This window comes from Lepagella muris (genome assembly GCF_004793975.1).
GTDB classification, from domain to species: Bacteria; Bacteroidota; Bacteroidia; order Bacteroidales; family Muribaculaceae; genus Lepagella; species Lepagella muris.
In genome coordinates this window covers 1-52,027 of sequence record NZ_SRYB01000035.1, presented here as the reverse complement: position 1 = coordinate 52,027, position 52,027 = coordinate 1, and the positions used below count along the sequence as shown (strand labels likewise).

The 52,027-nt window shown below is 45.2% G+C and carries 41 protein-coding genes and 1 tRNA gene; 17 read left to right on the top strand and 25 right to left on the bottom strand.

Annotated features, from left to right (window positions below; all coding sequences use genetic code 11):
- Positions 1-57 precede the first annotated feature (57 nt).
- From E5331_RS17310 to E5331_RS17300, 3 genes are all read right to left on the bottom strand, one after another.
- Positions 58-942 carry an META domain-containing protein gene (locus tag E5331_RS17310; protein WP_168355286.1) on the bottom strand — a complete coding sequence of 295 codons (885 nt, stop codon included), beginning with the start codon at positions 940-942 and terminating at the stop codon, positions 58-60.
- A gap of 250 nt (positions 943-1,192) precedes the next feature.
- The gene (locus E5331_RS17305; RefSeq protein WP_123481271.1) at positions 1,193-2,455 is read right to left on the bottom strand and encodes an NAD(P)/FAD-dependent oxidoreductase; all 1,263 of its coding nucleotides are present in this window, start codon (positions 2,453-2,455) and stop codon (positions 1,193-1,195) included.
- A 120-nt stretch (positions 2,456-2,575) separates the two neighbouring features.
- Positions 2,576-5,581, bottom strand: coding sequence for a PD-(D/E)XK nuclease family protein (locus tag E5331_RS17300; RefSeq protein ID WP_123481270.1), 3,006 nt, complete (start codon positions 5,579-5,581; stop codon positions 2,576-2,578).
- Positions 5,582-5,963: 382 nt separating this feature from the next.
- Here E5331_RS17300 and E5331_RS17295 point away from each other — a divergent pair, with 382 nt between their 5' ends.
- From E5331_RS17295 to galE, 3 genes are read left to right on the top strand one after another with little or no spacing between them, the layout of a single operon-like run.
- Positions 5,964-7,106, top strand: coding sequence for a DNA polymerase III subunit (locus E5331_RS17295; RefSeq protein WP_123481269.1), 1,143 nt, complete (start codon positions 5,964-5,966; stop codon positions 7,104-7,106).
- Between the two features lie 39 nt (positions 7,107-7,145).
- A complete protein-coding gene (locus tag E5331_RS17290; protein WP_135985926.1) occupies positions 7,146-8,045 on the top strand; it encodes a nucleotidyltransferase family protein in 900 nt (299 codons plus the stop codon).
- Between the two features lie 13 nt (positions 8,046-8,058).
- Positions 8,059-9,087, top strand: coding sequence for a UDP-glucose 4-epimerase GalE (gene galE / locus E5331_RS17285; RefSeq protein ID WP_123481267.1), 1,029 nt, complete (start codon positions 8,059-8,061; stop codon positions 9,085-9,087).
- 85 nt (positions 9,088-9,172) lie between these two features.
- Here the strand turns inward: galE and ffh are convergent, their stop codons facing one another.
- From ffh to panC, 3 genes are read right to left on the bottom strand one after another with little or no spacing between them, the layout of a single operon-like run.
- On the bottom strand, positions 9,173-10,519 hold the full coding sequence (gene ffh / locus E5331_RS17280) for a signal recognition particle protein (RefSeq protein WP_123481266.1): 1,347 nt from the start codon (positions 10,517-10,519) through the stop codon (positions 9,173-9,175).
- 34 nt (positions 10,520-10,553) lie between these two features.
- Positions 10,554-10,901, bottom strand: coding sequence for an aspartate 1-decarboxylase (gene panD, locus E5331_RS17275; protein WP_123481265.1), 348 nt, complete (start codon positions 10,899-10,901; stop codon positions 10,554-10,556).
- A gap of 4 nt (positions 10,902-10,905) precedes the next feature.
- Positions 10,906-11,772: a pantoate--beta-alanine ligase gene (gene panC / locus E5331_RS17270; protein WP_123481264.1), complete on the bottom strand. Its 867-nt coding sequence runs from the start codon at positions 11,770-11,772 to the stop codon at positions 10,906-10,908.
- A gap of 283 nt (positions 11,773-12,055) precedes the next feature.
- Here panC and E5331_RS17265 point away from each other — a divergent pair, with 283 nt between their 5' ends.
- From E5331_RS17265 to E5331_RS17255, 3 genes are read left to right on the top strand one after another with little or no spacing between them, the layout of a single operon-like run.
- Positions 12,056-12,862, top strand: a complete 807-nt coding sequence (locus E5331_RS17265; RefSeq protein WP_123481263.1) for a glycogen/starch synthase — start codon at positions 12,056-12,058, stop codon at positions 12,860-12,862.
- 26 nt (positions 12,863-12,888) lie between these two features.
- Positions 12,889-14,343 (top strand): DUF4270 family protein, encoded by a 1,455-nt coding sequence (locus tag E5331_RS17260; protein WP_123481262.1) that lies wholly within the window; start codon positions 12,889-12,891, stop codon positions 14,341-14,343.
- A gap of 30 nt (positions 14,344-14,373) precedes the next feature.
- Complete coding sequence (locus E5331_RS17255) at positions 14,374-15,468, top strand: CapA family protein (RefSeq protein WP_123481261.1); 1,095 nt, start codon at positions 14,374-14,376, stop codon at positions 15,466-15,468.
- Positions 15,469-15,580: 112 nt separating this feature from the next.
- On the opposite strand, the gene E5331_RS20815 is transcribed toward E5331_RS17255, so the two are convergent.
- Positions 15,581-15,709: a hypothetical protein gene (locus E5331_RS20815; RefSeq protein WP_275441284.1), complete on the bottom strand. Its 129-nt coding sequence runs from the start codon at positions 15,707-15,709 to the stop codon at positions 15,581-15,583.
- Between the two features lie 149 nt (positions 15,710-15,858).
- On the opposite strand from E5331_RS20815, the gene E5331_RS17250 reads away from it, so the two are divergent.
- The 3 genes from E5331_RS17250 (at position 15,859) to E5331_RS17240 (ending at position 19,336) form a co-directional block, all read left to right on the top strand.
- Positions 15,859-17,478: an ABC-F family ATP-binding cassette domain-containing protein gene (locus E5331_RS17250; protein ID WP_123481259.1), complete on the top strand. Its 1,620-nt coding sequence runs from the start codon at positions 15,859-15,861 to the stop codon at positions 17,476-17,478.
- A 4-nt stretch (positions 17,479-17,482) separates the two neighbouring features.
- Positions 17,483-17,776: a Dabb family protein gene (locus E5331_RS17245; RefSeq protein WP_123481258.1), complete on the top strand. Its 294-nt coding sequence runs from the start codon at positions 17,483-17,485 to the stop codon at positions 17,774-17,776.
- Between the two features lie 270 nt (positions 17,777-18,046).
- Complete coding sequence (locus E5331_RS17240) at positions 18,047-19,336, top strand: hypothetical protein (protein ID WP_123481257.1); 1,290 nt, start codon at positions 18,047-18,049, stop codon at positions 19,334-19,336.
- A 140-nt stretch (positions 19,337-19,476) separates the two neighbouring features.
- Here the strand turns inward: E5331_RS17240 and E5331_RS17235 are convergent, their stop codons facing one another.
- The 3 genes from E5331_RS17235 to E5331_RS17225 all read right to left on the bottom strand — a co-directional run bounded on the left by E5331_RS17235 (position 19,477) and on the right by E5331_RS17225 (position 22,826).
- On the bottom strand, positions 19,477-20,559 hold the full coding sequence (locus E5331_RS17235) for an alpha/beta hydrolase (RefSeq protein ID WP_123481256.1): 1,083 nt from the start codon (positions 20,557-20,559) through the stop codon (positions 19,477-19,479).
- 3 nt (positions 20,560-20,562) lie between these two features.
- Positions 20,563-22,359: an ABC-F family ATP-binding cassette domain-containing protein gene (locus E5331_RS17230; RefSeq protein WP_123481255.1), complete on the bottom strand. Its 1,797-nt coding sequence runs from the start codon at positions 22,357-22,359 to the stop codon at positions 20,563-20,565.
- A 92-nt stretch (positions 22,360-22,451) separates the two neighbouring features.
- Positions 22,452-22,826: a RidA family protein gene (locus tag E5331_RS17225; RefSeq protein ID WP_123481254.1), complete on the bottom strand. Its 375-nt coding sequence runs from the start codon at positions 22,824-22,826 to the stop codon at positions 22,452-22,454.
- A 418-nt stretch (positions 22,827-23,244) separates the two neighbouring features.
- Between E5331_RS17225 and gdhA the strand changes: the two genes are divergently transcribed.
- Positions 23,245-24,585 (top strand): NADP-specific glutamate dehydrogenase, encoded by a 1,341-nt coding sequence (gene gdhA / locus E5331_RS17220; RefSeq protein ID WP_123481253.1) that lies wholly within the window; start codon positions 23,245-23,247, stop codon positions 24,583-24,585.
- 165 nt (positions 24,586-24,750) lie between these two features.
- Here the strand turns inward: gdhA and E5331_RS17215 are convergent, their stop codons facing one another.
- The 5 genes from E5331_RS17215 to E5331_RS17200 all read right to left on the bottom strand — a co-directional run bounded on the left by E5331_RS17215 (position 24,751) and on the right by E5331_RS17200 (position 31,867).
- The gene (locus E5331_RS17215; protein WP_168355285.1) at positions 24,751-25,965 is read right to left on the bottom strand and encodes an ATP-binding protein; all 1,215 of its coding nucleotides are present in this window, start codon (positions 25,963-25,965) and stop codon (positions 24,751-24,753) included.
- A gap of 534 nt (positions 25,966-26,499) precedes the next feature.
- Positions 26,500-26,634 (bottom strand): hypothetical protein, encoded by a 135-nt coding sequence (locus E5331_RS20810; protein WP_275441283.1) that lies wholly within the window; start codon positions 26,632-26,634, stop codon positions 26,500-26,502.
- A gap of 551 nt (positions 26,635-27,185) precedes the next feature.
- Positions 27,186-29,807, bottom strand: coding sequence for an AAA family ATPase (locus E5331_RS17210; RefSeq protein ID WP_123481251.1), 2,622 nt, complete (start codon positions 29,805-29,807; stop codon positions 27,186-27,188).
- Positions 29,804-30,880: a DUF1848 domain-containing protein gene (locus tag E5331_RS17205; protein WP_123481250.1), complete on the bottom strand. Its 1,077-nt coding sequence runs from the start codon at positions 30,878-30,880 to the stop codon at positions 29,804-29,806. Before E5331_RS17205 ends, E5331_RS17210 begins: the two co-directional genes overlap by 4 nt.
- A gap of 708 nt (positions 30,881-31,588) precedes the next feature.
- Positions 31,589-31,867, bottom strand: a complete 279-nt coding sequence (locus E5331_RS17200) for a hypothetical protein (protein ID WP_135985924.1) — start codon at positions 31,865-31,867, stop codon at positions 31,589-31,591.
- Positions 31,868-32,178: 311 nt separating this feature from the next.
- Here E5331_RS17200 and E5331_RS17195 point away from each other — a divergent pair, with 311 nt between their 5' ends.
- Entirely contained in the window at positions 32,179-32,433 is a 255-nt protein-coding gene (locus tag E5331_RS17195) for a hypothetical protein (protein WP_123481249.1), read from the top strand.
- A 78-nt stretch (positions 32,434-32,511) separates the two neighbouring features.
- On the opposite strand, the gene E5331_RS17190 is transcribed toward E5331_RS17195, so the two are convergent.
- The 7 genes from E5331_RS17190 to E5331_RS17165 all read right to left on the bottom strand — a co-directional run bounded on the left by E5331_RS17190 (position 32,512) and on the right by E5331_RS17165 (position 36,970).
- Positions 32,512-33,606 carry a site-specific integrase gene (locus E5331_RS17190; RefSeq protein WP_123481248.1) on the bottom strand — a complete coding sequence of 365 codons (1,095 nt, stop codon included), beginning with the start codon at positions 33,604-33,606 and terminating at the stop codon, positions 32,512-32,514.
- A 231-nt stretch (positions 33,607-33,837) separates the two neighbouring features.
- Positions 33,838-33,910, bottom strand: a tRNA-Thr gene (locus tag E5331_RS17185).
- 164 nt (positions 33,911-34,074) lie between these two features.
- The gene (locus E5331_RS20475; protein ID WP_168355284.1) at positions 34,075-34,230 is read right to left on the bottom strand and encodes a hypothetical protein; all 156 of its coding nucleotides are present in this window, start codon (positions 34,228-34,230) and stop codon (positions 34,075-34,077) included.
- A 10-nt stretch (positions 34,231-34,240) separates the two neighbouring features.
- Positions 34,241-35,332: a PDDEXK nuclease domain-containing protein gene (locus E5331_RS17180; protein ID WP_275441282.1), complete on the bottom strand. Its 1,092-nt coding sequence runs from the start codon at positions 35,330-35,332 to the stop codon at positions 34,241-34,243.
- A gap of 63 nt (positions 35,333-35,395) precedes the next feature.
- Positions 35,396-35,611 carry a hypothetical protein gene (locus tag E5331_RS17175; RefSeq protein WP_123481247.1) on the bottom strand — a complete coding sequence of 72 codons (216 nt, stop codon included), beginning with the start codon at positions 35,609-35,611 and terminating at the stop codon, positions 35,396-35,398.
- A 17-nt stretch (positions 35,612-35,628) separates the two neighbouring features.
- Positions 35,629-35,997, bottom strand: a complete 369-nt coding sequence (locus E5331_RS17170; RefSeq protein ID WP_168355283.1) for an HNH endonuclease — start codon at positions 35,995-35,997, stop codon at positions 35,629-35,631.
- Positions 35,998-36,169: 172 nt separating this feature from the next.
- Complete coding sequence (locus tag E5331_RS17165) at positions 36,170-36,970, bottom strand: hypothetical protein (protein ID WP_135985922.1); 801 nt, start codon at positions 36,968-36,970, stop codon at positions 36,170-36,172.
- Positions 36,971-37,143: 173 nt separating this feature from the next.
- Here E5331_RS17165 and E5331_RS17160 point away from each other — a divergent pair, with 173 nt between their 5' ends.
- Positions 37,144-38,325 carry a DUF418 domain-containing protein gene (locus E5331_RS17160; RefSeq protein ID WP_123481244.1) on the top strand — a complete coding sequence of 394 codons (1,182 nt, stop codon included), beginning with the start codon at positions 37,144-37,146 and terminating at the stop codon, positions 38,323-38,325.
- A gap of 142 nt (positions 38,326-38,467) precedes the next feature.
- On the opposite strand, the gene E5331_RS17155 is transcribed toward E5331_RS17160, so the two are convergent.
- Positions 38,468-39,721 carry an OmpA family protein gene (locus E5331_RS17155; RefSeq protein WP_123481243.1) on the bottom strand — a complete coding sequence of 418 codons (1,254 nt, stop codon included), beginning with the start codon at positions 39,719-39,721 and terminating at the stop codon, positions 38,468-38,470.
- 343 nt (positions 39,722-40,064) lie between these two features.
- Here E5331_RS17155 and E5331_RS17150 point away from each other — a divergent pair, with 343 nt between their 5' ends.
- The 5 genes from E5331_RS17150 to E5331_RS17130 all read left to right on the top strand — a co-directional run bounded on the left by E5331_RS17150 (position 40,065) and on the right by E5331_RS17130 (position 46,989).
- On the top strand, positions 40,065-40,958 hold the full coding sequence (locus E5331_RS17150; RefSeq protein WP_123481242.1) for a M23 family metallopeptidase: 894 nt from the start codon (positions 40,065-40,067) through the stop codon (positions 40,956-40,958).
- Between the two features lie 24 nt (positions 40,959-40,982).
- On the top strand, positions 40,983-42,155 hold the full coding sequence (locus tag E5331_RS17145) for a 1-deoxy-D-xylulose-5-phosphate reductoisomerase (protein WP_275441281.1): 1,173 nt from the start codon (positions 40,983-40,985) through the stop codon (positions 42,153-42,155).
- Between the two features lie 65 nt (positions 42,156-42,220).
- Complete coding sequence (gene rseP, locus E5331_RS17140; protein WP_135985921.1) at positions 42,221-43,693, top strand: RIP metalloprotease RseP; 1,473 nt, start codon at positions 42,221-42,223, stop codon at positions 43,691-43,693.
- A gap of 27 nt (positions 43,694-43,720) precedes the next feature.
- Positions 43,721-44,899, top strand: a complete 1,179-nt coding sequence (locus tag E5331_RS17135) for a class I SAM-dependent rRNA methyltransferase (protein WP_123481239.1) — start codon at positions 43,721-43,723, stop codon at positions 44,897-44,899.
- Between the two features lie 62 nt (positions 44,900-44,961).
- Positions 44,962-46,989 carry a dipeptidyl-peptidase 3 family protein gene (locus tag E5331_RS17130; RefSeq protein WP_123481238.1) on the top strand — a complete coding sequence of 676 codons (2,028 nt, stop codon included), beginning with the start codon at positions 44,962-44,964 and terminating at the stop codon, positions 46,987-46,989.
- A gap of 112 nt (positions 46,990-47,101) precedes the next feature.
- Here E5331_RS17130 and E5331_RS17125 read toward each other — a convergent pair whose 3' ends face one another.
- Together E5331_RS17125 and carB are read right to left on the bottom strand one after the other, a co-directional pair.
- On the bottom strand, positions 47,102-48,352 hold the full coding sequence (locus E5331_RS17125) for a GH25 family lysozyme (RefSeq protein ID WP_123481237.1): 1,251 nt from the start codon (positions 48,350-48,352) through the stop codon (positions 47,102-47,104).
- A gap of 262 nt (positions 48,353-48,614) precedes the next feature.
- Entirely contained in the window at positions 48,615-51,815 is a 3,201-nt protein-coding gene (gene carB, locus E5331_RS17120) for a carbamoyl-phosphate synthase (glutamine-hydrolyzing) large subunit (protein ID WP_135985918.1), read from the bottom strand.
- Positions 51,816-52,027: the final 212 nt, after the last annotated feature.

Here is a 52,027-nt window from a genome sequence, read left to right as displayed (position 1 = left end):
AAACCTTAAACTATAAACTTTAAACCACTGAAGTGCAGCTTGCGAAACTTCAGTATATCATTTATCCGACGTGCGCTCAAGAAGCAGCACAGTCTTGTTGTCGCTATTCAGCAACGCAGCCTTATTCCCCTGGAGCTGTTTTGCCTTTGTAGCCTCCTCGATCGCCACGATGAGCTGGGTCTCATAATTCGGATCTGGACAAGCCATTCTCGTCATCGCTATCCCTTGGAACGATATGGAGTTGGCGGCATCCATGTCTGTCTCAAGGGTGCCGTTGATTATGTTGCAACCGGTGTTGCCATGCAACTTACCCTCATCCACGTCAATCACCAGCTTCATGTCAGGCACGTCGACAGGCTGACCGGAAATCTCCTTCACAGCCCACGTGCCGTTGAGAAACTGGAAGTTCTGATGCATCAGCTCCATCACAGGCTTGCGCTCCGAATCATACAGAGTGAGATAGAAATCATCTCCACTCAAATTGCACGTGTAATAACGCACCTCTCCGAGTGCCTGATTGATTTCGTAATCCGTGATACCCTCCATTCCGCATGCCATCATTGTCGACGCCATGGTCCCGAACGTAAGTGTGGAATCCGCAGGATTATACTGATAGGAGCCGTTGATTATATTGCATCCATTGTTGCCATACACACGTTTCTCCTCCGGCACAAACTTCAGGAAGGGGGATTTCTCACCTACGGCATCCTTCCCGTTCACCTTCTCTATAGCCCAATCACCCTTGACCACTCCGTTTGCCAACTCCGCCGAGGTATATACCGCCGACACGGGTTGAACAATCTTCTCCCTATCTGTCGGGAGCACTGCCTCTTTCTTCACTTCCTGATTCTTATCTGTCTTCTTATTTGCGACGCTGCATGCCCCGAGCGGAAGAATCGCTATTGCGAGCATTGGCATCACGCATTCCTTTAGTAACTTCATATCCTTATATTTTTTATGCACAGGCATCACGTATACCGACGGACACTCATGCTTCGATTAAACTTACAGAATCTGCCATTCAAAGGAATTGCATCCTCATTTAGCCTTGGTAGACCCATACTTTATGACAGCTTCTATATTATATAATCAAGAATTGAAATAATTCTTGCAAATTTAACACTTATTTAACTCATTTACAAAAAAGGCTCACCGGTTTCCCCGCCACAAACGGCATTTCCGCCCCATTCCGTCAGTCTCCCCAATGTCTGCGCAACGGATATTTGGCAGGAAGGAGCCGGAGTCTCAACGTGGTTGAGTTTGTAAAATAGTTCCATACCCAATTCAGAAGCACCGTGACCTTATTTCTCATCCCGAGCAACGACAGAAGATGGATCGCCATCCAGATGAACCATGCTGGAAAACCGCCTAACGAGACCGTTGTCAGGTCAGCCACCGCACGATTCTTCCCGACAGTAGCCATCGAACCCTTGTCTTTATATCTGAACGGATAACGGAATTCCCCACAATTTAGATTCCTTGCAAGATTTTTTGCCTGTTGTATGGCAGGCTGCGCCATCTGAGGATGCCCCTTAGGGTAGTCATCAGTATACATGACGGCTATGTCGCCTATCGCCATAACCTCCGGATGACCCGGAAGCCTGTTGAACTCATCTACGGCAATACGCCCGCCATGCCCCATGCAATCTGCCGGCAATCCCGGTATCGGCTCACCTTTGACACCTGCTGTCCATATTACCGTCTCCCAATATTCTGTAGAGCCGTCACGAAAGGTCACTCTCTTATCCTCATAATCTTTCAGAAGCGTGTTGAGTCTCACGTCTACGTGCAGATCGCGGAGATATTGTTCAGCCCGTTCCGACGATTTCCCCCTCATCGCGCCCAAAAGTTTGCCCGTGCCCTCCACAAGAGTGATTCTCACCTCTTCCGGATCTATATCAGGATATTCTTTCGGCAAGACGTATTTCTTCATCTCCCCGAGTGCTCCGGCAATCTCCACTCCTGCCGGACCTCCTCCCACAACCAGGAAACTGAGCAGTTCCCTTCGCCTGGCAGCATCCTTGCATATCGCGCCACGTTCAAGACGATCTATTATCTCATCCCGCGTATGCGCCGCCTGCGCGACTGTCTTTATTCCAAAAGTGCTTTCCGAAAGCTTATCCATGCCGAAGTAATTATTTGCCGAACCTGCCGCTATGACAAGGCGGTCATACTCCAGAGTCTCATAACTGGTCACAACCCTCTTCGACTCCAAATCTATATCCTTGACATGACCCATGTGGTAAGCCACATTCTTATACTTCTTGAATTCCCTTCTGAATGGGAAACAGATGTTGGCAGACGCAAGACTTGAAGACGCTATCTGATAAAACAACGGGGGGAAGCAATGGAAATTATCACGGTCTATGAGTTTAACCTGAAACTTATCCTTATCAAGATATTTCACCAGATTAAGACCTGCAAAACCGCCCCCTATCACTATTATTTTCTCCATTCCTTACAATTTTAGACAACTTCTTTGCCGGATACCACTAATCCATTTCTGGCGTCAGTCTATCTACCGGCATCCTTCTTGTTAACATTTACGTCACCCGTTGGTTCACTCCGGAAGGCATCATCTGCGGCACAACATCGCAAGGCTGCATTTGCTACACATCCCCTCATCTTTTGCAGGCAGGAAGGAATCCGACTCAAATATGCTTTCCAGCATATTGTCTATACCTTCGGCAAACTCCCCGGAATATTCGTCAAAGCTCTTCACAGGCTCTCCACCGATCATGGGTAAGTTCTCTTCATTCAAGAAAATCTTCGGCACGTCATAAATCTCCATACGCACCTTATCCGTCACCCCATGACTGCTCTTCCCCAGAAGCCACGCATAAGTGAACAACTGGAACACCTGTTCCGACTTATAATCTCCATCCAGAACCTCCCCTATATCTTCTGCCTCCAATTTGATGCGCCCCGTCTTATAATCGACTATGCGGAGACACTTCTCCCCGTCCACATCTATCTCATCAAGCCGGTCAATCGCAAATTTGAAATTCACCGTCCTGCCCGACGACAGTCGCAACTTCAATCTCTCCTTTATCTCACAACCATATATCTTGAACGGTGCTATACGCAAGTCTCGCTTCAGCACCCGCTTCACCTGATTAATTATCTGGTCACCCACTATCTCCGCCGCTCCGGTCAACGGAGTGTCGAGTTCATCCTCTGATGCATGGAAATGAAGCGAGTTGACAAGGCGTGTCGTGAGCTTACGAAGAGAATCCGTATCTGCCAACAGTCCGGCTATAGTCTCTTTCTGCATCATAACAGGCTCCTTTAGAAATCTCTTGCGCTTATCCTTGGGAAGATACAGATGCTCCATTATGGCATGAAGGATATTGCCCACTCCTATGGCATCTATATATTCTGAGGGGGCAGGGTCAGTATTTATACCCATCACGTTCTGATAAAAGAACTTCACCTGACACTCCCTATAGGTATTTAGAGCCGATACAGAGAAATTTTTGGCATTCTCCCCATCTTCCATATAGCTTGTCAGACGTGCCTTTATCTCCTCCGTCTTTCTCACAACCGGATCATATTCCTCCTTACCCGACAGACGGAACTTCCAATTCTGCTCCTCCAAAACACCCTTTGCAAACAGATGCCGCAACTGCAATACATATCTTGACACATCGCCGCTTCCCGAACCACCACCGGTGCGTGCATCGTAAGTCATCGTCACCTCCTTTGCCCGGCTTATCATGCGGTAGAAGTAATAGGCGAATATCGACTCGGCATAATTCGACGGCGGCATCCCGTATGCATGGCGAAGGCTGTCAGGGATGAAGCTCCTGGTGCGTGCCCTCATAGGCATTATCCTCTCATTCATTGAAAGAATAAAGAGATGATCAAAGTCAATCGAACGTGTCTCCAGCGTACCCATTACCTGAAGACCCGCCAACGGTTCCCCCTCGAAACCTACTGTGGTTGAAGCAAGCAACCGGTCGGCAAGACGGAATATTGTGGATGGTGTCGGCGAAGCATTATATTCCTGAAGCAATTCGCCAAGACGACGCAACGCATCCCGATATATCTCTATATGGTCAATCTCAAGCTTAGTCTTCATCATTCCCGTTTCATTGGAAGGCAGCGAATCCTTTGTCTTCACAAGTATCCGGTCAAGAGTAGGAATAGTGTTCTCGGAATTAATGTCAAGTTCAGAGAAATCAAGGACCGCAGCAGCCTCAGGCGAGTATTCCCTTATCTCCTCCAGCGTCACGGTAGCCTTATGGTGCTTGTCGATATAGCCTATCAGAAACCCCACCGGTCCAGTCCCAAACATCGAGAGCGAGAATGGATGCGACAGAAACAGACGCAAGTCTCGATGATAGAACGAAGCCTGACGCCCCTTGCCTCTCCTGTTCTGATAGAGGAGCCTTAGTTGTCTTACAAACGGCACCACCGACGTGAGCCTTAGCGGATAACCCATTGTTAGGTTGACGTTGCCCATCCCCTTTGGCAAAGAATATAGCATCGGCAGAAGCAATCCCTCATCCGGAAGGATCACCGCCACCTTCGCTTCAGATATCTCTTTTGACGTCAGCCTATGGCTTAGTTCCGACAGAAGAGTACCGGCAATCTTCACCTGTGCCGAGTTTGAAGGGGAAGCCACTACCCTCAACCGTGGCAACGATTCACAGCTGCTCTGAGCAAGCGACGGCATCGCCCATTTCGGCATCGGGAAATGCTCCATATTTGTCTTCACAAAACGTGAGGCAGAATTTAATCCCGCCGACAACACCGGTCCCGTGCAATCCCAGAAGAAATCACAAAAGGCATCATATCCCTCATACCCGTCGAAATCGCGCATCTCTGAAAACATCACCATCTCCGACGTGCTGAGGGCATTGAAACCTACTGCCACTACCTTCTTATATGGCAACGCCCCCCTGCCATCATTTTTTAGCCGCTCTACCGCGCTCTTATACATACCACCCGTAGTCAACAAGCCTCTTGCCGACAGTTTCTCCTTCATTGAGTCATAAAGGGGCGACAACCGCCTCCACAGATGAATGAATTTACGCTTTATCTCAGAATTTTCATCATCCTCCTGCTCAAAATTGCTCCAGAATTTTCCGGAATCCCCCTTGTCCGGACGACCGAAATACTCTGCCATGACCTTCCTCTGTTCTTCGGTCAGGAAGTTGGAGGAGATTTCACGGTAATCCTTCACATTCTTAAATACCGCATCGGCGTCCGCAAGATAGAGATCTATCTCATTAAAATCAGACAATACTGTCTCTCCCCAGCCGATGAATGATTCAAAATCCTTTGCCTGTTCATCATCCGAAAAACCCGACGACTTCCCTTGCAACGCCTGATATGACTCAAACAGCATGAATATCATATCAAGACGCGATGCGACGATCTTACCGGAAAGATCGCCCACAAAGTCAGTAATGGTCTTAACCTCCGGAGCCACAATCACATGACGTCCGAACTCCTCTTTCAGATATTTCAAAAAGAAAGTGCAACTTCTCTTATTCGGAAAAAGAAAACATATCTCCGACAAATCGGAATAACGCGAGGCATATCCCCTCGCTATGGATTTCAAAAACGGTATCATATCCCAAAATTACATCTTTTTGAACCTACATCCAAATTCTATCCCCTTTATTTTTCAAATTGCCAAATACACAAAAATAATCTCCCAAAATTTTAAGAGATTATCAAGCGATGAAATTTAAGAGACATTAAACACTCCTTTACAGTAGAAATATCCATCTTTCAAATTCTGTTGCTCCACATTGGCACAGAGGGAAAGACGACCGTTTCCGCCAAGGTCAAAATACCTTTTCATAATTATAAGCCAAACCTGATTTTACTAAATTTTCAAGTTTTGTCATCAAGTTTCTGACGATGAAAATTCATATACTATCAAAAAGTTTAAACCACTTCATTTGCATGTTTGAAAGTTTATAGGTATTTTTGCAATTCAATTTAAAATCATGAAATTTTCCGAAATAGCCGGACATAACGAAACGATAAGAGCATTGAGAAGCATTGTTGACGCGGGTAAGATACCCCATGCAATAATGCTTTCCGGCATTTCAGGTATAGGCAAATTCCGACTCGCCCGTGCTCTCGCACAATACATCCACTGCCAAAACCACGTAAATGGTGACTCTTGTGGAGTATGTCCGTCATGCAAGCAGCACCAGAATCTGAACAACCCCGACATCCATTTCATATACCCGGTAATTAAACGCGACGGTATCCTCATATCAAAAGACCTCGCTGATTGCTGGAAAGAGATGATGACCGAATGGAGCTACATGCCCCCTGAAAAATGGAACGAGATTATTCAGGCAGGTAATTCACGCCCGGCAATCTACGTAACAGAAAGCGAAGATATAATCGCACGCGCCTCGCTATCCGCATATCAGGAAAATTTCAAGATATTTCTTATGTGGCTCCCCGAAAAAATGCGTCCGGAAGCGGCAAACAAACTCTTGAAGATAATTGAGGAACCTTACGACGACACTATTTTCATACTCGTAAGCAACGACGATTCAAAAGTATTGCCAACCATTTTTTCCAGGACCCAACGGTTTCATCTCCTCCCTCTCTCCTCCGACGACATATCCCGACATCTTGCCGAAAATCGCGGTATTCCCGGCACCATAGCATCCGCGGCATCAAGAATAGCGGAAGGCAGCATGGGGCGAGCCGAAGAAATCACTTGTCATCCCGAAGAACTAATGCAATTCTCCGAACTCTTCAAGGAGACCATGAGAATGGCATACGGGCTGAAAGCAAAACGGCTGAAGGAGCTTTCCGAGACAATGGCTGCGATGGGAAGGGAAAAGCTGTTGAGATTCATTGCATATTGCGGTAGAATGGTGAGAGAGAATTTCATCTACAACCTGAAAATGCCACAAATCGTAATGATGACCCCGGATGAAGAGAACTTCAGCACTCGATTCTCTCCATTCATACATGAGGGCAACGTGGAAAAATTGAGCGACGACATCTCAAAGGCAGCATACGACATTGAGCGTAATGCCAACGCGAAAATCGTGATGTTCGACCTCATGCTTCTCATATCGCAAAGCGTTCGCACCCCAAAACCATCACGATTACCAATCTAAACATTCCTATATTATAACCTAAACTAAATTCCAATCAAAATGAAACCTACGCTTTTTATCCTTGCTGCCGGCATGGGCAGCCGATACGGTGGTCTGAAACAGCTTGACGGACTTGGACCGAGCGGCGAAACCATCATGGATTATTCTGTCTATGACGCTCTACGTGCCGGATTCGGTAAGATCGTTTTCGTGATCCGCCACGATTTCGAACAAGAATTCCGCGATAAAGTAATCTCAAAATACGAAGGACACGTCCCCGTTGAGGTTGTGTTCCAGGATATAAATAATCTTCCCGGCGACTACAAACCCAATCCTGAGCGTTCAAAACCTTGGGGCACAAATCATGCCGTGCTTATGGGTAAGGACGTAATCAAGGAGCCTTTTGCAGTAATCAATGCCGATGACTACTATGGTGCCGACAGTTTCCGTATCCTCGGTGATTTCCTCCGCTCTGTAGAAGGGAAAAAGAACTGCTACTGCATGATCGGCTTCAACGTGGAGAACACACTCAGTGAGAATGGCGGCGTTTCACGCGGTCTATGCGAGGTTAGTCCCGAAGGCAACCTTACAGGCGTGACCGAATGTCATGGAATCGAGAGAAAGGATGGCAAGCTAATCCAGGTGGTGGATGGCAAGGAAGTCAGCTTCCCCGAAGGTGCTCCCGTGTCAATGAACATGTGGGGCTTCACTCCCGACTACTTCGACTATTCTGTGGAATCATTCCTCCACTTCCTCGAGAAGAACCACGATGAACTGAAAGCTGAATTCTACATCCCGACTGTAGTCAACGAGCTTATCGAAGCCGGAAAAATCGACCTTAAAGTGCTCCCGACTCCTTCCAAATGGTTTGGAGTGACTTACGCAGCCGACCGTCCTGCAACCGTCGCACAGTTCCAGAAACTTGTTGACGAAGGCGTATATCCCGCAAAACTTTTCTAATATCCTATTTACTATGAAAGAGAAAATTCTTGTCACTGGCGGCACCGGTTATATCGGCTCTCACACTACTGTTGAGCTTCAGAATGCCGGTTACGAAGTGGTGATAATCGACAACCTGTCAAACAGCAACGAATCTGTAATCGATGGAATAGAGGCTATTTCCGGAATCCGCCCTGTATTCGTAAAAGGTGACTGCACCGATATAAACACTCTCCGCAAGCTCTTTGAGGATAACCCCGGAATCAAAGGAATCATCAACTTTGCCGCTTCAAAAGCTGTAGGCGAGAGCGTTCAGAAGCCTCTCCTTTATTACAGAAATAATCTCAACACTCTCATCAATCTGCTTGAGCTTATGCCCGAGTTCGGCGTGAAAGGTATCGTATTTTCATCCTCTTGTACAGTATACGGAGAGCCCGACCAGAATCCTATCGATGAGACTGCCCCCATCAAACCTGCAACCTCCCCTTACGGCAACACCAAGCAGATCTCTGAGGAGATAATTGAGGACTACGTGAAGAGCGGTGCCCCGATAAAGAGCATCCTTCTCCGCTACTTCAACCCCATCGGTGCACATCCGTCGGCTCTTATCGGCGAGCTTCCTCTTGGCGTGCCTCAGAACCTTGTGCCTTATCTCACTCAGACTGCTGCAGGCATCCGCAAGGAGCTGACCGTATTCGGCGATGACTACAACACTCCCGACGGCAGCTGCATCCGCGACTATATTGATGTGGTAGATCTTGCAAAGGCTCACGTCATTGCAATGAAGCGTATGCTTGAGAACAACGACACTGATTCTGTCGAGATCTTCAATCTCGGCACAGGCAACGGTCTCTCTGTGCTTCAGCTCATCAATGCTTTCGAGGAGGCAACAGGCGTGCCTGTGCCCCACAAGATCGGTGAGCGTCGTGCCGGCGACATTGAGAAGATTTGGGCTGACCCGAAGAAAGCAAACGAAGTGCTCGGATGGAAGGCTCAGGCCGACATCAAAGACACTATGGCAAACGCTTGGAAATGGCAGTGCCACGTGACTGAAAAGAAATAATACCGGTTCATCACAAACCAATAAAATAATAGAGATGCAACAAAATTGCATCTCTATTATTTTATTAAGACTTTTAAGAAATCCGTCAGAACCTGCGCTGAGAACGCGCCTGCTTCAATTGATTCATCATCTTCATCGGATTCTTCATATTGGATGCAGCACGCATCATCTTGCGCGTGTCTTCAAACTGCTTCACAAATTTATTGACAGCCTGAATTGATGTGCCTGAACCCTTGGCGATACGCTGACGACGGCTCTGGTTAAGCACCTCCGGATTATGTCGCTCATACGGAGTCATCGAATTGATCATAGCCTCAATCGAGGTGAAAGCCGAATCATCAATGTCAATATCCTTGATCACCTTCCCGACTCCCGGAATCATTGAGGCAAGCTCCTTGATATTACCCATCTTCTTGATCTGATGGATCTGATTAAGGAAATCATCAAAATCAAACTTATTCTTCTTGATTTTCTCCTGAAGACGTTCTGCCTCCTTCTGGTCATAAAGCTCCTGCGCACGCTTGGCAAGTTCGACAATATCTCCCATGCCAAGGATACGGCTCGCCATACCTTCCGGATTAAACTCCTGTATATCCTCCAGTTTCTCGCCCGTACCGATATACTTTATAGGCTTCTCCACCACCGAGCGGATTGAAAGAGCCGCACCACCACGGGTGTCGCCGTCAAGCTTCGTGAGCACTACGCCATTGAAATCAAGACGCTCGTTAAATTCCCTGGCAGTATTGACAGCATCCTGACCCGTCATTGAGTCAACGACAAACAGCGTCTCCTGCGGCTTCACGGCATTCTTTATCGCCTCAATCTCACGCATCATCTCCTCATCAACGGCAAGACGACCCGCCGTGTCTATGATTACGAGATCCTGATGATTACGCTTTGCCTCGGCAATACCATTCAACGCAATCTGCACAGCGTCCTTATTGCCATCCTCCGTATATACGGGCACGCCGATACTCTCACCGAGCACTTTCAGCTGCTCGATAGCGGCAGGACGATACACGTCGGCTGCCACAAGCAACGGACGTTTACCCTTAGACGATTTCAGCTTCTTCGCAAGTTTACCTGAGAACGTAGTTTTACCCGAACCCTGAAGACCCGACATAAGTATCACTGTAGGGTTGCCGGAAAGATTAAGCGGAGCCTCCTGTCCTCCCATAAGGGAGGTCAGTTCATCATGCACTATCTTAATCATCAATTCCTTAGGTTTCAGGGCATTGATTACGTTCTGTCCCAATGCTTTTTGCTTAACGGTGTCGGTAAAGCTCTTGGCGACTTTGTAATTGACGTCGGCGTCAAGAAGCGCTCTGCGCACATCTTTAAGGGTTTCGGCAATATTTATCTCCGTGATACGTCCTTCACCCTTCAATATCTTGAACGATCGTTCAAGACGATCGGATAAATTCTTAAACATATTTTATTCTATTTCTGATTTAGATCTGCGTCTTTCACAGCCTGTTGGTGGCAGTATCCGGAAAGATCACCGTCGGTTTGAATTCTCTTGCTTCTTCAGGCGTCATCTGTGCGTATGCTATGATTATCACCACATCGCCGGGCTGCACCTTACGTGCTGCCGCGCCATTGAGGCAGATTACACCACTCCCCTCTTCTCCACCTATCGTGTACGTGTCGAAGCGTTCGCCGTTATTATTGTCTACAATCCACACTCTTTCCCCCTCCAGTATGTTAGCGGCACGGAGAAGAGCACGGTCTATCGTTATGCTTCCGATATAATTCAGATTCGCCTCAGTAACGGTCACCCGGTGAATCTTTGATTTCATCATCTCTATAAGCATCTCTTTATTCTTTTGGCAAACGGTATGCTATATTATCGATTAATCTGACCTTTCCGCAATAGACAGTAATGCAGCCTACCACCCACGGGGATTCCTCCCACTCATCTATTGCAGCCAACGTGCGGGCATCAACTATCTCGAAATACTCCACCTCCATGTGTGGCACTGCATTTATGCGTTCCACAACGCTGTCATGAGTTGCCCTTACGGAATGTGTCTTACTATATTCGACACTGTTGCGGAGTGCGGCATGTATCTCCGGAGCCACTTCACGCTGCTCGGGAGTCAGAAGCGCGTTGCGGCTCGACAATGCAAGACCGTCGTCAGCTCGCTTTATCGGACACGCCACGATATCCACTTTAATACCCTCGCTCTTTATCATATTCCGGATAACTGCGATCTGCTGGAAGTCTTTCTCTCCGAAATAAGCCCTGTCAGGAGTGACCATACGGAATAATTTGCTCACAATCTGAGCCACTCCCTGAAAATGACCGGGACGATATTTCCCTTCCATCACCTCTGCTGCCATGCCCAACTCAAAATGATGTTCCGGCTGGGCATCTATGCCCCCCGGGTAAATCTCTTCCACTCCGGGAGCAAATACGGCAGAAGCCCCCGCTGCGGAAAGAAGACGGAAATCATCATCCTCCTTCCGGGGATAGCTGGCGAGATCCGCCGGATTATTGAATTGTGTCGGATTGACAAAAACACTGACTATCGTCACATCATTTTCCGACACACATTTCTCCACAAGGGAAATATGGCCGGCATGAAGTGCGCCCATTGTCGGCACAAGTCCTATCGATGCACCTCGTTGCCGCTGTTCAGCGACATAGCGCGACACTTCGTCTATTGTTCTTAATATTATCATTGCCCTTCTTTTTGCGTTTTTGAAATGCCTTTAGGGGAAGTTTTATTTTACGACTGCAAAATTAGCAATTTTATTCAGTATCTTGCCAACCTATCGCCCAAAAATACGCCTTTTATATTAAAGTTATTTAAAATTAATCCCTTTCAGAACCGTTTTTTGACCTTTATAATTGTTTTTTTATTAACTTTGCATATTGAAAATGCCGGGAATCCGGATTGAATGGTTTTTCTTTCTATATCCCGGATATTAATCCGGCGACTCAAACCGGCGGAATTCATATAGCATGGCAAAAAATCGAATACTTTTTATCAATCAGGAAATCGCTCCTTATCTCACCTCCTCTCCTAACGCGGCTCTCGGTAAAAACATTATCCAGGCTATGCCTCAACATGGGTTTGAGGTCAGGACATTCATGCCAAAATTCGGTTCTGTCAACGAACGCAGGAACCAGCTGCATGAAGTGATCCGTCTTTCCGGCGTAAATATCGTCATCGATGATAATGATCATCCTCTGATTATCAAGGTGGCATCTCTACAGCCCTCCAGAATTCAAGTATATTTCATTGACAACGACGATTATTTCCAGAAACTTGATGACGACAGCGATGCTGTCGGGAGCAATCGTACAGACAATGATGAAAGAGCTATTTTCTTTGCAAGAGGCACAATGGAGACAGCGAAAAAACTATCCTGGGATCCCAAGATCTTGCAATGTTCCGGTTGGATTTCTGCACTTGTGCCCATATATCTGAAAAGAATGTATGGCGATGAGCTCTCTTTCAAAGGCACCAAGGTGGTATATTCCGTACTCCCCGGGAAATTGGAGGCTCCGGTCGATGAAAGGCTCTTCACAAAGCTGAAAAGCGACGGGATATCTTCCCGCGACCTCAAGAAATTTGCCGGACTCCCATTCGATACAAATCTGCTCCACCGTATGGCGATTGATTTCTCTCATGCGGTTGTCGTCGACGATCCCGATGTTGATCCGGAGCTCCTTGAGTATATAAAGTCTACCGGCAAACCTTTCATCACTCATGAGCAGCTTGAGAATGGTCCGGAGGCATACGCCGAGTTTTATAAGTCGCTCTGATCCCTAACAATCCTTATCTTATTCTTATGAATATCTTTTCAACCAAAGATATAAATTGCTTCAGATTCGCGATTCCCGCAACAGTGTTTGCTTTCGCGGCGCTCACTTCCTCTTGTGAAGATGAGACAAGCAAGATCGGATCCTCTCTTACCGAAGGCGAAATCTCCATATCGATCGACACAATGATGTTTAACCTCAATGCCGTCCCTCTGGAGAACACCAACTTCGACTCTCGCACCGGCAACCTTTTGCTCGGTAACATCAACGTGCCGGAATATGGTAAACTTGACTGCTCGTTTGTCACCAGATTGTTGTGCGCAACCAACCTTAACCTCGCCGATTCTCTATTGACTCCGGAAAGGGTTGACTCTTGCGACATAATGATGTATATCAAGCGCGGCGACCTCGTGGGAGACTCCCTTGCTCCGCAAAAAGTATCGGTGTTCGGACTCGACAAGCAATTGCCTTCCGACATTTCCAACACGTTCAATCCTGAAGGTTACTACAACAAGAGTAATCCTCTCGGGTCGGCAAGCTATACCCCAACGTGGATCGGTGAGAATGACTCTATATTCTCCGCCGCCACCAACACACAGAAATATTACTACACCTCTATCCAGGTGCCGCTCTCTCCCGAAATAGGCAAACAGATTTTCTCCGACTACAAGGATAATCCATCTATTTTCGCATGGCCTGAGACTTTCGCGCAGAAATATCCCGGCTATTTCATCGACCAGACTTTCGGAAACGGATGCGTGGCAAATATCTTTGAAATAAGGCTCAGGATATTCTATTGGTACATGAAAAAAGTGTCGTATACCGAAGACAAGGAGACAAAATATAAATGGGAAAAGACAGCCGCTTATGCAATTCCGTTCATATCTTCTCCTGAAGTGTTGAGCAGCAACAATATCAGCTACACAGTCTCCGACGACATCATCGGCATGATCAATGACGGGAAGACCATCATAACTACGCCCGGTGGATATAACACATCTTTCCGTTTCCCCGCTCAAGACATCATCAACCATTATAAGAAGGATGAGCACAACCTGTCGCTCATAAGCGAACTCTTGCTGACAATTCCGGCTGAACCTATTGAAAACAGCTTCAATATAGGCACTGCGCCTACGCTGCTTCTCATAAAATCATCGGAAGTTGAAGACTTCTTCAACAATAACAAGATTCCTGACAACGTGTCGTCCTTCACTGCCTCTTATGATGCCACCAACAAGCAGTATAAGTTCTCTTCAATGAGATCCTACATCATGCAATTGCTTGATAAGTCAGAAATAACCGATGAGGATGTGGAGTTCACAATTATCCCTGTTGAACTTCAGAGTGAGACTGCCGGCAATTATGGAAGTTCCACCTCCTACGTCACGAAATGCTCCCCCTATATCGTGAAACCGACCATGACGCACCTGTTCACGGAAAAGGCTTCCATAGTATTCACCTTCTCATCGCAGATCATAAAGTGATAATACTCCCTCTCTGAAAATATATTTTTCATGACACTACTGATTACCCTATTCAGCCTCATCTCCTTTATAACAGGGGCAGACAGTATAGGCTCCGCCCCAAAGGCGGAGTTGCTGTTTGTAGGCGATGCCATGCAGCATCAGGCTCAACTTGACCGTGCAAAGCAACTCGGGTCTAATGGCACATACGATTATTCCGACTGTTTCTCTCTGATTGCCCCGACTGTGATTGCCGCAGATTATGCAGTATGTAATCTGGAGGTGCCTCTCGGTGGCGGACCGGATTATTCCGGATATCCCTGTTTCAGCGCGCCTGACTCCTATGCAGAGGCTCTCCGTGATGCCGGATTCGACATGATGCTGACCGCCAACAACCACTGTCTTGACCGTCGCGACAAAGCTGCCCGTCGCACTCTTAAAGCTCTCGACAGAATGGGCATTGACCATATCGGCACATATCATGATGCAGCACAACGCGACTCACTTGTCCCTTTTATAAAGGATATCAACGGATTCAAGATCGGATTTCTTAACTACACCTACGGCACAAACGGCATTCAACCCAACGATGGTATTGAGGTGTCGCTGATTGACCGTGACAGAATGGCTAAAGAGATAGCCGCCACAAGAGAGAATGGCGCGGAAATAATTGTGGTGACAATGCACTGGGGCATTGAATACGTTCTCCTTGAGAATAAGCCTCAACGTGACCTCGCCGATTTCCTTGTAGAACAAGGTGTAGACCTGATTATCGGTGGTCATCCCCACGTTATTCAGCCGATGAAAGTGGTCAGGAATGAGAAGCTCGACAAAGACGTGCTTGTGGTCTATTCCCTCGGCAACTTCATATCCAACATGAAAACCGCCGACACAAGGGGCGGCGCGCTCGTGAAAGCCACCGTAATACGCGACAAGGACGGGAAAGCGAAATTCAGCCATGCTTTCTACGACACACTCTTCGCTGCAAAACCCGACGGCAAATCAAACTATAAGGTGATCCCATCTTGGATGCCGGAAAAAATACCGGCTCTGCAAATGAACCACTTCCTGATTTTCGAGAGAGGGGCATCAAAAATTTTTGACAAGCACAACGTCAACGTACCGAGGCTACACGGGAAAAAGTAGCACGATAACTGAAATAATTACCGACGACATGCATTTCTTATTGAACCTGCATGTCGTTTTTTTTGTTATCAATACAAGTTCAAACCTCCTAACCTTAGGAGCCGCATGAACTTCAATCTATGACACGAGCCAACGGATTACTGAATGCCGGCTCATTCTGAAATGAATTACACACCACGCAAAGATTCATTAGTAATTTGAGAGACGCACGCTCCGGCTGCGTCTCTCTTTTTTGAATCATATTTTCCCACCACTTTCAGCACCACGCTCAACTTCCTCAAACAGATTTCCATAATCAACTTATACGGTAGGCATTTGCCAATTTCCTTAAAAATTAGTAACTTTGCACCCGCATTCATGCGATGTTCAGTAGAGATTATTTTTTCAGAAATGATACAGGTAAACAACTTAGGAATACAGTTCGGGAAACGCACGCTTTTCTCTGACGTTAATCTGACCTTCACTCATGGCAACTGCTATGGCATAATCGGTGCCAACGGCGCAGGCAAATCCACTCTCATGAGAATCCTTTCGGGACAACTGTCCCCGACTCATGGCACTGTGACTTTCGGTCCCGGTGAACGACTCTCAGTATTGAGTCAGGATCACTTCGAATTTGACGAATGCACCGTCATCGAGACAGTATTGCGCGGGCATACTGTTCTTTGGGACATTATGCAGGAGAAGGACGCAATATACGCAAAAGAGGATTTCTCTGATGAAGATGGCATCAAAGCCGCAGAACTTGAGGAGAAATTCGCTGAGCTTGAAGGATGGAACGCCGAAAGCGATGCCGCTGCCCTTCTTAGTGGTCTCGGCATTAAGGAAGACCGCCACTATATGCTCATGAAAGACATGAGTGCTAACGAAAAGGTGCGCGTGCTCCTTGCTAAGGCTCTGTTCGGAAATCCCGACAACCTCCTGCTCGACGAGCCCACCAATGACCTTGACCTTGAGACTGTCTCTTGGCTTGAAAACTACCTCGCCAATTTTGAGAACACCGTCCTCGTGGTCAGCCATGACCGTCACTTCCTCGATGCCGTCAGCACCCACACTCTCGACATCGACTACAATAAGATATCCCTCTTTGCCGGAAACTACAGCTTCTGGTATCAGTCTTCTCAGCTCGCACTTCGTCAGCAACAGGCTGCTAACAAGAAAGCCGAGGAGAAGAGAAAGGAACTTCTTGAATTCATCCAGAGGTTCAGCGCAAACGTCGCAAAGAGCAAGCAGACCACAAGCCGTAAGAAGATGCTTGAGAAACTCAACATTGAGGAGATCAAACCATCTTCACGCAGATATCCGGGCATAATATTCACCCCCAACCGTGAGGTGGGCAATAAGATTCTTGAAGTAAAGGGTCTGAAGGCCTCTGTCGATGGCGAGGTGCTTTTCAACGATGTCAACTTCCAGATTGAGAAAGGCGACAAAGTGGCATTCCTCAGTCGCGACCCTCGTGCAATGACTGCGCTTTTCGAGATTATCACCGGCAACAGAAAGCCGGATGCCGGAGAATATGACTGGGGGCAGACAATCACTTCCGCTTATCTCCCGCTCGACAACAGTAGCTTCTTCGAGACTGATCTCAATCTCGTAGACTGGCTATGCCAATATAGCAAGGATTCCTCGGAAATTTATCTGAAAGGATTCCTCGGGAAGATGTTGTTCAGCGGTGAAGAGGTGCTGAAAAAAGCAAGCGTGCTTTCAGGTGGTGAGAAAATACGATGCATGATTGCACGCATGATGCTCACTGACGCCAACACCCTCATTCTCGACTCTCCGACAAACCACCTCGATCTCGAATCCATCCAGGCTTTCAACAACACGCTCCAGGCTTTCAAAGGGGTGATCCTTATGGCAAGCCACGACCACGAATTCATTCAGACCGTCTGCAACAGAATCATCGAACTGACCCCCAACGGCATCATTGACAAGATTATGGATTATGACGACTACATCACTGATGACAAGGTGGCTGCCGCTCGCGAACGTCTTTACCCAAAATCATAAAATCATGGTAAAACATATCGTAACTTTCAAATTCAAAGGGTCGGATGAGGTGCGTAAGGAGATTGCAAGAAAGTTTGCTGACGCACTCATGGCTCTCCCCGCTCAGATAGCTGAGCTGAAAAGCATCGAGGTAGGCATTAATGAGAACCCGAAGGAATCTTGGGACCTCGTGCTTACCGCTACCGCTGATTCTCTGGAAGACGTGGCAATATATTCCGCACACCCCGCACACGTGGCTGCAGTGCAGATTATTGCCCCCTACAAGGAGGATCGGGCGTGCGTTGATTTCTCGTTCTGAAAAATCATTACGGACTATCATAGAAAAGGCATGGACTTCAAGTTCCTTGCCTTTTCTTATTGGTTGATAGTTGATAGTTTATAGTTTATAGGTAATCGGTGATAGGTCACGGAAATCCTTAAATAATTTCATTATACAAAATTTAACAACCCTAAACCATAAACCCTAAACCATAAACCTTAAACCTTAAACCCTCTGCCACTGATTTACGTTACTATTTACAGAAATAACTTTGAAGTTATCCATACTTCTATAATTTGATTATCCACTATGAAGCACATACCATTTTACCTCCTCTCAGTATCCCTTCTCACCTTAGCGGGATGCAGCGACAATGATTCGACTCCGATAGCTCCCATCAAGGAAAAGACCTATTCCGGAGTATCAGAACTTGAAGTCTTCTACAATGATAAACCGATGGTGGGGAAAACAGCAGTCTTTGCTCAGGAAGACAACAAAGCGTTGGTGAAAGTATTCTCTGAATTTGATCTGAGTCAACTATCTGAATTTGGTCTATCCGGCAAATTACCCTCCCCCGGAATAATACCCGGCTCACCCCTCTTCAACATTAATACCGACGTAAAAGACAACGGTTCCTCTTGGGAATTTTCCGGATCGGGCGAGAATGATTTCTGCACCTATAAGTACACCGGATACGCCACTCCCGACAATTTCAAGCTATATATATCTGATGCAGCTCTGAAAAACGGAGGCATGTCGCCGGCTATATGGAAACCGGCTCCAATCAAAAAAGGGGATGACGGTTCCATATCCTCCACTCCTTTCTACATTGATTGGGAATATCGCCCGATTAAGGAGATAGACATCAACCTCTCCCCAATAATCGAGGCTCTTACCGTAATCCCTGTGATTCCGGTCTACGATAATACTGCATATATGTCGGTGAGCCAAGCCATTTTCGAAATCGTAAAGGGCGTTGCTTTCCTATCCGATGGCAATATACTGATAAGCTACATATCATCTGTAGGTGGCGCGGCACATCTGGACCAAACCGCCCCAAACGGATTCCAATATGTGATGCCGACATCCGACATGCTAAAATTCTACGTGAATCCGCTCTCGTTCTTCAGCTTTATTCTTGAAAACACTTCCGGATCCACACCGGAATCAGAAATTGACCTGAATGCTACAGGTCTATGGCCTGCAAAGGATTCTCAGACCAAGCCGGATGCAAACTCCCCGACAATGGAGAACATTAAGAAATTTCTGGCATCCCCTACAGTGCAGAAGATTCTGAAGAGTATCATGCCTCAGTTGCTTCCTATGGTGGCTGAAGGGATCCCAATGGCTTACAATCTATCCGACAATAGTCTGAAAATATTCATAGATACAGAAATGGCTGTCGGCATCATGACGCCGATTGTAAAGACTCTGATTGAAGATAACACCACAATCGAATTGATTAAAAAATATATCGCATCCGATCCCCGATTGGCAGCACTCTTGCCTGACGTGGAGAAGGCTATCGCCCTTCTTCCGAAAGCAATCGAGCAGACCACCACATTCAATATCGGATTCAATCTTATCCCGTATGAATGACCCAAACACAATCCATAAAACCACAACACAGATTACCCAATCAAAAAAACAGGCGGCATGCACACTCAGCATACCGCCTGTTTTTTTATGAGATAAAACCCTACCCCAAATCCCAAATTTTAAATTCTAAATTCTAAATTTCACTCCGAAAGATAAGCGGAAGTAATACTGATGCTCTTGTTAAAAGCAGTCGGCTGCCCCTCCACCGTGATAAAGAGATGCACAGCTCCGGGGAATGTGATATGTTCCGCATCATTACCCTTACCCTTCAAACGCGCGGCAAACTCTTTACCCTGATCATAGAGAATATCCCTCTCCGCACCGACTATCAATATCGGCGGCAACTTACTTATCTGTTCATCAGATGCCTCTGCCGGCGACACCATAGCCTCCTTCGCATCCGATTTCACAGAAGGCCCACCATCTGCCGGAGCGTTAAGATACGCCTCGATAAAAGACTCCATCAATCGCGAATCAAGTCCGTATCCTCGTGAATACCTCTTCCATGACGCCGATTTATCCGGATAACTCTTCAACACTGGATAAAACAATACTAAAGACCGGATCTTATCCTTCAATTCGGAATCCTCCATATACATAGCCGTAGCCAAAGCAAGATTTCCTCCCGAACTGTCGCCGCCGATACTTATCCGCTGCGGCGAACATCCCCATTCCTCCGCATGTGCAAACGCATACTCCACTGCCGAGACACAATCCATCAGACCTGACGGATACGGATTCTCCGGAGCGAGACGATAATCCACTGCCAAGACATTCACATCACCCGTCTCTGCCAAACGCATACAGAACGAACCGCATGAATTGATGCTGCCGAAAGTCCAGCCGCCGCCATGAAGATATATGAGCAACGGCAATTTCTCACTATCCTTACCCTTATTCCTATAAAGACGCATCTTGATACCGCGTGCCGCACCAGTGCCCAAGAGATCCTCAGTCTCCACCTTATCCGACGACAACGATGCCGCATTTCTCGACATCCTTACATTCTGCAACTCTGCCGTCTGACCACGCAACGCATGAAGCACGGCATCACCCTGCCTGTCCTGATAGCCATCGGGCAATGCATCAAGAAAATCATCAGCCTCGTCAAGAAATGCTGTCTTCTCCTTCTCCGTCGGCAACAGATTCTCCGGCACCTTTCCATGCACACTCCCCGACAACAGGGCAGCGCCGATTACAAATAAAGATACTATTCCTCTCATAATTTACGCCTCATCTTTCTCCATAAGTTCCAACAGACGGAATTCAGATTCATCTATCTCCCCTATAATCTCCTCCATACGCTTACCTGCCGACATGATGGCTTCATGATCCATATTGCCTGACGACATCTCCGCTTCAAGCCGACGTTTCTCATCCTCAAGCTCAGCCACTCTCTCCGTAAGCGATTCAAGCTCCTTACGCTCCTTAAACGTCAGCTTCTGCTTCGCGTTCTGACGAGGCTTGGCATTCTCACGCACCACCTCCACGCTCTTCTGTGCCGCGTTTGCCTTAATCTCCTTCTGCTCCTCCTGCACACAATGGCGGTAAGTGGAATAATCTCCCGGGAAATCCTTGATAACCCCATCCCCTTTGAATACAAAAAGATGATCCACTATCCTGTCGAGGAAGAAACGGTCGTGGCTCACAACAATGACGCAACCCTTGAAATTTGCCAGATAATCCTCAAGCACCGTAAGGGTAAGAATATCAAGATCATTGGTAGGCTCGTCGAGTATAAGGAAATTAGGGCTCTTCATAAGCACCGTAGCAAGATAAAGTCTGCGACGCTCTCCGCCACTCAACTTATAGATATACTTCTGCTGTGTGTCGGGGGTAAACAGGAACCGTGTCAGAAACTGCGATGCACTGAGGCGCGTCTTGTCGTCAATCCTCACCTCCTCCGCTATCTCCCTCACAGCGTCTATCACTTTCTTCCGCTCGTCAAAGCCGGTCATACCCTCCTGGCTATAATAACCCCATTTCACGGTCTCCCCTATATCAAACGATCCGCTGTCGGGAGCAAGCTCTCCGAGCAACAACTTTATGAACGTGGATTTCCCGGCTCCGTTGTCGCCGACAATACCCACCTTCTCATAGCGTGCGAACGTATAGTTCCATTTATCAAGTATGACCTTGTCGCCAAACGACTTCGAGACATCCTTCGCCTCAAATATCTTCGAACCGATATATGATGATCCGTTGCCGAGGGCAAGCTCCCGCGTCTGGAGATTGACGCGGCTCTTCGCCTCAAGCTGATGAAAATTATCAATCCTATATTTAGCCTTCGAGCCACGCGCCTGCGGCTGACGGCGCATCCAGTCAAGCTCAGTGCGCAAGAGATTCTTCACCTTCGCAAGTTCCGAATTGAGGGCATCATATCGCTCCTGACGCTTCTCCAGATAATAATCATAATTACCATCGTAGGCATACACCTCCTCACGGTCAATCTCTATTATCTTATTGCACACCTTATCAAGGAAATAACGGTCATGAGTCACCATCAGCAGCGTTATTCTCTGGCGCGTAAGATAATTCTCCAGCCATTCCACCATCTCTATGTCAAGGTGGTTGGTTGGCTCGTCAAGTATGAGGAGATCCGGCTCCGAAAGAAGCACCTTTGCCAATGCCACACGCTTCACCTGACCGCCCGACATGGTGCCAAGCGTCTGGTCTACATCCGTTATACGGAACTGATACAACATCTGGCGCGCACGATCCACACACGTGAAATCATCCGCACGCTGCGGCTCCGGAGTGGCATACGCAAGCGCACTCTCCTCCGGATCAAATGGAGGGAGCTGCGAAAGATAACCCACGCGAAGATCATTGCGGAACACTACATTCCCACTGTCGTAATCCTCCTTGCCGGCGATGATGTTTAGAAATGTGGTCTTACCGGCACCATTAGCGGCAATCAGACCGATTTTGTCCCCCTGATATATTCCCAACGTGACATCGGCAAACAACACACGATCGCCAAATGATTTTGTCAGTTTCTCAATTTGCAGATAACTTACCATGATATTTGGAAAGATTACGTTTTCACATACACTATGCAACCGGGGACATATTTAGAGATGCCCCCGGTAATCATTTTTCAATGTCTCACCCATTATAGGGCAGCCACAACCTCTATCTCAACAAGAGCCTGTTTCGGCAGTTCCTTGACAGCGAATGCCGCACGTGCCGGATATACAGCCTTAAAATACTCAGCATACACCTCATTCATTGCACCAAAAAGACTCATGTCGGCAAGATACACCGTCGTCTTAAGCACATTGTCAAGCGTTGCACCTGCCTCTGCAAGTATTGCCTGGATATTTTCAATGCTCTGGGCTGTCTGAGCCTTGATGTCGGAGGGCATCTCCCCGGTAGATGCATTGATCGGCAACTGCCCGGATACAAAAATAAGATTTCCCGACATGACTGCCTGGCTGTAGGGTCCGATAGCCCCCGGAGCTTTCGGGGAGTTCAGTTCTTTCTTCATAATGCTTATACTTTATAATAAGGAGTAATTATATAACCACGAATTGATCTCATTTCATATAACTCATACAATGGGTTCAGACATCTTCATTATATAATATGAGGCATACGTGATAAATCAACATGCAAAGATAATTATAATTTCCGAGAAGCTACCTATGAATCTTTATGAAATACTGCCTAAGACCCCGTCTAAATCACTCCATTTGCCGTAGATAAAAAAATTAAATTTATTTTTGTAAAAAAATCATTGAAAACTTTGGTTATTTAAAAATAAGATTGTACTTTTGCAACGTAAACAGGCGTTCAACCCCAATGTGAAGGCATAAACAGCTTACACTATGATTCCTTATGGGTAGAATCAGCCGTCTGTAGACAAGAAAACAAATAATCTAACCATAAATCTAATTCAAAAGCGCATGAACATCTCTGAAATCATGGCTGCCCTTGAGGCAAAGCACCCTGGTGAGAAGGAATATCTCCAGGCAGTAAAAGAAGTTCTCCTCTCCGTAGAAGATGTTTACAATCAGCATCCTGAATTTGAAAAAGCTCGCATCATCGAACGCATGGTAGAGCCGGATCGTATCTTCACTTTCCGCGTGACATGGATTGATGACAAAGGCGAAGTGCAGAACAACATCGGTTATCGCGTGCAATTTAACAATGCCATCGGTCCCTACAAGGGCGGCATCCGTTTCCACGCATCAGTCAACCTCTCAATCCTCAAATTCTTAGGTTTTGAACAGACTTTCAAAAACGCATTGACTACACTCCCCATGGGTGGCGGTAAAGGCGGTTCAGACTTCAGCCCAAGAGGTAAAAGCGACGCAGAAATCATGCGTTTCTGCCAGGCTTTCATCCTTGAGCTATGGCGCAACCTCGGTCCCGACCGCGACGTGCCCGCAGGTGATATCGGCGTAGGTGGTCGTGAGGTAGGCTACATGTACGGCATGTACAAGAAACTCGCACGCGAGAACACCGGCACATTCACAGGCAAGGGTCTCAGCTTCGGCGGTAGCCGCATTCGTCCCGAGGCTACAGGTTTCGGTGCTATATACTTCGTACAGGACGTTCTCAAGAAAAACTGGAACGAGACTCTGGCAGGCAAGACTGTCGCTATCTCCGGTTTCGGCAACGTGGCTTGGGGCGCTGCAACAAAGGCTACCGAACTCGGTGCTAAAGTGATCACAATCTCCGGTCCTGACGGCTACATCCTCGACCCCGCCGGTCTTGACAAAGAGAAAATCGAATATATGCTCGAGCTTCGTGCTTCCGGCAACGACGTTGTGGCACCTTATGCCGACAGATTCCCCGGCTCAACATTCTTCGCAGGCAAGAAACCCTGGGAGCAGAAAGTTGACATCGCACTCCCCTGCGCTACTCAGAACGAGCTTAACGGCGAAGACGCAAAACAGCTCATCGCCAATGGCGTTCAGCTATGTGCCGAGGTCAGCAACATGGGTTGCACACCCGAAGCTATCGACGCATTCATCGAGAATCACACTGTTTACTGCCCCGGTAAGGCTGTCAACGCAGGTGGCGTAGGCGTTTCAGGTCTTGAAATGAGCCAGAATGCCGAGCACCTCCAGTGGAGCGCAGAAGAAGTTGACCGCAAACTTCACGAGATGATGAGCTCAATCCACGCCGCATGCGTAGAATACGGCACACAGGAAGATGGCTACATCAACTACATGAAGGGTGCCAACATCGCCGGATTCCTCAAAGTGGCAGATGCCATGATGGGACAAGGCGTGATCTAAAAACAGATTTCTCTATCATACAAGATACAACCGGTTGTTTTCAACCGGCACGCGAGAAAAGAGTAATTGAAAATAAGAGTAATTGAAATGTTTCATCAGCAAAGACCGGTCGCCCGCGAGGGTAACCGGTCTTTCTCTTATCCCCAAAAACACAATCCAACCCACCTACGCTTTCAAGCAATTAATAGGCACTACATATATTCCATCCTGTCGTCTGTATGCAGGACCCGTAGCCGTGAGTATCATCATGAATGACGGTTGATTTTTCTCGGCTATATCCGATTTGAGTCTCATTAGATTTCTTGCTCCCTCCTCAATCAGATTGTCACCACCCAACTTGATCTCTATCGGTGCCCATCTTCCATCTTTCAAATGCACTATTGTGTCACATTCCAATCCACGGCTATCACGGTAATGCAAGACATTCCCATTGATTGTCTGCGCATAAACCCTCAGATCCCGGACTGCCATATCCTCAAACAAAAGACCGAACGTATTAAGATCCGACATTAAATCAGCCGGGGAAGCTCCAAGTGCCTGCGCCGCTATAGAGGAATCCACAAAATGATGTGTGGGAGTGGAACGCACAACAGTCTTAGACCGCAGATTAGGATTCCACGCCTCCATATCCTCTATAATGAAGAGATCCGTAAGAATATCGGCATACTCTTCAAATGTTTTACTACTTATTGTTCGGCTATCGCGGGCTGAAATATCAGCCAATATCTTAGTCGTGGATGTTTGTGAAGATATATGTCGGGCATACGCCCTCATTACCAATTTCAATATTTCCGGGTTCTTATTCCGGAATTTTGGATTCTCACTATTTCCCAAATTGAACAGGCTTTCATAATAATTGGCAGTGACATCAAGAGCCACCTCCCTTTCCGGTTGTATAGACAGCGGCCATCCCCCGCGACACAGAAGGAAAGCAGTATCACTTAATCCATACCCCTCATTCATATCGAAAACCACAGGATTTTCATTATTAAAAAGAGACGACAGAGAAACAGATCCTTTGGAATCCTGAGATTCAAACAGACTCATCGGACGCATCATAACTCGCGTGATACGACCTGCACCTGAATGAAAAATATCAGAATTATCTACCGGAGTTGAACTACCCGTAAATATGAACTGTCCAAATCCGGGATTCTCATCAATCCAAGCCTTAGCCTGATTCCAAAGATCAGGGACAGTCTGCCATTCATCAATAAGTCGAGGACGCTCGCCAAGAAGCACATTAAACGGCTCAATACGAGCGATCTGTATGGCAGTCTTAGTATTAAGCCGTATTTCACTTTTAGCAAACAATGCACTTGTAGTGGTTTTTCCACAAAATTTTGGACCCTCCACCAATACAACACCACTTGATTTCATTTTCTTTGAAATTGTGGATTCAATATATCTTACCAAATAATTATCCATAATCATAATACACTAATATTGAGCACAAAAATAATAAAAAATCTCTTCACTTCCCAACTTATGACCATTTCACTTCCAAATTTGTGACCATTTTACTTCCAAATTTGTTACCATTTCACTTCCCAACTTATGACCTTTTCACTTCCCAACTTATGACCATTTCACTTCCTAACTTATGACCTTTTCACTTCCTATCTTGTACCAGCCTTAAAAAGTAGACACTAAAAAAATTATTGTTTGATATTAATTTTTAAAAGTGTACAAAATCGATTTTTTATTTGATTTTCAATTTTCAAAAGTAGACAAAATCAATCTTTTTTACAAATTTTCATTTCTAAAAAATAGACATTGGCTACTAATATTCTCTATACGAAGGCGGATTATCTCACGCTTGTACGATTCCTCCGTTCGGTCAATACCATCCGGATGCACTTCCCGGATTTCTACGTCCGCTCTCGCAAACCCCTCCAGACCAGCCTCCTCATACTAACGCAGCCATTTCTTAAAAGCTGTGTCAGAAACGGAATTGGCTATACAGAAGTCCTTGATCTTCATGGTCGGATTGCTCTTGAACTTACGAATCAAGAACTCTTTCTCCAATGGATTTAAATGTTTTCCCATATAAGTAGCTTCTTTCCGGCAGAATTGATAAGGCGTTCAGTGCCGTAAGAGGATTGCCCCCGAATAGAGGGGCTAGCCCCTCTATTCGGGGGCAATCCTCAATTGTTGCAAAGTTACAACTTATTTGGCATCATGTGTTATCCTAATCTTTTTTCTGCCTTCAGTGTCTACTTTTCGTGTAGCAACAACTTATTTGACTCATAAGATATATCAACTCTGTGCAGATACCAAATACGGATCAGAACTTGACAGTCTAAGCCTCGATCCGAAAACTTAATTTTCCAAACATCCTAGCTTCTCAACTACCAATATCAAACATGCAAAACAATTATATAAATTTAATTCTCAAAAAGAATACAATTCATTAACAAGTTTTTAACGAATTTGAAACACCTTTAGAGCTTTTGGTCAAATTTCATAATATTATCGTGCATATTCAAAATTACAAGACTTTATCAAGCATTATTGCTTCTGCTAGGAGAATAATGCTGTCAACTTCCATAATGGCAGTTAGTATAACTAAAATTGTCAGCTTTTCTTTTGTTGTATAGTTAATCATTTGAAATCCTTGTTTTGAAAAAGTTATGATACGATTCATTTCCTAAATTGAAAATGAATAAATTTTCTCGCGCACGTGTTATTCCAGTATACAATAAGGCATTGATATTACTATGAGACTGAAGAACATAACCATCCTCATCTATGTTTTTTATGTCCTCAACTTCTTTTTGAATCAATAAAACAACTGTCTTTGATTCCCAACCTTTAAAACTGGAGATTGTCGATAGTTTAATGGAATTTATATCAATAGTAAAATGAACCTTTGATACTCTACGAACTGCTTTCAGATCCATCATTGTCCTTTCATCACTTTGATTCCTTGCCTTAATTTGACGATAGTCTTCCATTGATTCAAACGTTGTCATAGTAGCAATACCATATCGTGTACGAAGGAAGTAATCGATATCCCTCAAAAGGTTGATAGATTGTCCTAAAACTACAATTTCTTTCATAGAAATTTCGAATTTCTTAGACAGCCATATAAGGTATTGGGCTAGTAAATCGGCTTTTGTATTTGAAGCGATAGGCCAATATCCCAATTTATAGTCAAACAGGTTAAGTGTATCTTGCATTTTTATAGGTTCAGAAGACACACAATATTCTCTTGCAAAATCAGATGCAATTCTAGTAATATCTGGGTTTAGAGTTCGCATTGTTATACGATCACTCATTACTCTCCATCTGCTTTCCCCGAAACCATTTACTCTAGGCATCCTACTATCCGATTCCATCTCTCGATTATAGATATTTTGCTCTCCATCTCCAAATAGGATAAATCGTCCGTCGTGTTTTAAAAAATATTTACGCAGACAGTCAAGCCATTGGGTCATATAATCTTGTGTTTCATCAACAATTATGGTTGAATATTGATCATCGTTATTTATAATTTCAGTTTTAAAATCTTCAAAGAAATTAGGGTTGTCATAATCCGTTAATGAAACACGTAATGTAGAATATTTTTTAGCTTTTGAATTAAAAAATTGGTGATAATTGATAATTTCAAAAGCATTAGTGGAGAAATCAGCAGGAACCTGATTTATCCTCATTTTAATATATTCTATCAATGAAATATTATAAGTAACAATAAGTACCTTATCTCCTGTTCTAATATGCTCTCTCACGGCCTTATGTGCCAAAACTTGTGTTTTACCACATCCGGCCACGCCTTTTACCCTCAACCTTGTTAAATCACTTTCTACAAAACTTTGTTGCCGATCTGTCAATATAAGACTTTTGTCACCTTGTGAATAACGGTGCCAATCTCCTGACATTAGGCTGCATAATTCTTGATAATAATCAAAACGAAAACTACGTGTTGAAATATTAGATAACTTTTCTTCCACATCTTCGTCACAAAGTTTTATCAGAAACATTGTAGGATCTTGGGGAAGGGATTGTTTCATATTTGTACTATTCTCGGTTCTGTTATCCCCTTTAAATTTTCGACATAACGAACCATAATAATCGCAGCATAATGTATCTATTTCTGCAGATGTTAACCCCGGAAAATATAAACCGGTTTTAATACAATTATATGCGGAATGGTTAATAATTGTGTCAATTTTTAACCGTTTAATATATATATCAATGAAAGCCTGTTTAATAGCTTCCACTCGGTTTAAATCCCTTTCAAAAGATTCCGTGTCAGCACATACATTCAATATCAGTACCCCCTTACTGATATTGACAAGAATAAAGTCTGGTCGCTCAACTCCAATCGACGGTTTAAGAAATATTTTGAAATCTACAGACAATCTGTTAATTGCTTTATAGACATGCAGCAATGAATCTGGAATCACACCACGCAAGCACTCCTCTCCCACAACATATTCATCGATCCATTTCTGCTCAGATTGTTCCATATATGAGCTATTTATTTGTTGCTTATTGGTTGATTTGAAGCATTTAGCTTCAATACCAAATGGTTTTCTTGTTCGGGATGTGTAGCCACAAGGCATTTGGGCTAGATTTGTGAAGCATTCAGGTTCATTAAGATAATTATAGAAATCATGAATACGGGAAATACGCTTCCCAAATAAAGGACCTACGCAAATGAATATACTTTCCGGACACACTGATATACATGTTTGTGACAGCCATTTAAGACCGACTTCTCGAATATCTAAAATATTTGAACATATATGAATCGCCTTACGTGTCGAACAATCAATGTCATTCCAAAATGAAGAATCATTAGATGGTATAAATCTATTGAAAACACGTATTTCCGTACGAACATTGACTGATTGACTTACCCATGATTTTGCACGATTAATGGCATAATTCGATGGCTCGATAAGATTAATACGTTTTACACGATACAACAATTCTCGCTCCGCCAAGAATTGAAGCAAAGTCAATGTGCCAAGTCCTTGACCACACCCCCAATCAAAGATTTCAAAATCTTGTGACTCCAAATCGTCAAATGGGATATTATTCATGGCTAAACGACATTTCATTATGTGCATCTCTCCATAGGAAGCAATATATGCGTTTAGTTTATCATCTGAGTCAAGAATAGCCTTTCCATGATCAAGATATGACCATGGATTGTTTTTCCATGATGGTGGAAGCGCATTATAACACTGCTCTACAAGTCTATCTATATTCATCCTGTTATTTTTTCTCCAATGGGATTTTGTTTGTGGCTTTTCCAATTGACCATGGCAGACTCTTTGCTGGTGTTGGCGTAACAATACTCACACTGATGAGGGCATGTATTGTACTGACCTATATCCTTACTAATCATGCAACCACAGAATTGCCGTTGCCCTTTATCGCGATTATTAGTTTTCTTAATGGCATAATGACTGTCGTCAAGAATAATTGCTCCTGAAGGAACACTCTGGTCCTCATCAAACAGACTCGCTTGAAATACTATTGGCCTAATTTCTACGCCCAGGAAATCCATCAGTGTTTTATTACGCCATCCAAAACGGATCATCAAGTTGTCATCTACACAATGATTATGCTCCACTCCAAGTTGTTCCAAGTCAATCTTCTCCCCACATGTAGCTAACGTATAGCCCCAACGCTGATTGAGTTTCCACAGTTGGCGTACAAATGAAAGGATCTGTTCTTCAGTCCACTCAGAATAGTTTATATGATTGGCTTCAAGATTGTTTTTAACTTTTTTATACGCAAGAATGTCGGCGAAACTAAACACCAATTTTTCAGTATAACCTTTTAGTTGTTCTCCGATTTTAGAAACTTTTTCTAAAAGTCGATTCTCATCTATTTTATCTGTGAGAATCAACGGATCAAAACGCCAGATTACTCTGCCAATTCCGCCAAAGTCAACTAATCGTTTGAATGTATCAATGCGCTCTTGGAGCGGTGGTACACCTGGTTCCAATCGCTCATCAACGTAATCGTTGAGCGTGAATTGGATATAATACTCTATACCTAGTTCTTGTAGATATGGCAGATGAGGTAAGAGTGGTTTGGGATTCTTCGACCAAAAGACTATAAAAGCTACATTGCTGTATGATATATAACTATCTACTCCGTTGAATGGATTTCGCCAAACAGAATATCCCATCTTTAGCCTATGGAAAAACCAATCAGCATAAAAAGCTGGAATATCCGTACTTCTGCTTGCTGATACTATACATGGAGCAGGAGCAGTCACAATGCGACCGTCCTCTAGCTTAAGATTACTATCTTTTTCCCATTTTTTTGCCATATTTTGTTGTTTTTATGTTGCAGTGATACATATCCTCGCTTAACCGTTCCTTCAAATAACCACACACAGTCTTTTACAAATCCTCAATATAGAATTTGAGGGAGAAGTTAGTGAAACACTTATCAAGTGCTTCATATCTGAATCTTGTGTTCTTATTCATTGCCATGAAATAATGAATAGATTCCTTTATTGAGTTTCTTAAGCGGTAGATTCGTTAATGAAATCCTTTAAGGTTTAATTTATTTTATTCTGTTATTGTTCTCATCTCTTTAAAAAGAGAATTTGATGCAAAATTACTGAATATTTTTTTATTACCATAATCATTGGTTAAAATTCATTACCCTTACATCTGTCAAGAGTTGCATCTACTTTTGCATCAAACGAATCACGTTCTGGCGAACCAACCTTACCCATAAGTTCATCAGTTATTTCATCCAAACTGAAGTTACTTGGCGGTTCTTCTGTCCATAGTAACTTTGCACAGAAAAACGTTGCCCGAAGAAATCAATCTTCAGAATGGGATTATAGTATTTTTATCATCAAATAATTTAGTAAACCAATAATCTTGTAATATAGTAATAGAATCATCAAGCAATTTCAAAGACATAAGAATTCTTTTATATCTGAAGTGTTTAGGTGGCTCAAAGGAAAGACAGCCAACATCCTTGAATGCAGTTCCGCCTTTAGGTTCTGTCCGTGGCTTCACATTCAGTGGTCTGAGCGATTTGTGAAGTTGCTTGCAACGAACAATTCGCAGACCATCGAACGTGAAGAGCCACGCGACAGAAGGTATGACGTAAATCTCGGCACGAGTTTAACGTCATACCCGGACAAATTCAAATGATGCCGCCTGTCTTCCGTAAAACCACCTCCGGAGTATTCCAGACAACAATCGGTACGGCTGAATTGTGAATTAGGCGGTTTGGAGGAAGGATAGGTGGTGTCCTTGAATGCAGTTCCGCCTTCAGGTTCTGTCCGTGGCTTCACATTCAGTGGTCTAAGCGATTTGTGAAGTTGCTTGCAACGAACAATTCGCAGACCACCGAACGTGAAGAGCCACGCGACAGAAGGTATGACGTAAATCTCGGTACGAGTTTAACGTCATACCCGGACAAATTCAAATGATGTCGCCTATCTTCCGTAAAACCGGCTTCGGAGTTTTCCAAGCAACATGGTCAGATTACTTTAATTTTTGAAGACAACTACTTGTTAATGATTAAATTATATTATTAAATGTTTGTATATGTGAAAATTATTTACTATCTTTGTATAAGTAAAACAGTTAAACTCATTTGATTATGGAGACACAGACAATCGTATTGATACTTATAGGAGTGGTGATACTTTCAATCATCGTTAAGATATGCAGAAACATAATACTTACCCTGATGCCGTTAATTGCATTAATTGTATCATTGGTAAAAGCCATATTGGATTTCGCATGGAAAGTGATAAGAGGAGTTTCTATATGGATCTATAAGGCAATCCAATATATTTACATAAAGTGCCAGCATCATGTTGAAAACAATAGGGAAACAGAAGTTATAGGATGACCAATAATTTTCTCCGGATACCCACCCGACAAGAGTCGGATGGGCATATCCAGATTGATTTGTTCCCTACAGTTAGATTTAACTACCTTTTAATTTGTCAAATCCTGCGGCAACTTCAGTTTGAAGTACTTTTGCATATATCATAGTTGTCGTAATATCCGTATGTGCCAACATTTTTGACACAACAGCAAGTGGGACTCCCATTTTTAATGCCCAAGTTGCAAAACTGTGTCTTCCTACGTGCATGGTCAGTTTTGTCTTAATTCCGGCTATTGTCTGAATCGCTTTCAGATATATATTGCATTTCTGATTTGACATCCTATCGAGGTCAAAGTCATATTTACTCAATATTTCCATTGCTTTAGGTAATATTTTCAACTTATATCTGACAGAGGTCTTAAGTCGTGAGCCATCTATTACCATTTCTCCATCTTCTTCAACAAGACAATCCTTGACACGAATAAGGTCACAGTATGCCAGTCCGGTATAACATGAAAAAATAAACATATCTCTGACAATTTCCATACTGCCGGATAGTTGAAGGTTCTCAACTCGGGTACGTTCTTCAACGGTGATATATTTTATTTCATCACTTTTGCCTCTTGGAACTTTGACAAATCTATATGGACTTTCCTTAAGCAATCCCAGATGCATAGCGCGAGAAATATAAACCTTTAGTCGTTTGTGGTAGCCATGCACAGCTGACTGTTTGTTCAGCTTCCGTTTTAGCCATTGATCCCAAAGAGTGACATTCCGCTCTGTCAGATCCATAAAACGTTTTATATAGCCGGATTCCCTTAGATATTCAACAGTACGTCTGTGTGCTCGAAGAGTACTTGGGACAATATCAGTCCTCTCTTCTATCTGTTGTTCCATCCAATCACAAAAAGATTTATGAAACATTAAGGATACATTGGAATCTAAGGATTGATATTCCTTCAGAGCCTTCTCATATAGATTATGGATTTTAATATTATAATCCTGGGCATCTATATGATTTACTACAAAACCATCCTTCCATTGATCTAAATATACCCGAACATCTGTTGCAATCCATTTCCGTTTTCGTCCTTGGGAAATTTGGATTTCTACGGATCCTCGTGAAGGATTTTTTACAATTCGCTCAGTTGCATTTTTTCTACGATTAAAAACAATTGTTACTTTAGTATCCATACGGTCTTTATTTATTTATTTAAAAATTGTGTGATACAATTTGGCTTTGAATTGGGTAAAAATTGTATCACAATTGTATCCCCAAGACCTATATTTAATGGAAAGTAATGGAAAGTAATGATACGAAAATGGGTAAGTTCAAGTCCCTATCGGAATTTATAACTATTTGAATTACAATATAATCTATTGAATATCAGCAATAAAAAAGCAGAGATTGTATCTCTGCTCCGGAGCCGCGAATGGGACTCGAACCCATGACCTTTTCGTTACGAATGAAATGCTCTACCAACTGAGCTATTGCGGCTTGATTGTATCGTGAGTAGGGGAATGTTCCCTTTTCACGATGCAAAGTTAGCAATTTATTCTGATTTACCCAATTTTTTTAATCTTTATTTTGTGTGTTAATTAATATTTCTACGTTTTTTATTTTGTTATCCACTTTTATTCGAAGGAACGGTCGCAATCCATTCACAATTCCATTGACTTAAGCATAGCATCCACACTTGATGTATCAATAGGCCCTTTTGTATTGCCACGTTTGGCATCTTCGTATGATTGTTGAGTCAATTCATTAGGTTCATCGACAGCATCAATCAATCCAAGCAATTCCTTTTTAATCGTCATACCTTCTAATTTATCTATAAGTGTTTATGATGTCTCGCATCTCCTGTTCTGACGGAAGCATCTTGGAAATCTTCTCCATATCATTACGCAGTTGGTATTCGGCTACACCGAGAGGCTGATTCATACCACGGAATGACCATTCCACCACAGTATCATCTTTTGACTTGCAGATCAACAATCCAATAGTCGGATTGTCATCATCTTGCTTCATCAGTTCATCAACGGCTGAAACATAAAAATTCAATTTGCCGGCAAACTCTGGAATGTATTCAACAACCTTGATTTCCAAAACTATATAAGCCTTTAATCTTGTATGGTAAAAGATCATATCGGGAATGAAAGTCTGACCTCCGGGCATATTAAGCTCCATTTGTCTACCCACATAAGCGAACCCTTGTCCAAGTTCAAGAAGAAAACGGGTGATGTTTATAGCCAAAGCATCCTCCAAATCCTTTTCATGAATGATTTTATCAGATATAAAACTTAGATTATATGGACTTTTCAATATCTCTTTAGCAAGCCCACCGTATGGCGCAGGCAGTTTATCATCAAAATTAGTAACCAGTGCTCCACGCTTTTCATACAATCCATCCTCCATTTCAGCTATAAGTTCAGCCCGACTCCAACCATTCCTAACAGTTTCATCGATATAGAACAATGCCTCTTTTACAGATTTACTCTTCGTGAATATCTGAACATGATGTTTCCAAGGGACTTCACCAAATTCCAATGGTATCTCAAATTCTTCACCAAGTTGGTGAAGAATTTCATATTGCTGATTATAAAACTTATACCACCTGAATGCATAGCGAATATTTGCCGAAGAAAAACCGGTCTGCCCCGGAAATTCAGTTTTCAAATCAAGGCTGAGACTATCAAAGAAGGCTGACCCATATTTAGCATCTGCACGAAGGCGGGATATCTCACGTCCCATATCCCAATAAAACTCCAACAGTGTAGAGTTGACCTTAACGGCAGCCTTCACTTGCGAACGGCGAAAACGTTCCTTAAGCCCCTTCAGCAAGTTGACATATTCCTCACCAACCACCAACGGACTACGCTTCACAAACCTCGGCTTATTATCCTGTCCTTCCTTCATCATATTCTAAATTTTAAATTTTATACGGGCATTTCAAATTCTTCAACGGGTCGTTGAAGAATTTCGTCACCAACTTGGTGACGAATTATATTTACCTGAAAATAAAGCTGCAACCAAGTAAGATTTTGCACACGCGTCTGCAAAATCTCCCATTCGGTGTTTCGCTTGTTTCATCCGTTTCGCTTGTTTCATCCGTTTCACTTGTTTCAGTGAAACACCCGAAACAGATGAAACGCAACGCTTCACAAACCTCGGCTTATTATCTTCTCCTTCCTTCATCATATTCTAAATTCTAGATTTTATACCTTCCGAAAAAGTAGGGTTTTCGGAGTCATGAGATTTATATACTTCTCCTTCGTGATCAGTCCGGCGGAGATGAGGAAACGGAGCCGACGGAGATAATCCTGTAATGTTGCCGATGACTGTGACAGCATATAGTCCATCGCTGTCAGATCCCCTTTCGACCGGTTGCACTGCCGGCATGAGCATGTAAGATTATTCCATTCCGAAGACCCTCCGAGTGCCTGCGGTATGATATGCTCTATATCAGATTCATTACCATTGATAAAGTCATCCACCAATATACTTTTCCCACAATATATGCACATCCCTTGAGTCTCCTCCCATAACTTGTATTTCTTTCGACAGAAACCGCTTCTACGTATCATTTCCGTCCATGGAGAGGATTCGCAAACAGTATCCTCCTCTTGGATGCAAACCACCTCACTATCCTTTGCAGACGAAATCTTGCATTCCCGAAAAAAGGAACGGTATTGTTGATCAAATTGAAAGAAACCCATTTATCAGATCCGTTTCTTTTGAAGTTTTAGACAACATATATCACCACATGCCGAGGACATCTGTGGTCCATTCATAATGGTTGGAATCAAAAAATACTCTCTTCAAATTACTCGCGATAGCAATTACCTTAATTACCCCCGCCTCATCCTCATTCATATTCTCTACCATGACCTCATCCCCTATCTTGAAATGCTTTGACGTAGGTTTTGTCTTTCCTATAAATTTTGTAAGCATTATAATCTCACCTTTATCGACAATAGGATGCACACCCTCAGCCTTCATCAAACTCTCCTTCCGATTCAACTCCTGTATTACAGAATCCTCTTCCGACAAACTTTCCTCTTCCGATGCAGTCTCCTTGTCCTGCGTATTCTCTACCTCCCGACATTTATCATCCTTACGTCCGGCGTCATTATATGCTTCCATAAAGGCATCCGTAGCCCTCATTATATCCGTCATACAATCCTTATATGATTTATCCGAATCAAAAAGTCTTCCGGAAGATATATAAGCATTCAATATATTGTTTGCCACATAAAACCTACGGTTATCCTTCACATCGCCATCCACGATTTTCATCATATCCGTCGCTCCCTCATTCACATTTGATTCCTTACTTTCATTTGACTCACGATTCAACAGAATCGAATATATATCCCCATATTGATTCTTAAAACGCTTTATAGCATTCACCACTTTTGCCGAGACATTCATCCATTTAGAATAATCCTCTTCCATAACATCTCTAAATGTGGCACATCCACACATTCTAAGCCTATTCTTCAGCCTGTCCGGCATCTCAAGACCATCAATAGGGGTAGACAATTCCATTTCTGCCATATCAAACATCAATATTAGAAATTTTTCATTAAAATTAAGAATAATCTCTGAATTTACAAAATAAATTCAAGACAGCCAATCTCCCTGTCTGCGAATACCGGAATATCCGAAATTATTATTAATTTTGCGGAAATACTCATAAGTCGTGAACAAATATTAAATAAACCTATATCATGAACCCAAAAATCAAACGACACGAACGTGTGGATGTAGCCGACGTGCTGCGCGGATTCGCCGTGCTGGCAATAATATTGCTACACTCCATCGAGCATTTCAACTTCTATTCTTTCCCCGACACCACTTATCAGAGTGCGTGGCTGAATTTTCTCGACAAGGTTATATGGGACGGTCTTTTCTTCATGTTCGGAGGTAAGGCCTACGCAATCTTCGCTCTCCTTTTCGGTTTCAGCTTCTTCATTCAGCATGACAATCAACGTATGCGCGGAAACGATTTCCGGCTACGTTTCTGCTGGCGACTCGTGCTGCTATTCCTTATCGGACAACTTAACGCCGCTTTCTTTACCGGAGAAATTCTCGTGATGTACTCGCTGATAGGCTTCATTCTTGTCCTCACCTGCAAACTGTCGACAAGGACCATCGTGATCATCGCCTCCATATTCCTCATCCAGCCATACGCCATCTACCAGCTTATACGTTCTGTCGCAGACCCCGCTTTCCAACCTGTCACCATCAATACTGGTGCTTTCTGGGCGGCTACCTTTGAGATGCAGAGCAACGGGAATTTCATCGACACTGTAAGCGTAAACCTTTGGGAAGGACAACTCGCATCGCTCGCTTGGGCTTGGGATCATGGCAGAATCTTCCAGACTGCCGCCCTGTTCATGTTTGGTATGCTGATAGGCAGGGAGGAATGGTTCCTGCGCAAGAATCTTCATAAATGGGGAATCGTGCTTGCCGTAGCCCTGATATCATTCTTCCCGCTTTATGGACTCAACAATATGGTTGGCAATTTCATTGACGATGCCAGAATCCTCTCTCAACTGAAGCTCATCGTGTCGTCGCTGTCAAACGTAGCCTTCATGCTTATTCTCCTATGCGGAGTGATGTTCGGATATTACTCTACAAAGACCATCAGCCGTCTCCTTTCAAAACTTATACCTTACGGACGCATGAGCATGACAAACTACGTGACACAAGGAATCGTAGGCGCCACACTCTTCTATAACTGGGGACTACATCTTCAGCTCGGCATCACTGCAAGTGAGCTTGTAGGTATCGGAATATTTATCGTGCAATACGCATTCTGCCGTGTATGGGTGAATCATCATAGCCATGGACCTCTCGAATATCTATGGAAGAAAGCCACATGGATTGAATTCCCCTGGGCAAAGTGATAATCCTTAGAAAAGACAGATATCCAAGATACAATTCTGTGACCACTGATAAAACGAATAAAACGGGGAGCCGCAATTGCTGCTCCCCGTTTTATTCGTTTTTATAATTCTAAAGATTTATTCTGTAGTGTGTCGCATCAGATTATTCCTGTGAGAAGATTACGATACGGTTCCAGTCATTGGTGTTGTAAGGCTGAACATTTGATCCATCATACTTCACGATCAGACGGCTGGGTGCGATACCATATTTCTTGATAAGCTGGTCAGCCACAGCGTCGGCACGCTTCTTTGAAAGAGCCATGTTGTAGTCGCTTGTACCGGTGTCCTTATCAGCATAACCTACGATGACAACCTTCTGGTCGGGATTAGCCTTGAGCCACTGTGCCATGTTGTAGACGTTGACCTCCTCGGTAGGCATAATCTTGTCGGAATCGATGTTGAAGCGTACAGTAGTCATGAGAGGTGCGCTTTCGATAACCTGCTCTACCACCTCTGCCTCAGGACAAGGAAGCTGGCTTTCAAGAGCCGAGATAGTCTGTGCTGCGGCAAGGTTCTCCGCACGGAGGGTATTCACCTGGTTGTTGAGATCTGCAAGCTGCGTCATAGATGCGCAATCATTGTAGCTGCTCCATGTGCGACCGCCGATATTGAAGTTGAAACCACCGACTGCTGCCACATTTGCCTCGATAGGACGTCCGTAGCTGCAACCATTCCAGTTGTCGCCGTAGAACGATGCACGAGCCTCAGCAAAGAAGTCAACGTATTTGCAAAGACGGAAACGGAGTTGAAAACCTGCTGTCACAGGAAGTGTCCAGCTTGTGTTGCGGATCTTGCCACTGTTGCCGCGAACGATATTTGAAGCGACCTCATCCTTCAGACCCCATGTGTAGTCGCCGCCAAGACCGATAAACGGAATCACACTTACAACACGATCGGGATTTACACCTGCGAGACTGTTGCACATATCCCACATGAACTCAAGATTCAGGTTGACATGCTTTGCACCTGCTCTGCCTGAGGCTGCACGTTTGTCACCATCGGGGTTATTCCAGTGGAGTGATCCGGCAAGACCATTGAGACGAAGACCCATATAAGGAGAGAACCAATGTCCTACGCCCACATTATATGTAGTGGTCATGTATTTTCTGTTCACAATCGGACCGGATGCCTTTGCTCCATTGACGCCCCTCTCCATGAACGGCTGATTGATTCCGGCTCCCAACTGGATAAACCAATTGTCGCGCCAACTCTGGAAATATCTGTTGGTATTGTCACACGAATATTCTGTCACTGATACCACGTCTTCTACAACCGCATCCTGTGCGTTTGCTTTCGGAGCCATCACGAAACTCCCGGCACAAAGTGCCATCAAATAGTAAAGATTCTTAGCTTTCATAATTAAACTTTATTAGAGTTTTTAAATAGTTTGATGTTTACTTAAATAACATTTACTGTTTTTTTTGGTTCATTAATTTCAATATATTTATACCCCTCTCCCCTATAGCTCGCTTCAGTATAAAATCATATCTTACTATAAATCAACCGCATTTATATCTAATAATTTTATTCTAATTTTTTCAATCGCCTCAATCGTCCCATAAATCCGACAACATACGCCCCATCGAGGCATTCTCTATCCGTTAAGATTTATTATACGCTATATCTAAATTTTGAAGTCTCCATCTTTTTGATTAATTTCGCAGTTGATTCGTGCATTCCACGAGACATTTAAGTCATTTATGAAAGTCAGGAAAAGATATACCTTCACTCTGGAAGATGAATCCCGCCTTGAAAAGCTGTTGCAGATAAGTGCTTCCCGAGGGAAATATATAATATGCGGCGTGGCGGTCTTAATAATTTTCATGACTCTTGGCGCGCTGACGGTAGGACTGTCGCCGGCAAGAAGACTGCTTCCGGGCTATCTAAAGGATTCGGAAAGAGCCGCCACGCAGGAACACCACATGCGGCTCGATTCACTTCAGCAGGCATACGAAGCCAACAATGCCTATCTCTCCAACATAATCGCCGTCATGAACCCCACTACCAGACCCACCCGGACATTGCCGGACTCGGCAGTATCACAGATTGACACCCCGTTCTCTCCCGATTCCCTCTTCCCGACCTCCGTGGAGGAACGCAATTTCCTATCCATGATGCGCGAGCAGGAGAAGTACAACATATCCGTAATAGCTCCGTTGGCTGCCGAAAGCATGCTGTTTGCTCCGGTGAATGATGAAAGCATAATTTCAGAAAAATCCAAGAAGTCAAAAAAAGCGGAAGTGATTCTTGCAAAAGGCTCTCAAGTGGCGGCAATTGCCGACGGAAGGGTGATCGCCGTGTCGCAATCCGTCAGGGAGGGGGGCGGCGCAGCTGTAATCATACAGCACGCAAAAGGTTTTCTGAGCAGATGCAGCCGGCTTGGCACAATACTTGTCGAACCCGGCGACTTTGTATCCGGTGGACAGATAATCGCCATAACGACTTCCGGAAATTCACGCAACAACCAACGGATCAACATCGAGATGTGGCATAACGGCAACGAGCTGGTGCCTTACGACTATCTCGGCGATAAGAATACAAAATCCCCACGCTATCCTATAATTGACGAAGAGGTAGGACGCGGACGGCTTTAAACGATTTTAATATTACTTTATATTGTGGACAACAAAGTTAAAAATATCGCAATTCTGGGAAGCACCGGTAGTATCGGGACCCAGACGCTCGACATTATCGAGGAATATCCCGAAAGATTCCATGCTTCTGTCCTGACAGCCCGCAGGCAGTGGGAGCTGCTTGCACGACAGGCGCGTAAGTTCATGCCCAAGAGAGTGGTGATTGCCGACCATTCGCTCTATGCTCCGCTGAAAGAGGCTCTATCTGACCTCCCTATCGACGTGGCGGCAGGCGAAAAGGCGATTGCAGAGGCTGCCACCTTGAATCAGGTGGATATTGTGGTCACTGCAATGGTGGGATACAGCGGTCTGATTCCGACTATCGAAGCCATAAAGGCAGGTAAGACCATAGCTCTCGCAAATAAGGAGACCCTTGTGGTGGCTGGAGAGATTATCACTCGCATGATTAAGGAATCCCCATCCGAGATAATACCGGTTGACAGCGAACATTCTGCGATTTTCCAATGTCTCGTCGGCGAGAAGACCTCTCAGGCAAGAAAAATAATACTGACGGCAAGCGGCGGTCCATTCCGAAATATGTCGCGTGAGCAGCTGGAGAACGTCACCGTGGCTGACGCTCTGAAACACCCCAATTGGGACATGGGGGCAAAAGTGACAATAGATTCCGCCTCAATGATGAACAAAGGTTTTGAAATGATTGAGGCTCGATGGCTGTTCGGATGCCCGCCCGACAAGATTGAGGTGGTGGTGCATCCCCAGAGCATAGTGCATTCCATGGTGGAGTTTAACGACGGTTCCATCAAGGCACAGCTCGGAGTGCCCGACATGCATCTCCCGATACGCTATGCTCTCGGCTATCCGGAAAGGCTCTCCACCGATGCTCCAGGACTGACGCTCTCCCAATATAGCAATCTTACCTTCCAGGCTCCCGACTATGGTAAATTCCCACTCCTTGCCTACGCATTCGATGCCATAAAAGCAGGCGGCAACATGCCTTGCCTGATGAATGCCGCTAATGAGAAAGGCGTGGCGGCTTTCCTTGCCGGGAGAATAAGATTCACGGATATGCCACGTATTGTGAGCCACGTGATGGAGAACGCCCCCTTCATCTCCACTCCATCGCTTGACGACCTGATTAAATCCAATTCCGTAGCCCTCTCAATGGCTGATGAATGGCTGGCAGGTCACTCCTCATGACAATTCCGACACTTAATTCAATAACATAACAATATTAATTTATTCCGCGGCACAACCGCATTATGATGGATACATTTCTTATTAAAGCCACCCAGCTGATTATGGCTTTCGCCTTGCTGGTGATAATTCATGAGTTCGGTCATTTCCTCTTTGCCCGTATATTTGGAGTGAAGGTGGAGAAATTCTATATCTTTTTCGACCCTTGGACCGAACTGTTCAAGTGGAAACCGAAAAAATATATCGGAGGATTCGGCAAACAGAGGGATTTGAAGACGGCTGCCTCACAGGCTCCTGCCGACAGCAACGATTCCGGTAAAGATAACGATGGTAAAAAAGATGGTAAAGGCTCCTTCTGGGGCGATACGGAATACGGCATCGGATGGCTTCCCCTCGGAGGATATTGCAAGATAGCCGGTATGATCGACGAGTCAATGGATAAGGAGCAGATGAAACTACCGCCAAAGGAATGGGAGTTCCGCTCCAAACCGGCATGGCAACGCCTGCTGATAATGGTGGCGGGAGTGCTCTTCAATTTCCTCCTCGCAATTGTCATATACGCCGGGATCGTCTACGCATCCGGTGAGCGATACGTGGCATTCAAAGATGCCACCATGGGTATGGCTTATTCTGAAGCCGCTCATGAAATCGGATTTAAGGACGGTGATATCCCACTCCTTGCCGATGGCGAGGAACTCGATAATCCTGCCGATGCAAGGATGAAGATGATTCAGGCAAATGTCGTGACAGTGCTGCGCGACGGCAAGGATTCAGTCAATATTAAGATTCCGCAGAATTTCATATTCCAACTTGACAAGGAATCCAAAGATGAGAATACTCTCATCAACTTCATGACATACCGTATCCCCACGCTCATCACACAGGTAGCACCCGGCGAGGGTGCCGACAAAGCCGGAATAAAGACGGGCGACCGCATAATCGCAATCGACAGTATCCCTACCGAGTCTCTCGACGTGTTTCTGCCGACTCTTGCCGGACATGAGAACAGCACCGTGATGCTGACCGTGCTCCGACAGAACGATGTAGCCACCGACACACTCAAGATGCCCGTCAATCTTAACGATGCATCCAAAATGGGCGTGGGTCTTGAACTCGACCCCTCGAAATTCTTCAAGACAAACGAAATCCGCTACTCATTGCTCCAATCAGTGCCGAGAGGTATCGAGATGGGCACCGACAAACTGGTGTCGTATGCAAGTTCTATGAAACTGGTGTTCACCAAAGAGGGTGCAAAAAGTGTCGGCGGATTCGGGGCGATAGGCTCAATATTCCCTGAGAAATGGAACTGGATAGCTTTCTGGAATATCGCGGCATTCCTATCTGTGGCACTCGCATTCATGAACATTCTCCCTATCCCCGCGCTTGACGGCGGACACGTGCTATTCCTTCTCTACGAGGTAATCACCCGACGTAAGCCCTCCGAGAAATTCCTTGAATACGCACAGATGTTCGGAATGGGACTCCTTATCCTTCTTCTGCTCTATGCAAACGGAATGGATATAATCCGGCTTTTTAAATAATCATCACTCTCTCAGATAATACGAAAAATGGAAACCATCACACTCAAGCCTCGCAAAGAGGAATCCATACTTCGCCATCACCCCTGGGTGTTTTCGGGCGCAATCGCATCCATTCCGGACAGTGTCGAGGAGGGCAACCTCGTAAAAGTAGTGTCGGCTGACGGAAAGACTCTCGGATACGGACATTATCAGATAGGGAGCATTGCTGTAAGGCTCCTCACGTTCGGCGACAATCCTCTCGCGGACGATTTCTTCCGCACCCGTCTTGAGTCTGCCTGTCGGCTAAGGAAGACTCTCGGACTGATGCGTCAGGACAACAATTGTTTCCGTCTCGTGCATGGAGAGGGTGATTTCCTCCCCGGTCTCGTTATAGATGTCTACGGCGACACTGCCGTGGTGCAGGCACACTCTCCGGGTATGCACTTTGAACGCATGAAGATTGCGGAGGCATTGACCGAACTCCCTGACCTCCCGATAAGAAACGTGTACTACAAAAGCGAGACCACTCTCCCCTACAAGGCCCAGCTTGATCCGCAGAACGATTATCTCATCGGACGCTTCGACGGTAATATCGCTATTGAAAACGGTCTGAGATTCAACATCGACTGGCTGCGCGGACAGAAGACCGGATTCTTCGTTGACCAAAGGGAGAACCGTTCTCTTCTTGAGAAATATGCTCATGGCAGAAACGTGCTGAACATGTTCTGCTATACCGGCGGATTCTCTGTGTATGCCATGAGAGGGGGTGCCCTCAAGGTTGACTCGGTTGACTCCTCTGCAAAGGCAGCCGCCCTTACCGATGCGAATATCGAGCTTAATTTTCCCGGCGACCCTCGCCACAAAACCCATGCTCTCGATGCCTTCAAATATCTGGCGGAGATGGAGAAGGATGCCTACGACCTCATAATACTTGACCCACCCGCTTTTGCAAAACACAGATCTGCTCTGAAAAATGGACTGATCGGCTATCGCAAACTCAATGCAAAGGCGTTTGAGAAAATCAAACCCGGTGGCATACTCTTCACGTTCTCCTGCTCTCAGGTGGTGACACGTGAGATGTTCCGTCTGGCGGTATTCACTGCTGCCGCACAGTCGGGACGGAAGGTGCGTATTCTCCATCAGCTGACGCAACCCGCCGATCATCCCGTAGACATATCTCATCCGGAGGGTGAATATCTGAAGGGACTCGTGCTTTACGTAGAATAATCCTGTGTGGTGGAATGGCGGTTCTGAAGCCATTCCACCATCACATTAATAAATTCAATAAAATGACAAAACAACTTTCATCTTTAATCCTCGCTTCCATGCTTTCTTTCCAGGCAAGTGCTGTGGTTGATAAGAATTTCGACTACCATGTCGACCGATTTGCCGACATAGAGGTGCTTCGTTATGAGGTGCCTGAATTTGACCGACTCTCTCTTAACCAGAAAAAGATGGTCTACTATCTGTCGCAGGCTGCACAATACGGACGTGACATAATCTGGGACCAGAACGGAAGATACAACCTTCAGATCCGCAAACTTCTTGAAAACATCTACACCAATTATAAAGGCGACAGAAATTCCAAGGAGTTCAAGGCTTTTGAGAAATATCTGAAGCAGATATGGTTTGGCAACGGCATACACCACCACTACTCCACCGATAAGTTCACACCCGATTTCTCTCAGGCATTCTTCACCGAGCAGGTGAACGCTCTCCCCGACTCTCTCCTTCCGCTGAATCCGGGCGAGACTCGCGCACAGCTTCTCTCCACACTCACCCCGGTAATTTTCGACCCTACTGTTATGCCGAAGCGCGTAAATCAGGATGGTTCCGGCGACGTAGTGGCTAATTCCGCCAACAACCTTTATGGCGATGGCGTCACTCAGGCGGAAGTGGAGGCATACTATGCCTCTATCAAGAAGCCTAATGACAATCAGCCCATCTCTTACGGTCTGAATGCACGTGTGGTGAAGGAGGATGGAAAAATCAAGGAGCAGCACTACCATCTGAACGGACTCTACGGTCCGGCAATTGCCAAGATAATCTATTGGCTTGACATGGCTAAGAGCGTAGCTGAAAGTCCCGAACAGAAAGCCTATATCACAAAACTTATCGATTACTACATCACAGGCGATCTCCGTCTGTTTGATGAATATTCAATCCTATGGGCAGAGGACACCGCTTGCGATGTCGATTTCGTCAACGGTTTCATCGAGAGCTACGGCGACCCTCTCGGCATGACCGGATCTTGGGAAGCATACGTCAACTTCAAGAACAAGGAGGCTTCATCCCGCACAGAGACTATCTCCGGAAATGCACAATGGTTTGAAGACCACGCCCCGATCGACCCGAAATTCCGCAAGCCGTCGGTGAAAGGTGTGTCGGCAAAGGTGATCAACGCTGCCATGTTGGGGGGTGACGCATTCCCCTCAACAGCAATAGGCATCAACCTTCCGAATGCCGACTGGATTCGCGCTGAGCATGGCTCGAAATCCGTGACTATCGAGAATATCACCGAGGCATACGACATGGCTTCTCATGGCAACGGATTTAATGAGGAGTTCGTGATAGACGCGCCTACAAGAAAACTTCTTGAGGATTATCTCTACATCACCGACATGCTCCACACTGACCTTCACGAGTGTCTCGGTCACGCTTCCGGTCAGTTGCTCCCCAGTGTTGACTCTGAAGCCCTAAAGGAGAACGGCTCCGCATTGGAGGAGGCTCGTGCCGACCTTTTCGCTCTCTACTATCTCGCCGATCCGAAACTCATTGAGCTTGGCATCCTCGACAATCCGGAGGCTTACAAGGCGGAATATTACAAATTCATGCTAAACGGACTTATGACCCAGCTCAACCGTATAGAACCGGGTAAGGACGTTGAGGAGGCACACATGCGCAACCGTCAGCTGATTGCCGCTTGGGTGCTTGAGAAAGGTAAAAAAGGGAAAGTTGTAGAACTCGTGAAGAAGAACGGCAAGACTTTCGTGAAGATCAACGACTATCGGAAACTTCGCGATCTGTTCGGTCAATTGCTTGGCGAGATTCAGGAGATAAAGAGCACAGGCAACTATCAGGCAGGTGCCGATCTGATCAACCGCTATGCCGTGAAAGTTGATCCCAAACTTCACAAGGAGGTGCTTGACCGTTTCTCAAAACTCAACATACCCCCCTATCGCGGATTCATCAACCCCATCTACGAGCCGGTGTATGACGAGAAGGGTGAGATCAAAGACGTAAAACTCAAATACGGCGAAGACTTCAAAGACCAAATGCTCCGTCTGAGCCAGGACTACACCACCCTCGGCTACTGATCACCCAATTGCATCGACTGCAATATATAAAACTAAGGATTATGCGTACCAGCCAACGGACCGCATAATCCTTAGTTTTTTATAGACTGTCTGGATTAATTTTTAACTTGATCTATAAAGCACGAGTTGGGATTGTCGATATCTTATTCTTATCCATATAGGATTCGAATTGCGAATAATCACCCATGAATATATCGAGGTCAACAGGAGTGGTGATCCCTCCGGCTCGTCCCTTCTCCGTATACTGCCATATCTCAAGATGTGGCACACGTGGATAATCCTCATGATAACGCGCTATGAAGAAATCATAATCATCAAAGCCTTTACCCTTCAGATAATTATTATAATACGAATCGTAGGTATAAAGTATCGGTTTCACTCCATAATGACGCTCTATGGCATCAAGCCATTTATGGGCATACTCACATGCCAGATCCTTATATCGCGCCATCTCTCGCTTATCAAGCTCCATGTCAAGCACCGGAGGAAGATCGCCCGGTTCAAGAGGCGTGTTCTCTATAAAATTCTTTATCTGTCCATCAATATCACTCAACCGCAGGAAATGATACGCACCCCTGACTATGCCACATCTCTTTGCCTCAGCAAAATTCCGTTTGAAGGTATCCGCCTGCCAATCCGCACCCTCCGTAGACTTGATTATGGCAAACAATACAGGTTGCAGATAGCGCGAACTATCCACAGAAGGCTTCACCACTCCGGCACTATCGGCATAAAGAGCAAGCCGTTCCCAATCAATCACATACTGATGATTCGACACATCGATGCCATATACCCTTTCACCCGTGGAATACGTCTGACCCTCAGCCGGAGGCAAATCCCCGTCAGTCCATACCCCGAAAGCCACATCTCCCTTCGCAGTAGTCAGTTTTCCGAGTCCCTCCTTCCGTCCGGCACTCCAGAAGCCATGATAACGTGTGCCATCCTTATAATGACACGCGCCATAGCCATCCGGCAGATAATCCTTCAATCCGCCGGTATACGTAAATTCCTTCGCCACCACCACTCCGGAATTAAGTTTCCCGTTATCATCCCAGACACCCTCAAAGAGCTCACCTTTTGACGTGACAAGCACACCCTCTCCGAATGGCTCACCCATCCTCCAATAGCCGGAGAATATCGACCCGTCACTAAATTCCCGGGTCACGTGGATATGTCCCGTCTGATACAAGGCGAAATACACAAACGCAGCCACAACTGCTCCCAATGCCACCAGCAGAAAGACAACGGCAAAAGGTCTACGTCCACGTGGCTGTACAAACGGACGGACAAATCCATTATCATCCGGTTGACCCATACCTACGTTCCCATCAATATCATTATTTTTTCTCCCGGTGTTTTCCATAATAAAATCAATTTCTTATACCACAATCATAACTCCCTGAATACAGACACCCAATCATCCCCTCCTCAGAAAAATTACACAAATTTATAATGTTTTCAATCCCTTATCTGTTGTATTATTTAATTTTTATTGAAGATGTTTATACTTATTTCAAGGATTTATCGGTAATCCCACAAAAAAAGTCCGGGACTCAACTGAATCCCGGACCGATTTATGAAATATCTTGCTTAGATCTATTGAAATTGTCTAAACTTCATTGCAATCAATACTCTTTCCACGGAGTGATCGAGAGGTCTTTCTCCTTCTTGTTGATGAAAGCCTTCACAAACGCACTTGCAAGACGCGCATTGGTCAGCAACGGTATGTTGTGGTCGATAGCCCAACGACGTATGCGGTAACCATTAGTAAGCTCACGCTTGGTATGGTTCTTCGGGATGTTGATGACAAGATCCACCTTATGATTTGAAATCAGGTCAAGCACATTCTCACCCTCTTCATCAGGCCAGCATACTGCCTGAGCCTCTACGCCATTCTGATTGAGGAAATTGGCAGTTCCAGCCGTAGCGTAGATCTTATAGCCATCCTCGCTGAGCAGACGGCATGCCTCAAGCATATCCACCTTGCCGCGTACATCGCCCGAACTTACGAGCACTGCACCCTTCGGGATGTGATGACCCACAGAAAGCATGGCATTGAGCAATGCCTCATCAAAATCCTTGCCAAGACATCCAACCTCACCGGTTGACGACATATCCACACCAAGCACAGGGTCTGCCTTATGCAGACGTGCGAATGAGAACTGCGATGCCTTCACGCCGATATAGTCAATATCGAATGTGGAGGTATCCACCTTCTCAACCTTCTCACCAAGCATGATGCGTGTGGCAGTCTCAATGAAATTCTTCTTAAGTACCTTGCTGACAAACGGGAAGCTGCGGGATGCACGCAAGTTGCACTCGATCACCTTCACATAATTGTCTTTTGCAAGGAACTGGATGTTGAACGGACCGGAGATGTTAAGTTCCTTAGCAATCTGCGCACTGATTCTCTTGATGCGGCGTGCCGTGGCAAGATAGATCTTCTGAGCCGGGAATACGAGAGTAGCGTCGCCTGAGTGAACGCCTGCAAACTCGATATGCTCCGATATGGCATATTCCACGATCTCGCCGTTGCGTGCCACTGCGTCAAACTCGATCTCCTTGGCATTCTGCATGAACGCTGATACCACTACCGGATATTCCTTCGACACTTTTGCTGCCTCATTGAGGAATCGGTGCATCTGCTCATAATCGTAGCAGACGTTCATTGCAGCACCCGAAAGCACGTAGCTCGGACGGATAAGAACCGGGAAACCAACCTCCTTCACGAATGAGTCGATCTCATCTCTTGTGGTAAGCTCCTTCCAACGCGGCTGGTCGATGCCGAGCTGGTCAAGCATTGCCGAGAATTTATGACGGTTCTCCGCACGGTCGATAGAGATCGGGGAAGTACCGAGGATAGGCACGTGGCGGCGATAAAGCTTCATTGCAAGGTTATTCGGAATCTGACCGCCAACGCTCACAATCACACCACGCGGGCTTTCAAGATCAAGGATATCCATTACCCTCTCGAAACTCAACTCATCGAAATAGAGACGGTCACACATATCATAGTCCGTGGAGACTGTCTCAGGGTTATAGTTGATCATGATCGCCTTGTAGCCATGCTTGCGGCAGGTCTCCGCTGCATTGACTGAACACCAGTCGAACTCTACAGAGCTACCGATGCGGTATGCACCCGAACCAAGCACCACGATGCTGTTTCCGGCATTCATGTCGTAAGGTATCGCATTCTCATCAGCTCCGTATGTGACGTAAAGATAGTTCGTAAGGTCAGGATACTCAGACGCTACCGTATTGATGCGACGCACGTGAGGAACAATGTCGAGCGACTTACGGTGAGCACGCACCTTAAGCACCTCCTGCTCCATGTTGCCTGTAGGCTCCTCTACGAAACGTGCTATCTGGAAGTCGGAGAAACCAAGACGTTTTGCCTCTTTAAGCACATCCTTCGGCAAGCTCTCAATCTTATCGTAGGATGAAAGCACCTTCTTATATTTGACGATATTGTCAAGACGCTCAAGGAACCATTTGTCGATCTTTGTCAACTCCTCGATACGTTCAATAGTATAACCCTCCTCAAGAGCCTGAGCGATGGCAAACACGCGGAGATCGGTAGGATGGGAAAGCACCTTATCAAGATCATCAAACTTAATATCGTTGTTGCCTACAAAGCCGTGCATACCCTGACCGATCATACGCAGACCCTTCTGGATAATCTCCTCAAAGCTCTTGCCAATCGACATGATTTCACCTACTGATTTCATCGAAGAACCGATCTCACGGTCAACGCCGACGAACTTCGAAAGATCCCAACGCGGAATCTTGACAATCATATAGTCAACCGACGGCGCAACGTAAGCAGAGTTGGCAGTGCCCATCTCTCCGATCTGGTCAAGAGTATATCCGAGTGCGAGTTTTGCAGCCACGAATGCGAGAGGATAACCGGAAGCCTTGGAAGCAAGTGCTGAAGAACGGCTCAGACGGGCATTGATCTCAATGATTCTGTAGTCATTGGTCTCAGCATTGAATGCATACTGGATGTTACATTCACCGACGATACCGATATGGCGCACCACCTTAGTGGCGATATCCTCAAGCATCTTTATCTGCTCTTTCGTAAGAGATACAATCGGAGCCACAACGATCGACTCACCCGTATGGATACCCAGCGGGTCAAAGTTCTCCATCGGCACAACCGTGAAGCAATGGTCGTTGGCATCGCGGATCACCTCAAACTCAATCTCCTTCCAGCCCTTTAGAGATTCCTCCACGAGAATCTGACGGGAATAAGCGAGTGCACTCTCACAATGACGACGGAACTCCTCATCATTAGTGCAGATACCGCTACCAAGACCGCCCAACGCATAACCGGAACGCACCATCACCGGGAAACCGATGCGATGAGCCACCTCTACTGCGTCCTCAATCGACTCAACAGCCTGCGAAACCGGAGTCTTGATATCGATCTCATTAAGTTTCTTTACGAATAGGTCACGGTCTTCAGTAATCATGATAGCCTCAACAGACGTACCCAACACTTTGACACCATATTTGTCAAGCGTACCATTCTGGTAAAGTTCCGTACCGCAATTAAGTGCAGTCTGACCACCGAACGCAAGCAAAATGCCATCCGGACGTTCCTTCTTGATCACCTCCTCTACAAAATAAGGAGTGACGGGCAGGAAATAGACCTGATCCGCAACTCCTTCAGATGTCTGAATTGTAGCGATGTTAGGATTAATAAGCACTGTAGAGATTCCCTCTTCACGAAGCGCCTTGAGCGCCTGGGAACCTGAATAGTCAAATTCACCCGCTTGTCCGATCTTAAGGGCACCGGAGCCGAGCAGCAAAACCTTCTTCATAACTTCTTATCGATGAAATGTTCAAAATTTTGCCCACAAAATTACAACAATTCTCCCGCATAAACAAGAAATCAAATAAACATTCTCATTTTTTTCAAAAAATATGGAGTCTTATCTTATTTTAAAGAGAATTTTTCATGTTTTTTAGGCAGCATTTAATGAAGTTGTCTAAACTATTTTGATTTGTGAATTTTTTTAAGGAAAATAACGAT

Coding starts and splice junctions, on each gene's coding strand:
- E5331_RS17310 (WP_168355286.1), bottom strand. CDS start 942: ATGAAGTTACTAAAGGAATGCGTGATGCCAATGCTCGCAATAGCGATT.
- E5331_RS17305 (WP_123481271.1), bottom strand. CDS start 2,455: ATGGAGAAAATAATAGTGATAGGGGGCGGTTTTGCAGGTCTTAATCTG.
- E5331_RS17300 (WP_123481270.1), bottom strand. CDS start 5,581: ATGATACCGTTTTTGAAATCCATAGCGAGGGGATATGCCTCGCGTTAT.
- E5331_RS17295 (WP_123481269.1), top strand. CDS start 5,964: ATGAAATTTTCCGAAATAGCCGGACATAACGAAACGATAAGAGCATTG.
- E5331_RS17290 (WP_135985926.1), top strand. CDS start 7,146: ATGAAACCTACGCTTTTTATCCTTGCTGCCGGCATGGGCAGCCGATAC.
- galE (WP_123481267.1), top strand. CDS start 8,059: ATGAAAGAGAAAATTCTTGTCACTGGCGGCACCGGTTATATCGGCTCT.
- ffh (WP_123481266.1), bottom strand. CDS start 10,519: ATGTTTAAGAATTTATCCGATCGTCTTGAACGATCGTTCAAGATATTG.
- panD (WP_123481265.1), bottom strand. CDS start 10,901: ATGCTTATAGAGATGATGAAATCAAAGATTCACCGGGTGACCGTTACT.
- panC (WP_123481264.1), bottom strand. CDS start 11,772: ATGATAATATTAAGAACAATAGACGAAGTGTCGCGCTATGTCGCTGAA.
- E5331_RS17265 (WP_123481263.1), top strand. CDS start 12,056: ATGGCAAAAAATCGAATACTTTTTATCAATCAGGAAATCGCTCCTTAT.
- E5331_RS17260 (WP_123481262.1), top strand. CDS start 12,889: ATGAATATCTTTTCAACCAAAGATATAAATTGCTTCAGATTCGCGATT.
- E5331_RS17255 (WP_123481261.1), top strand. CDS start 14,374: ATGACACTACTGATTACCCTATTCAGCCTCATCTCCTTTATAACAGGG.
- E5331_RS20815 (WP_275441284.1), bottom strand. CDS start 15,709: ATGATTCAAAAAAGAGAGACGCAGCCGGAGCGTGCGTCTCTCAAATTA.
- E5331_RS17250 (WP_123481259.1), top strand. CDS start 15,859: ATGATACAGGTAAACAACTTAGGAATACAGTTCGGGAAACGCACGCTT.
- E5331_RS17245 (WP_123481258.1), top strand. CDS start 17,483: ATGGTAAAACATATCGTAACTTTCAAATTCAAAGGGTCGGATGAGGTG.
- E5331_RS17240 (WP_123481257.1), top strand. CDS start 18,047: ATGAAGCACATACCATTTTACCTCCTCTCAGTATCCCTTCTCACCTTA.
- E5331_RS17235 (WP_123481256.1), bottom strand. CDS start 20,559: ATGAGAGGAATAGTATCTTTATTTGTAATCGGCGCTGCCCTGTTGTCG.
- E5331_RS17230 (WP_123481255.1), bottom strand. CDS start 22,359: ATGGTAAGTTATCTGCAAATTGAGAAACTGACAAAATCATTTGGCGAT.
- E5331_RS17225 (WP_123481254.1), bottom strand. CDS start 22,826: ATGAAGAAAGAACTGAACTCCCCGAAAGCTCCGGGGGCTATCGGACCC.
- gdhA (WP_123481253.1), top strand. CDS start 23,245: ATGAACATCTCTGAAATCATGGCTGCCCTTGAGGCAAAGCACCCTGGT.
- E5331_RS17215 (WP_168355285.1), bottom strand. CDS start 25,965: ATGAAATCAAGTGGTGTTGTATTGGTGGAGGGTCCAAAATTTTGTGGA.
- E5331_RS20810 (WP_275441283.1), bottom strand. CDS start 26,634: ATGGGAAAACATTTAAATCCATTGGAGAAAGAGTTCTTGATTCGTAAG.
- E5331_RS17210 (WP_123481251.1), bottom strand. CDS start 29,807: ATGAATATAGATAGACTTGTAGAGCAGTGTTATAATGCGCTTCCACCA.
- E5331_RS17205 (WP_123481250.1), bottom strand. CDS start 30,880: ATGGCAAAAAAATGGGAAAAAGATAGTAATCTTAAGCTAGAGGACGGT.
- E5331_RS17195 (WP_123481249.1), top strand. CDS start 32,179: ATGGAGACACAGACAATCGTATTGATACTTATAGGAGTGGTGATACTT.
- E5331_RS17190 (WP_123481248.1), bottom strand. CDS start 33,606: ATGGATACTAAAGTAACAATTGTTTTTAATCGTAGAAAAAATGCAACT.
- E5331_RS20475 (WP_168355284.1), bottom strand. CDS start 34,230: ATGACGATTAAAAAGGAATTGCTTGGATTGATTGATGCTGTCGATGAA.
- E5331_RS17180 (WP_275441282.1), bottom strand. CDS start 35,332: ATGATGAAGGAAGGACAGGATAATAAGCCGAGGTTTGTGAAGCGTAGT.
- E5331_RS17175 (WP_123481247.1), bottom strand. CDS start 35,611: ATGATGAAGGAAGGAGAAGATAATAAGCCGAGGTTTGTGAAGCGTTGC.
- E5331_RS17170 (WP_168355283.1), bottom strand. CDS start 35,997: ATGATACGTAGAAGCGGTTTCTGTCGAAAGAAATACAAGTTATGGGAG.
- E5331_RS17165 (WP_135985922.1), bottom strand. CDS start 36,970: ATGGCAGAAATGGAATTGTCTACCCCTATTGATGGTCTTGAGATGCCG.
- E5331_RS17160 (WP_123481244.1), top strand. CDS start 37,144: ATGAACCCAAAAATCAAACGACACGAACGTGTGGATGTAGCCGACGTG.
- E5331_RS17155 (WP_123481243.1), bottom strand. CDS start 39,721: ATGAAAGCTAAGAATCTTTACTATTTGATGGCACTTTGTGCCGGGAGT.
- E5331_RS17150 (WP_123481242.1), top strand. CDS start 40,065: ATGAAAGTCAGGAAAAGATATACCTTCACTCTGGAAGATGAATCCCGC.
- rseP (WP_135985921.1), top strand. CDS start 42,221: ATGGATACATTTCTTATTAAAGCCACCCAGCTGATTATGGCTTTCGCC.
- E5331_RS17135 (WP_123481239.1), top strand. CDS start 43,721: ATGGAAACCATCACACTCAAGCCTCGCAAAGAGGAATCCATACTTCGC.
- E5331_RS17130 (WP_123481238.1), top strand. CDS start 44,962: ATGACAAAACAACTTTCATCTTTAATCCTCGCTTCCATGCTTTCTTTC.
- E5331_RS17125 (WP_123481237.1), bottom strand. CDS start 48,352: ATGGAAAACACCGGGAGAAAAAATAATGATATTGATGGGAACGTAGGT.
- carB (WP_135985918.1), bottom strand. CDS start 51,815: ATGAAGAAGGTTTTGCTGCTCGGCTCCGGTGCCCTTAAGATCGGACAA.